The organism is Massilia scottii, assembly GCF_030846495.1.
GTDB lineage: Bacteria > Pseudomonadota > Gammaproteobacteria > Burkholderiales > Burkholderiaceae_D > Telluria_A > Telluria_A violaceinigra.
Window position 1 is genome coordinate 171,872 of record NZ_JAVCWM010000012.1, and the last position, 56,648, is coordinate 228,519.

At 65.4% G+C, this 56,648-nt stretch carries 52 protein-coding genes and 1 riboswitch (2 of these 53 running past the window's edge); of the genes, 19 read left to right on the forward strand and 33 right to left on the reverse strand.

Annotated elements, in window-relative coordinates:
* From RBA41_RS18370 to RBA41_RS18395, 6 genes are all read right to left on the reverse strand, one after another.
* Positions 1 to 165, reverse strand: the 5' portion of a protein-coding gene (locus tag RBA41_RS18370) for a two-component regulator propeller domain-containing protein (RefSeq protein ID WP_306625663.1). It extends 4,683 nt beyond the left edge of the window; the window shows 165 of its 4,848 coding nt (coding positions 1-165); its start codon is at positions 163 to 165; the stop codon falls past the left edge of the window.
* A gap of 80 nt (positions 166 to 245) precedes the next feature.
* Positions 246 to 971 carry a response regulator gene (locus tag RBA41_RS18375; RefSeq protein ID WP_306625664.1) on the reverse strand — a complete coding sequence of 242 codons (726 nt, stop codon included), beginning with the start codon at positions 969 to 971 and terminating at the stop codon, positions 246 to 248.
* 33 nt (positions 972 to 1,004) lie between these two features.
* Positions 1,005 to 2,174 carry a patatin-like phospholipase family protein gene (locus RBA41_RS18380; protein ID WP_306625665.1) on the reverse strand — a complete coding sequence of 390 codons (1,170 nt, stop codon included), beginning with the start codon at positions 2,172 to 2,174 and terminating at the stop codon, positions 1,005 to 1,007.
* A 71-nt stretch (positions 2,175 to 2,245) separates the two neighbouring features.
* Entirely contained in the window at positions 2,246 to 4,039 is a 1,794-nt protein-coding gene (gene ggt, locus RBA41_RS18385) for a gamma-glutamyltransferase (protein WP_306625666.1), read from the reverse strand.
* A 67-nt stretch (positions 4,040 to 4,106) separates the two neighbouring features.
* The gene (locus RBA41_RS18390) at positions 4,107 to 4,865 is read right to left on the reverse strand and encodes a 3-hydroxyacyl-CoA dehydrogenase (RefSeq protein ID WP_306625667.1); all 759 of its coding nucleotides are present in this window, start codon (positions 4,863 to 4,865) and stop codon (positions 4,107 to 4,109) included.
* A 98-nt stretch (positions 4,866 to 4,963) separates the two neighbouring features.
* A complete protein-coding gene (locus tag RBA41_RS18395; RefSeq protein ID WP_306625668.1) occupies positions 4,964 to 5,386 on the reverse strand; it encodes a hypothetical protein in 423 nt (140 codons plus the stop codon).
* 196 nt (positions 5,387 to 5,582) lie between these two features.
* On the opposite strand from RBA41_RS18395, the gene RBA41_RS18400 reads away from it, so the two are divergent.
* From RBA41_RS18400 to RBA41_RS18415, 4 genes are all read left to right on the forward strand, one after another.
* Positions 5,583 to 7,841 (forward strand): hypothetical protein, encoded by a 2,259-nt coding sequence (locus tag RBA41_RS18400; protein ID WP_306625669.1) that lies wholly within the window; start codon positions 5,583 to 5,585, stop codon positions 7,839 to 7,841.
* The gene (locus RBA41_RS18405; protein WP_306625670.1) at positions 7,793 to 8,935 is read left to right on the forward strand and encodes a hypothetical protein; all 1,143 of its coding nucleotides are present in this window, start codon (positions 7,793 to 7,795) and stop codon (positions 8,933 to 8,935) included. The genes RBA41_RS18400 and RBA41_RS18405 overlap by 49 nt, the downstream gene beginning before the upstream one ends.
* The gene (locus RBA41_RS18410; protein WP_306625671.1) at positions 8,932 to 9,624 is read left to right on the forward strand and encodes a DUF1266 domain-containing protein; all 693 of its coding nucleotides are present in this window, start codon (positions 8,932 to 8,934) and stop codon (positions 9,622 to 9,624) included. The genes RBA41_RS18405 and RBA41_RS18410 overlap by 4 nt, the downstream gene beginning before the upstream one ends.
* 75 nt (positions 9,625 to 9,699) lie before the next feature.
* Entirely contained in the window at positions 9,700 to 10,998 is a 1,299-nt protein-coding gene (locus RBA41_RS18415) for an acetyl-CoA hydrolase/transferase family protein (protein ID WP_306625672.1), read from the forward strand.
* Between the two features lie 7 nt (positions 10,999 to 11,005).
* Here the strand turns inward: RBA41_RS18415 and RBA41_RS18420 are convergent, their stop codons facing one another.
* The 10 genes from RBA41_RS18420 to RBA41_RS18465 all read right to left on the reverse strand — a co-directional run bounded on the left by RBA41_RS18420 (position 11,006) and on the right by RBA41_RS18465 (position 20,572).
* Positions 11,006 to 11,734 (reverse strand): PEP-CTERM sorting domain-containing protein, encoded by a 729-nt coding sequence (locus RBA41_RS18420; protein WP_306625673.1) that lies wholly within the window; start codon positions 11,732 to 11,734, stop codon positions 11,006 to 11,008.
* Positions 11,735 to 11,753: 19 nt separating this feature from the next.
* On the reverse strand, positions 11,754 to 12,518 hold the full coding sequence (locus RBA41_RS18425) for a PEP-CTERM sorting domain-containing protein (RefSeq protein WP_306625674.1): 765 nt from the start codon (positions 12,516 to 12,518) through the stop codon (positions 11,754 to 11,756).
* A gap of 246 nt (positions 12,519 to 12,764) precedes the next feature.
* Positions 12,765 to 14,147 carry a hypothetical protein gene (locus tag RBA41_RS18430; protein WP_306625675.1) on the reverse strand — a complete coding sequence of 461 codons (1,383 nt, stop codon included), beginning with the start codon at positions 14,145 to 14,147 and terminating at the stop codon, positions 12,765 to 12,767.
* Positions 14,148 to 14,266: 119 nt separating this feature from the next.
* Entirely contained in the window at positions 14,267 to 16,423 is a 2,157-nt protein-coding gene (locus RBA41_RS18435) for a sodium-translocating pyrophosphatase (protein ID WP_306625676.1), read from the reverse strand.
* Between the two features lie 237 nt (positions 16,424 to 16,660).
* Positions 16,661 to 17,317, reverse strand: a complete 657-nt coding sequence (gene adk, locus RBA41_RS18440) for an adenylate kinase (protein ID WP_306625677.1) — start codon at positions 17,315 to 17,317, stop codon at positions 16,661 to 16,663.
* Between the two features lie 186 nt (positions 17,318 to 17,503).
* Positions 17,504 to 18,256: a 3-deoxy-manno-octulosonate cytidylyltransferase gene (kdsB, locus tag RBA41_RS18445; RefSeq protein WP_306625678.1), complete on the reverse strand. Its 753-nt coding sequence runs from the start codon at positions 18,254 to 18,256 to the stop codon at positions 17,504 to 17,506.
* Positions 18,257 to 18,259: 3 nt separating this feature from the next.
* Positions 18,260 to 18,430, reverse strand: coding sequence for a Trm112 family protein (locus RBA41_RS18450; RefSeq protein WP_099881687.1), 171 nt, complete (start codon positions 18,428 to 18,430; stop codon positions 18,260 to 18,262).
* Entirely contained in the window at positions 18,411 to 19,481 is a 1,071-nt protein-coding gene (gene lpxK, locus RBA41_RS18455) for a tetraacyldisaccharide 4'-kinase (RefSeq protein ID WP_306625679.1), read from the reverse strand. The genes RBA41_RS18450 and lpxK overlap by 20 nt, the downstream gene beginning before the upstream one ends.
* A 33-nt stretch (positions 19,482 to 19,514) precedes the next feature.
* A complete protein-coding gene (locus RBA41_RS18460; RefSeq protein ID WP_099882979.1) occupies positions 19,515 to 19,967 on the reverse strand; it encodes an ExbD/TolR family protein in 453 nt (150 codons plus the stop codon).
* A complete protein-coding gene (locus tag RBA41_RS18465; RefSeq protein ID WP_306625680.1) occupies positions 19,967 to 20,572 on the reverse strand; it encodes a MotA/TolQ/ExbB proton channel family protein in 606 nt (201 codons plus the stop codon). The genes RBA41_RS18460 and RBA41_RS18465 overlap by 1 nt, the downstream gene beginning before the upstream one ends.
* Positions 20,573 to 21,579: 1,007 nt before the next feature.
* Between RBA41_RS18465 and xseA the strand changes: the two genes are divergently transcribed.
* The 6 genes from xseA (at position 21,580) to RBA41_RS18495 (ending at position 27,588) form a co-directional block, all read left to right on the forward strand.
* Complete coding sequence (xseA, locus tag RBA41_RS18470; protein ID WP_306625681.1) at positions 21,580 to 22,953, forward strand: exodeoxyribonuclease VII large subunit; 1,374 nt, start codon at positions 21,580 to 21,582, stop codon at positions 22,951 to 22,953.
* 125 nt (positions 22,954 to 23,078) lie between these two features.
* The gene (sodB, locus tag RBA41_RS18475; protein WP_306625682.1) at positions 23,079 to 23,657 is read left to right on the forward strand and encodes a superoxide dismutase [Fe]; all 579 of its coding nucleotides are present in this window, start codon (positions 23,079 to 23,081) and stop codon (positions 23,655 to 23,657) included.
* A gap of 199 nt (positions 23,658 to 23,856) precedes the next feature.
* Complete coding sequence (locus RBA41_RS18480) at positions 23,857 to 25,206, forward strand: erythromycin esterase family protein (protein WP_306625683.1); 1,350 nt, start codon at positions 23,857 to 23,859, stop codon at positions 25,204 to 25,206.
* A 208-nt stretch (positions 25,207 to 25,414) separates the two neighbouring features.
* Positions 25,415 to 25,957 carry a DUF4303 domain-containing protein gene (locus tag RBA41_RS18485; RefSeq protein ID WP_306625684.1) on the forward strand — a complete coding sequence of 181 codons (543 nt, stop codon included), beginning with the start codon at positions 25,415 to 25,417 and terminating at the stop codon, positions 25,955 to 25,957.
* Positions 25,958 to 26,283: 326 nt separating this feature from the next.
* Positions 26,284 to 26,799, forward strand: coding sequence for a hypothetical protein (locus RBA41_RS18490; protein WP_306625685.1), 516 nt, complete (start codon positions 26,284 to 26,286; stop codon positions 26,797 to 26,799).
* Between the two features lie 102 nt (positions 26,800 to 26,901).
* Complete coding sequence (locus tag RBA41_RS18495; protein ID WP_306625686.1) at positions 26,902 to 27,588, forward strand: response regulator; 687 nt, start codon at positions 26,902 to 26,904, stop codon at positions 27,586 to 27,588.
* Positions 27,589 to 27,628: 40 nt separating this feature from the next.
* Here the strand turns inward: RBA41_RS18495 and RBA41_RS18500 are convergent, their stop codons facing one another.
* On the reverse strand, positions 27,629 to 28,993 hold the full coding sequence (locus tag RBA41_RS18500) for a hypothetical protein (protein ID WP_306625687.1): 1,365 nt from the start codon (positions 28,991 to 28,993) through the stop codon (positions 27,629 to 27,631).
* Positions 28,994 to 29,256: 263 nt separating this feature from the next.
* Here RBA41_RS18500 and RBA41_RS18505 point away from each other — a divergent pair, with 263 nt between their 5' ends.
* On the forward strand, positions 29,257 to 29,988 hold the full coding sequence (locus tag RBA41_RS18505) for a substrate-binding periplasmic protein (protein ID WP_306625688.1): 732 nt from the start codon (positions 29,257 to 29,259) through the stop codon (positions 29,986 to 29,988).
* 79 nt (positions 29,989 to 30,067) lie between these two features.
* Here the strand turns inward: RBA41_RS18505 and RBA41_RS18510 are convergent, their stop codons facing one another.
* The 5 genes from RBA41_RS18510 to RBA41_RS18530 form a co-directional block, all read right to left on the reverse strand.
* Entirely contained in the window at positions 30,068 to 30,769 is a 702-nt protein-coding gene (locus tag RBA41_RS18510) for a hypothetical protein (RefSeq protein WP_306625689.1), read from the reverse strand.
* A 2-nt stretch (positions 30,770 to 30,771) separates the two neighbouring features.
* Complete coding sequence (locus tag RBA41_RS18515) at positions 30,772 to 31,686, reverse strand: MipA/OmpV family protein (RefSeq protein WP_306625690.1); 915 nt, start codon at positions 31,684 to 31,686, stop codon at positions 30,772 to 30,774.
* 327 nt (positions 31,687 to 32,013) lie between these two features.
* A complete protein-coding gene (locus RBA41_RS18520) occupies positions 32,014 to 32,715 on the reverse strand; it encodes a hypothetical protein (RefSeq protein WP_306625691.1) in 702 nt (233 codons plus the stop codon).
* A gap of 2 nt (positions 32,716 to 32,717) precedes the next feature.
* Complete coding sequence (locus RBA41_RS18525) at positions 32,718 to 33,641, reverse strand: MipA/OmpV family protein (protein WP_306625692.1); 924 nt, start codon at positions 33,639 to 33,641, stop codon at positions 32,718 to 32,720.
* A 57-nt stretch (positions 33,642 to 33,698) separates the two neighbouring features.
* Entirely contained in the window at positions 33,699 to 34,982 is a 1,284-nt protein-coding gene (locus RBA41_RS18530) for a hypothetical protein (RefSeq protein ID WP_306625693.1), read from the reverse strand.
* 235 nt (positions 34,983 to 35,217) lie between these two features.
* On the opposite strand from RBA41_RS18530, the gene RBA41_RS18535 reads away from it, so the two are divergent.
* A complete protein-coding gene (locus RBA41_RS18535; protein WP_306625694.1) occupies positions 35,218 to 36,516 on the forward strand; it encodes an ATP-binding protein in 1,299 nt (432 codons plus the stop codon).
* 51 nt (positions 36,517 to 36,567) lie between these two features.
* Here the strand turns inward: RBA41_RS18535 and RBA41_RS18540 are convergent, their stop codons facing one another.
* From RBA41_RS18540 to RBA41_RS18555, 4 genes are all read right to left on the reverse strand, one after another.
* Complete coding sequence (locus tag RBA41_RS18540) at positions 36,568 to 36,882, reverse strand: hypothetical protein (protein ID WP_306625695.1); 315 nt, start codon at positions 36,880 to 36,882, stop codon at positions 36,568 to 36,570.
* Entirely contained in the window at positions 36,879 to 37,589 is a 711-nt protein-coding gene (locus RBA41_RS18545; RefSeq protein WP_306625696.1) for a thiol:disulfide interchange protein DsbA/DsbL, read from the reverse strand. The genes RBA41_RS18540 and RBA41_RS18545 overlap by 4 nt, the downstream gene beginning before the upstream one ends.
* Positions 37,590 to 37,766: 177 nt before the next feature.
* A complete protein-coding gene (locus tag RBA41_RS18550) occupies positions 37,767 to 38,645 on the reverse strand; it encodes a cobalamin-binding protein (RefSeq protein WP_306625697.1) in 879 nt (292 codons plus the stop codon).
* Positions 38,645 to 40,654, reverse strand: coding sequence for a TonB-dependent receptor (locus RBA41_RS18555; protein ID WP_306625698.1), 2,010 nt, complete (start codon positions 40,652 to 40,654; stop codon positions 38,645 to 38,647). Before RBA41_RS18555 ends, RBA41_RS18550 begins: the two co-directional genes overlap by 1 nt.
* A 79-nt stretch (positions 40,655 to 40,733) precedes the next feature.
* Positions 40,734 to 40,882, reverse strand: a riboswitch (cobalamin riboswitch).
* A 113-nt stretch (positions 40,883 to 40,995) separates the two neighbouring features.
* Here RBA41_RS18555 and RBA41_RS18560 point away from each other — a divergent pair.
* From RBA41_RS18560 to RBA41_RS18570, 3 genes are read left to right on the forward strand one after another with little or no spacing between them, the layout of a single operon-like run.
* Positions 40,996 to 43,080, forward strand: a complete 2,085-nt coding sequence (locus RBA41_RS18560) for a M1 family metallopeptidase (RefSeq protein WP_306625699.1) — start codon at positions 40,996 to 40,998, stop codon at positions 43,078 to 43,080.
* Positions 43,080 to 43,958 carry a hypothetical protein gene (locus tag RBA41_RS18565; RefSeq protein ID WP_306625700.1) on the forward strand — a complete coding sequence of 293 codons (879 nt, stop codon included), beginning with the start codon at positions 43,080 to 43,082 and terminating at the stop codon, positions 43,956 to 43,958. The genes RBA41_RS18560 and RBA41_RS18565 overlap by 1 nt, the downstream gene beginning before the upstream one ends.
* A gap of 56 nt (positions 43,959 to 44,014) precedes the next feature.
* Positions 44,015 to 44,833: a DODA-type extradiol aromatic ring-opening family dioxygenase gene (locus tag RBA41_RS18570; RefSeq protein WP_306625701.1), complete on the forward strand. Its 819-nt coding sequence runs from the start codon at positions 44,015 to 44,017 to the stop codon at positions 44,831 to 44,833.
* A 27-nt stretch (positions 44,834 to 44,860) separates the two neighbouring features.
* Here RBA41_RS18570 and RBA41_RS18575 read toward each other — a convergent pair whose 3' ends face one another.
* The 7 genes from RBA41_RS18575 to RBA41_RS18605 form a co-directional block, all read right to left on the reverse strand.
* On the reverse strand, positions 44,861 to 45,898 hold the full coding sequence (locus RBA41_RS18575) for an expansin EXLX1 family cellulose-binding protein (RefSeq protein ID WP_306625702.1): 1,038 nt from the start codon (positions 45,896 to 45,898) through the stop codon (positions 44,861 to 44,863).
* A 188-nt stretch (positions 45,899 to 46,086) separates the two neighbouring features.
* Positions 46,087 to 46,689, reverse strand: a complete 603-nt coding sequence (locus tag RBA41_RS18580) for a hypothetical protein (RefSeq protein ID WP_306625703.1) — start codon at positions 46,687 to 46,689, stop codon at positions 46,087 to 46,089.
* A 148-nt stretch (positions 46,690 to 46,837) separates the two neighbouring features.
* On the reverse strand, positions 46,838 to 47,167 hold the full coding sequence (locus tag RBA41_RS18585; RefSeq protein WP_306625704.1) for a hypothetical protein: 330 nt from the start codon (positions 47,165 to 47,167) through the stop codon (positions 46,838 to 46,840).
* Positions 47,168 to 47,315: 148 nt separating this feature from the next.
* Positions 47,316 to 48,236, reverse strand: a complete 921-nt coding sequence (gene ylqF / locus RBA41_RS18590) for a ribosome biogenesis GTPase YlqF (RefSeq protein WP_374709569.1) — start codon at positions 48,234 to 48,236, stop codon at positions 47,316 to 47,318.
* A 92-nt stretch (positions 48,237 to 48,328) separates the two neighbouring features.
* The gene (locus tag RBA41_RS18595; protein ID WP_306625706.1) at positions 48,329 to 49,510 is read right to left on the reverse strand and encodes a choice-of-anchor X domain-containing protein; all 1,182 of its coding nucleotides are present in this window, start codon (positions 49,508 to 49,510) and stop codon (positions 48,329 to 48,331) included.
* A gap of 34 nt (positions 49,511 to 49,544) precedes the next feature.
* Positions 49,545 to 50,432, reverse strand: a complete 888-nt coding sequence (locus RBA41_RS18600) for a hypothetical protein (protein WP_306625707.1) — start codon at positions 50,430 to 50,432, stop codon at positions 49,545 to 49,547.
* 160 nt (positions 50,433 to 50,592) lie between these two features.
* On the reverse strand, positions 50,593 to 51,525 hold the full coding sequence (locus tag RBA41_RS18605) for a histone deacetylase family protein (protein ID WP_306625708.1): 933 nt from the start codon (positions 51,523 to 51,525) through the stop codon (positions 50,593 to 50,595).
* Between the two features lie 175 nt (positions 51,526 to 51,700).
* On the opposite strand from RBA41_RS18605, the gene RBA41_RS18610 reads away from it, so the two are divergent.
* The 4 genes in view from RBA41_RS18610 to mltB are tightly spaced (at most 6 nt apart) and all read left to right on the forward strand, a layout consistent with a single transcriptional unit that may run on beyond the window.
* On the forward strand, positions 51,701 to 52,621 hold the full coding sequence (locus tag RBA41_RS18610) for an AAA family ATPase (RefSeq protein WP_099881746.1): 921 nt from the start codon (positions 51,701 to 51,703) through the stop codon (positions 52,619 to 52,621).
* 6 nt (positions 52,622 to 52,627) lie between these two features.
* Positions 52,628 to 53,635, forward strand: coding sequence for a DUF58 domain-containing protein (locus RBA41_RS18615; RefSeq protein ID WP_306625709.1), 1,008 nt, complete (start codon positions 52,628 to 52,630; stop codon positions 53,633 to 53,635).
* Entirely contained in the window at positions 53,632 to 55,632 is a 2,001-nt protein-coding gene (locus RBA41_RS18620; protein ID WP_306625710.1) for a transglutaminase TgpA family protein, read from the forward strand. The genes RBA41_RS18615 and RBA41_RS18620 overlap by 4 nt, the downstream gene beginning before the upstream one ends.
* A protein-coding gene (gene mltB / locus RBA41_RS18625; protein WP_306625711.1) for a lytic murein transglycosylase B crosses the window boundary here: on the forward strand, positions 55,632 to 56,648 show its 5' portion. The gene runs 159 nt beyond the window's last position; only the first 1,017 of its 1,176 coding nucleotides appear in the window; its start codon is at positions 55,632 to 55,634; its stop codon lies beyond the right edge, outside the window. Before RBA41_RS18620 ends, mltB begins: the two co-directional genes overlap by 1 nt.

Consider the following 56,648-nt stretch of genomic DNA (forward strand, 5'->3'; position numbering starts at 1 on the left):
GCGCGGGTTGCTGACCACGTTGCGGTAAGTGGTGACGCGGTAGCCGTCGAAGCGCGACAGGCCGCCCTGGCTGCCGAACCACATGAAGCCCTCGGCATCCTGGGCCACCGCCAGCACCGATTCCTGGGCCAGGCCCTGTTCCACGCTCAGGTGCTCGAAGCGCAAGGTGCGCGCGGGCGCGGCCTGGCTGCCCGCATAAGGCAGGCAGCACAGCAGGAGGAACAGCGTAATGAGTCGGATCGGGTTCAGGCAAGCGCTCCTTCGCCATCGGCCACGCCGGCGCGCAGGCGGATCAGCTGGCGCCGCACCGATTCGCTCACCTCGGCCAGCACGATGCCCACATTGCGCGCGTCGGGCAGGCCGCGGCGCGCCGTATCGAGCTGGGACGCGACGTGCCACAGGCCGAGCGTCATGCAGCCGGTGTGCACCGAATCGATGCGCAGGCGCGCGTCGGCGCCCTCGCCGGCGTCGAGCAGTGCCACGATGTCGGCGCGTCCGGTCAGCAGCTGCTCGCCGAAAGCGGCCAGGTAAGCGCCCAGCCGGTCCGGCCCGATGTTCAGGCGCTTCATGGTGGTGGCCGGGTCTTCGGCCAGCTTGTCGAGCGTGATGCGGAAGATTTTCTCCAGATGCGCGCGCGCTTCGGCCGCGTGCAGCGGTTTCAGGATGTAGCCGACCGCGCCCAGCGTCACCGCCTGCAGCACCGTGTCGCGGTCGGACGCCGACGAGACCAGCACGAACGGCACGTCGGCCAGGTGCGGATCGCCCTTCATGCGCTCGAGCAGGGCGATGCCCGACATGCGCGGCATGCGCACGTCGCAAAAGCAGATCACCGGATGCAGGCCCTCTTGCATCAGGCTCCAGGCCGCGGCGCCGTCTTCCGCTTCGACCAGGTCGAAAATGCCGTACACGGACAGCAGATCCATCAGCGCGATGCGCGAGACCACGTCGTCGTCAACAATCAGTGCTTTCATGAAGTTCTCCATGGCGGTTACGGCACGCGCGGCTCAGGAGCCAAAAAAAGTCAGGACATCGGCGCGGCGCGCGTGCGTGTCGCGCTGGCCGAGCTGGATCAGTTCACAGGTGTAGCTCGACTCGAACAGCAGGTACGACGCCAGCGCCGATCCGCGCGCCTCGGTCGCGCCGATCCCCGAGAGCATGGTGCGGATCGGGGCCGGCAGGCTGGCCGTGTGGCGGCTGGCGATGACGTCGAGCCGTTCGGACGGCGCGATCACCAGCAGTTCCACCGGTTTCAGGGGCATCTTGCTGCGATACTCCTCCGGCAGCAGCGACAAGGTCAGGTTGATGCGGTTCAGGCGCTCGATGTCGACCGCCAGGCTGTCGAGGAAAATCGAGGACATGGCGTGGCCGGCGATCTGCGCCAGGCTCGGATAGCGCGCCTGGCCGGGCGTGTCGCGCGCCGGTTCGGACAGGCGCCCGGCGCCCACCACCAGCACCTTGGAAGCGCCCAGGTGGATTGCCGGCGAGATGGGCGCCAGCTGGCGCATCGAGCCGTCGCCGCAAAATTCACGGTGGCTGCCCAGGTACAGCGGCACGGCCGGGAAGATGAACGGAATCGCCGACGACGCCAGCAGGTGCTCGACCCCGATCTGGTCCTGCAGCGCGATGCGCTGCATGCGCACCCACGGCGCGATATCGGCGGCGGTCTGGTAAAAGGTGATGTGGTTGCCGGCCGTGTAGGACGAGGCGGTGACCGCCAGCGCATGCAGCAGGCCGTCCGACATGGCCGCGTCCAGGCGCGGCAAATCGAGCATGCGGTGCAACAGGCCCACCAGCGGGGTGTTATCCAGCAGCGACGCCGGCGGCGCGGCGCGCCATTTACGCAGCAGCCAGCCGAACGAGAGCAGCGAGAGCCAGCGCGCGCCCGAGCGCAGCACCCCCAGCGAATCGGCGCGGTAGACCTGTTCGACGGTGAAGTTTTCCCACACGTCGAGCAGCTTTTGCACGCCCTCGCCGAAGTTATCGGCGCGGCAGGCCAGGGCCACGGCGTTGATCGCCCCGGCCGAGGTGCCGCAGATGATGTCGAAGGGGTTGCGCGCGGGGCGCCAGCCGGCCTCCCACAAGATTTGCGAGATCGCCTGCAGTACCCCCACCTGGTAGGCGGCGCGCGCGCCACCGCCGGTGAGGATCAAGCCCGTTTTCTGTTCCGTTTCCATTCGCCAAGCGTATCAGGGTCTGCCCGCCTTGCGGGAGAAAACTGATGGCTTGTCCACTTTTTACAATAGGCTCAATCGCCCCTGGCCACGCCTTCGCGGCGCGGATCGGCCCCGCCGAACCACCACGGCTCGCCGTGGATCAGGATGCGCTGCACGCCATGCAGGCCGGATGTCATCTCGTAGCTGCGCAAGGCGTGGCCGCGCGCCTTGAGTGCATCCTGCACGGCCGGACTGAAACGCCCCTGTTCCAGTTCGGTCGGCCCGTTGCGGCTGCCGAAGTTGGGCAGGCTGATGGCCTGCTGCACATTCAGGCCCCAGTCGAGCGTGCCGACCAGGGTCTTGGCCACGTAGTTGATGATGGCCGGGCCGCCGGGCGAACCGACCGCCAGCACCAGTTTGCCGCTCTGGCGGTCGAACACCACCGTCGGCGACATGGCGCTGCGCGGGCGCTTGCCGGGCTGGACCCGGTTGGCCACGGGGCCATTCGCGTCGGCCGAATCGAAGGAGAAATCGGTCAGCTGGTTGTTCAGGATGAAGCCGCCCACCATCTGGCGCGACCCGAAGGCGTCTTCCACCGTGGTCGTCATCGACAGGCCGGCGCCCTTGCCGTCGACCACCACGAAGTGCGAGGTGGACGCCGTTTCGATGGCGTTGTCGAGGCCCCACGCCACTTCCATGCCGGGCGGCGTGCCGGCTGCGGCGGTGCCCATCGACTTCTCGCCGATCAGGGCCGCGCGCTGGCGCAGGTAGGTTTTATCGATCAGGCTCGGAATGCCGCGTCCCGGCAGCGGCACGAAGTCGGTGTCGGCCGCATAGCGGTTGCGGTCGGCGTAGGCCAGGCGCCCCGCTTCCGTGAACAGGTGCACCGCCTCAAGCCCGATCACGCCATTGACGGGCGCGTAGGCGCGCATGTCCTTCGTTTCCAGCATGCCCAGCATCTGCGCCACGGCGATGCCGCCCGAGGACGGCGGCGGCATGCCGCACACGGTGTACGCGCGGTAGTCGCTGCATACCGGCACGCGCTCCTTGGGCTGGTAGCCGGCGATGTCGGCCGCCGTCAACAGGCCGGGGTTGCCCGGGTGAGCCGCCACCTTGGCCGCGATGTCCCTGGCGATGCGGCCCTTGTAGAAGGCGTCGGCGCCGCCGGCGGCGATCTCGCGCAGGGTCGCGGCCAGCGCGGGATTGCGCAACAGATGGCCGATCGGCCACGGCTTGCCATCCTTGTCGTAGAAATAGGCGGCGGCGACCGGATCCTTGCGCAGGTGCTGGTCGAACATCAGCATGCCGTTGAGGCGCTGGCTGACCGGGAAACCCTTGTCGGCCATGGCGATCGCCGGCGCGAACAGCGCCTTCCACGGCAGCTTGCCGTGCTGGCGGTGCGCCATTTCGAGCATGCGCAGCACGCCCGGCGCGCCCACCGAACGCCCGCCCACCACGCCGGCGCTGCGCGAGAGCGGCGTGCCATCCTTGTTCTGGAACAGGCGCTCGTCGGCCGCCGCGGGTGCGGTTTCGCGGCCATCGAAGGCTTGCACGTTCTTGCCGTCGTAGTGCATCAGGAAAGCGCCGCCGCCGATGCCGGACGATTGCGGTTCCACCAGCGTGAGCATCAACTGGGTGGCAACGGCGGCATCGATCGCGCTGCCGCCGCGGCGCAGGATCTGGTAGCCGGCATCGACCGCCAGCGGGTTGGCGGCGGCGACCATGAATTTCCTGGCGGCCCAGCCGGCCTTGTCGGCATAGCCGGTATGGATTTCGGGCGCGTCGGCCGGGCGCACGGCGGCGTCCTGGGCGAACGCGGGGGCGCTGACGATGGCAGCGGCGGTCGCGATGTAAAGCGCGAACGGAAGGTACTTCAACCTGAGCATGGATTCTCCAATAAGAAACGCGCGACCACAGCCGCGCGTCCGATCCCGCTATCGTACAGGAATTGAATTACTTCGGCTGCATGCGGATCGCGCCGTCGAGGCGGATGGTTTCGCCGTTGAGCATGGTGTTTTCGATGATGGCGCGGGCCAGGTGGGCGTATTCGGCGGGACGGCCGAGGCGCTGCGGGAACGGTACCATGTTGCCCAGCGCGCCGCGCACTTCTTCCGGCATGCCCATCAGCATGGGCGTCTCGAAGATGCCGGGAGCGATGGTCATCACGCGCACGCCGCTGCGGGCCAGGTCGCGCGCCATCGGCAGGGTCATTCCGGCCACCGCCGCCTTGGACGAGGCATAGGCCGCCTGGCCGATCTGGCCGTCGAAGGCCGCCACCGACGCGGTATTGATGATGATGCCGCGCTCGCCGGAATCGACCGCCTCGGTCTTGCCCATGGCGTCAGCCGCCAGGCGCGCCATGTTGAAGGTGCCGACCAGGTTGATGTTGACGGTGCGCTGGAATACTTCCAGCGGATGCGGGCCGTCCTTGCCCACGGTCTTGACCGCCGGCGCCACGCCGGCGCAGTTGACCAGGCCGCGCAGGGTGCCCAGCGCCAGCGCCGCGGCGACCACGGCCTGGCCATCGGCCTCGGAGGTCACGTCGCACTTCACGAACGTGCCCTTGAGTTCGGCAGCCAGCGCTTCGCCCGCCTCGACCTGCACGTCGGCCAGCACAACCTTGCCGCCCGCTTCGGTGATCATGCGCGCCGTCGCCGCGCCCAGGCCCGATGCGCCGCCCGTGATGATGAATACATTGTCCTGAATTTGCATGGTGTCCTCTTCTCTTATCAGTTCTTTTTGACGTTTACGTAAACGTCAACTAACCGGATTGTAGCGAACTTTTCGCGGAAAACACCAATCGTGGTGCATTAAAAACACTGGATCGTGACGCCGTTGCTGGTGCAGGGGCGGCCCTGGGGGCCGATCACGGTGTTGCCGGCCGCGCCGTTGTAGCGCGTGCCGTTGACGTCGGTGCAGCCGCCGGCGTCGCAGCGGCTGATCACGGCGGGCGGCGGCGCCACCACCGATGGCGACGCCGGCGCCGGCAGCGCGCCGACCGGCACCGCCGGCGGCGGCGGCGTGCTCAGGCGCGGTCCGTACGCCGGCATGCCGTCGACGATCTGCTGCACGGCGCGGCGCCTGGGCGGCGGCTTCTTGGGCGGCGCCGGCTTGGCCTGCGGGTCGGGCGGCGCGGGTTTGGCCTGGGCGGCGGGCGGGCTCTCCTTCTGTGCCAGGGCAGTGCCGCCAGCCAGGCAAGCCATCAGGATCAGGGCGATTTTCGGGGCAAGCATGATTCACCGCGCGGGAGGATGAATGAAGCGGCCAGCCTACCATTTTTGCCGGGATCGTGACGGACCGGGCGCGTTCGGATGCTGGACAAACTGGAATCGATCATGTACATCGAGACAACGTTTATTGTTGACCAAAAGTGCAGGAAAGACGATACTTCCGGCACCCTGAAACAGCATGCCACCACCCATACCGCCCATGAATGCCATCCTTGACCCCATCAGCGCCAGCCGTCTCGACGCCTATCTCGACCAGACCGAAGCCGCCCTCGAACAGCAGGACGACGCCGAACTCGACCCCGAACTGATCCAGGCGGGCCTGAAGGCATCGATGGACAGCCAGCGCTTCCGCGCCGACACCCTGGGCAGCGTGCGCCGCCTGTTCCGGCTGTGGCTGCGCGCCGGCGACCCGGCCGCGGCATCGCGCGTGATCGAGATCGACGGCCATGAGGCGCTCGCCGCCCTGCCCGCGGCCGAACGTCCCGACTGGGAGCTGTCCCTGGCGTTCTGGCGCCTCGAACCGCTGGTCGCGCAGCGCGACGACGCCGCCCTGCACGCCGCGCAGGGCGCCGCGTTCACGGTACTGGCATCGCTGCCGGGCGCCCTGCAGTACGACAAGGCCTGGGAGTATCTGGAGGAGCAGGCCACGCAGGCCGGCGCGCATGCCCTGTCGCGCCGCTGCCTGGCCGCGCGCAACGCACTGCAGCAAGCAAGCCCGGAGCGCACCGCCTATCGCGCCTGGGACAATGCGCTGATGGCCGCGCGCGAGGCCCAGAGCTTCGCGCTGGAGGGGCAGGATCAAGAGGCCGCGGACGCCGCCGCGCGCGCCATCGACTGCATGGCCAAGGCGGGCGCGGACCAGGATATCGACCATAACGACTGGCTGCGCATCGGCCATGCCCTCTACACGATCGTCCCCGGGTCGATTGCCGGCATCGTGGGCCAGGTGCGCGCGCTCATTCCGGCCAGCACCGTGTTCTTTGCGCGGCGCGACATCGACGTGCGCATCGCGCGGCTCGAAGCGGTGGCGCTGCACCATCAGGGCGCGCTCGACCAGGCACTGGCGCGGCTCGCCCTGGGGCGCACCCTCATCACCGGCGACGCCGACGACCGCTATGGCGCCATCATGCTCGACTGGCTGCTGGAGGCGGGAAAACACGAAGACGCGGCCCGGCTGGCTTTCGAGTCGGTCTTCCACGAACGCCAGGTCTCGGCCGAACATGGGACAAGCAGCGCCACGCGCGCCGTGAGCGAGGGCCTGGCCGGCCAGCCTTACTGGCAACTGGCACTGGCGTATGCCGGCATGGCCGACGACACCGTGGCGGTGCGCGGGGACGAGAGCGAAGCGGCCCATGTGCGGCGCCATCTGGCGCTGGCGCGCGCCGGGGGGCAAGCGCATCCGGCCATCGATGCGGTCGAAGCCCTGTTCCTGATCAAATCGGCGGACGACTACCATCAGGCGCTGCCGCTGCTCGAAACGGCGGCGCGCGACCTGTCGCTGGCCAATTCGGACGTCCTCGTCAAGCTGTGGGTGGCGCGCATCCGCGTGCACGGCGCGCAGGCCGCGCTGGAGATGCCGTTCGTGCCGGCGTCGAGCGCCGGTTCCTGCTACAACATCGGCGTCACGCTCGGCTACCAGCTCGACGAGCACCTGCCCGACGGCGTGACGGTGCCGAAGGAGCCGCTCAAGGCGCTCGCCGCGCGCTACTACGAAACAGGCCTGGCGCGCTTTGAAGCGTTCGTCATGAGCGGCGAAGGCAGTGCGCGCGACGGCGATGCGCACACCTACTCGATGCTGTGCAATAACCTGGCCATTTACTACCGCCGCAACAAGTCCGATCCGGCCGCCGCCCTGCCCCTGCATCACAAGGGCATCGCCGCCAGTGCGTTCTCGGAGCACTACCAGGGCGTGATGAGCTGCCACCGCGCCAGCGGCAGCGACGCGGCCATGATCGACAGCGCCGACCAGCTGTGGCACTACTCGGCCGACCATGGCTACAGCCGGCACGATGCGACCGATTACATCGACGATGTCGCCGCCGCCCTGAACCGCCTGGGGCGCGACACCGACATCGCCATCTGGCTGCAGCGGCTCGACGAATGGTGGGCCTGCGTGGAGCAGGACGAGCGTGCCGGGTACGAGAAGACGTATGTGCGGGCGCTGGCGTCGGTGCTGTACTACCTGGCGCATACCCAGCCCGACGACGCCATGCTGCGCCTGGACGCGGTGCTGTCCCGGGTACGCGCGGCCGCCAGTCCCTACACCACCCGCATGGCGGCGCACGCGCTGCGCACGGCCGGCCAGTTCGAGCGCGCGCAGGCGATGTACGCGGAAGCGCTGGGCCATGTCAAGCCGGGCGAGTCGTGGCACGAAACCCAGCGCAAGGCGATCGTCGAAGGCGTGGCCGAATGCAAGCGCCTGCAGCGCGCGGCCAAGCCCTGGTGGAAGGTCTGGTAATGGCGGCTGCAACGGGCCGCGCCAGCGCCTACGGCGCGCGCGACGTGGTCAACGCGCCTGCGCTGAAACAGGCCATCGCCAGGCGCAGCGCGCAGCGCGGCGACGCGCCCGACGTGGCCGCGTGGCTGGCCAATCACTTCTTCCGCTACGCGGTCGGCAATCTGGACGCGCCCGAACCGGCGCTGGCGCGCATCGCCTCAAACGCGCAGGCGCGCTCCCTGTTCGCGCCCGGCCCCGTGCCCGACTGGGTGGCGGGCCGCCTGCGCCAGCCCGAGGGCGACGCCATGTGGTGGGTGGCGCCCGATGGCGCCGAGCTGCTCGCGATGGAAGCGAAACTGGTCGAATTCCTGGGTGCGCGCCAGGGCACCGCGCTCGAAGGCAAGCTACAGCGCATCAACTGCCGCCAGGCGCTGGCGCTGTGGAACGCGGAACACGCCGCCTTCGAGGCCAGGAGCGCGGCCGGCTGGCGCGAGCATCAGCCCGGGGCGGTGGCGACGCGCTGGGAGGGCGAGGCCGGCAGCGTGCTCGAATTGCTCGGCTCAAGCCCGCTGCTGCGCGCCGAGATGGCGTTCGAAAGCCAGGTGATGCGGCATTGCCTGGGCCAGTTCAGCGACCGGCGCCAGCTGCGCGGCGGCTACGGCGAACACTATGCGGCGGCCTGCGAAGCGGGCAAGATGCGCCTGTTCAGCTACCGCGGGCGCAACGGCCATGCGCACATCACCATCAGCGCCAACATCGTGGCCGACGGCCGCCTGCAGCTCGACCAGATCAAGGGCAAGCACAATCGCCCGCCGGTGGAGCGCTACCACGGCGAGCTGCTGGCGTTTTTGCGCAGCGTGGACAGCGACCTGCACACGCCGCCCGACGCCCTGAGCATGGGCATGGTGCGCCTGCCCTCGGGCTGGGCGATGGTGGAGGATGCGCGCGGCGAGGCCGACCAGCTGTTCATCGCGCACCACTTCCCCGCCCTGTTCCGGCGCTTGCCCGCGCCCTCGGTGCTGGCCCAGTGGATCGCCGCCGCGCGCGCGCCCGAGCAGCTGCAAGGCATGGCGCTGCATCCGGTGGTGGCGCACGCGGTCGGGAGCGCGGCATGAACTGGATCATCCTGCTGCTGTTCCTGTGGGCGATGCGGCGCGTGTATGTGCTGATCCGCGACAGCATCCGGTCCAGGAAGGGCCGCACCGTGAAGGTGCGCTACAAGTTCGACGCCCGCCAGAACCGGGCGCTGGCCCTGGCGCACCCGATCGCCGGCGCGCGCGCGCTCGGCGCCTACGCCAATCCGAAAGCGCCGGTGCCGACGGCGGAGCAGGCGCAGGCACTGCGCGCCAGCCTGCTGCATATCGTCGGCCTGCGCGCCAGCATGCAGGACGACGCCATCAAGGCCGCGCTGCCGGAGCTGCTGCGGCGCCACTGGTTCCGCATCGACCTGGACCGCCTGCGGGCGGACGACGACCCGCGCGCGGCGATGGCGTTCGCCTCGGCGCGGGTGGCCTTCGCGGTGCGCACGGCGACCTTGCTCGGCTGGCTCGATCCGGCCCTGCAATGGGAGGTGCTGTACCAGAACGCCCAGCGCGCCAACGACTGTTTCGGCAGCTGGGAGGAGTTCGGCGCGGCGCTGGCGCGCGGGCGCCAGCAATGGATCGCCGGATCGCGCGCCGACAGCCTCGGCGTGGCCTTCGACGAGACGAAACTGGCGCAATGGCTCGCCAGCGGCGACCATCCGTGGCGCAGCCTGCCCTGGCGCGGCGAAGTCCTGTTCGCGCCACAGGAGAAGCGCGCCTGACGCCTGGTGCGCGCTTGCAGTAAGCGCTTGGTCAGTTTCCTGCTGTACTATTTAAGCATAAAAAAGGAGACAGCCATGCAAACCCCGCACCAGCTTTATCAGCAAAAACTGACCACGCCCGAGGAAGCCCTGCGCCTCGTGCGCGACGGCGACATGATCGTGGTGCCGACCGGCGTGGGCGAGCCGCCCGCCCTGCTGACCGCCCTGTCAAGCCAGCGCCAGCAGTTCCACGACGTGAAGGTGGCGCAGATCCTGGCCATGCGCAAGTTCGGCTACTTCGACCAGGATAGCGCGCACCACGTGCGCCACGCCTCGCTGTTTTTCGGCGGCGCCTCGCGCGCCTCCGGCCAGGGCGGCTGGTGCGACTTCATCCCGAATTATTTTTCCGAGCTGCCCGCCCTGATCGAGCAGGGCCTGATGCCGGCCGACGTGGTCTTCGCCATGGCCTCGCCCATGAACGAGCAGGGTTTCTTCTCACTGAGCCTGGCGGTCGACTACACCATGGCCGCCATCGCCAAGGCGCGCGCGGTGGTCCTCGAAGTCAATCCGCACGTGCCGTTCGCGCACGGCCAATGCCATGTGCATGTGTCGCAGGTGACGGCGCTGGTCGAAAGCGGCGAAGCGATCCTGGAAGTGGGCCTGCCGAAGATCGGCGCGGTGCAGGAAGCCATCGGCAAATACGTGGCCGACATGATCGACGACGGCTCGACCCTGCAGATCGGCTACGGCGGCATTCCGGACGCGGTGGTGATGCAGCTGACCTCCAAGCACGACCTGGGGATCCACACCGAAATGATCGGCGACGGCATCCTGACCCTGATCGAAGCGGGCGCGGTCACCAACCGCAGGAAGACTTTCATGCCGGGCAAGATGGTGGCGACCTTCGCGCTCGGTTCGCAAAAGCTGTACAAATTCTTGCACCACAATCCGATGATCGAGATGCATCCGTCGAACTTTACCAACGACCCCTACCTGGCCGCGCAAAACGACAAGCTGATGACGATCAATGCGACCCTGCAGATCGACCTGCTGGGCCAGTGCGGCTCGGAGAGCATCGCGCACCTGCCCTATTCCGGCACCGGCGGCCAGGTCGATTTCGTCAGGGCGGGCAACCGTTCGCGCGGCGGCAAGTCGTTCATCGTGCTGCCGTCGACGGCCAAGGACAACACCATTTCGCGCATCGTGCCCACGCTCACGCCGGGCACGCACGCAACGACCAGCAAGAACGACATCAATTATGTGGTGACCGAATATGGCGTGGCACAGTTGCGCGGCAAGTCGGCCAAGCAGCGCGCGCAGGCGCTGATCGCGATCGCCCATCCGGACTTCCGCGCGTCGCTGCGCGCGGAAGCGAACCGGATGTGCGTGCTGTAATCCCGGTTCAGGCAAGCCGGCGGCGACGGCGCACCAGGCCGATGACCGCCACGCCGGCCAGCAGCATGCCGTAGGTTTCCGGCTCCGGCACGGCCGAGGTGTAGATGGTCAGGGTCGGGTTCAGGATTTGCATCGAGGACAGGGTGAGCACTTGCGGGCCCGAGCTGCCGTCAGGAGGTCCGGGCGGGTAGTAAGGCGTCGACGTCACGTTCACCGGGCTCCACATCGACAAACCGACCCTGCCCGTCAGCGACAGGGGGCCGCTGGCCAGCACGAAGGGAATCGAACCGTCGACCATGCTGTGCTGCATGGTCTGCTTGCTGGACCAGCCGGTGGCGGACGATGAGGCGTACAGATCGATTTTCGCGGAGTTGGTCGTGAAGCCGTCGCCCGGTTTGCCGCCCGGCGTCCTGATCGGTCCCAATTCGCCCAGCACGGTACCCGATAGCGAGAAGCCCGTCATCCGATAGCCGGGGCGCAGCGTGATGCCGAACCAGCCATTGTAACCGTCGCCATTCTCATAATGCGTGGTGGCGGTCTTCAGGGTCATTGCGGCATCGGTCAGGGCGATGGTGGTGACGCCGTTGGCGTCCGAGGTGATCACGTCGGCCTTGTAGGCCCATTCATTCTCCATCGAGAAGGTGGCGGCGTCGATGGTGATCGGGCCGTTGGCAAACGCGGGGGCGGCGGCGAGCGCGAATGCGAACAGCGCGGCGCGCGGTAGTAATGAAGTCATCAGATTCTTTCTTTTGGCGCTACATTGGAGGGGTGATAGATGGAATCATACTGGCAATCTTGCAAAATTGCTCATGTTTATTTTCACGACGCCGCAGCAACACCACCATGCCCAGCCCGGCCAACAGCATGGCGTAGTGGCCGGGCTCGGGCACGGCCATGGTATAGATCGTCAACTCAGGGTTGACGACCCGCAGGCTGGCAAAGGAATCGATGCCGGACGGATTCTCCAGCGTGACGCTCGGGTAGGCCGAGACCAGAACCATGCCTTGCAGCGACAGATTGAAATCGGTGGTCAGGGATAACTGTCCGCTGAACATCGTGATCGGAACTGCACCGTCGAGCATGTCGACGCGCAGGGTATGCTCGCCATACGACACGTCGTACGGGCGCGAGCCGGCGGTGAACTCGATATTGCCGGAGTTAAAAGCGAATCCGTCGCCGGGCGTACCGTCGGGATTGGACGCCACATTGAGTACGCCCATGAAAGTGCCGGAAAACGAAAATCCGGTCACCCGGTAGCCGGGATGGACGGTCACCTCGAACAGGTCGCCGTAGAAGTTGCCATCCTGGTAGCGCGAGGTGTTGGCGTCCAGGCTGGCGGCGGCGGAAGTGAGGCCGATCCGGGTCACGCCATCGACGTTCGAGAGCAGCATGTCGGGAGAATCGCCCCACTGGTTGACTATCGAAAAGGCGGCGGTATCAATACGCGTGGTGGCGTGGGCGGTGCCGACAGAGGCAAAAGCAAGCGCTGCCATAACAAGCAGCCGTGTCGTCATGTTCATCATCATCCTTCTGGGCACGGTGGGAAGCGGCCGGGTTGCGGCCGGGACGCGTCGTCTTGCCGAAAAATGAAGTGAATGAGCGTCAAGAACGACGAAGAAATACTACGTTGCTATTGCAAAAAATATATCACCCAAACAATGATTTTTTGCAAGCGTGGCGGCAAAACGTCAGCTTCGCGTCGTAACAATAAAATGGCCGTCCAGTCGGGCGAGCGGACGGCCTGCGGCAGCGCAGCGCGCCGTCGTTTACGGCAGGACCAGCTTAAGCACGCGGCCGTTGGCGCTGACGTACAGCGCGCCGGCGGCGTCGGTCGCGAGGCCGACCGGCTTGCCGGTCGCCAGGCCGGCTGGCTTTTCGAGCCCGGCGGCGCCAGTGAAGCGATCATCGCTGCCGTTCGGATCGGCGGCCACCGACAGCTTGCCGTCCGCCGCAATCTTGCCGATGGCGCCGGCGGGCCAGTTGCTCTGGCGGCCACTGAACGGTTCGGTCGAGAAGAACAGGTTGCCGCTGGTATCGACCGCGATGGCGGTGATGAACGCCTGGGTGTTGTCCATCAGCGTCACAGCGACACCGGCGGCATCGAGCGTGCGGATACCCCTGTCGTCGAGGACGTACAGCTTGCCATTCTTGCCGACCGCCAGGTCGGTGATGGTTGCGCTGGCGGAGTGCGGGCCCAGGTTTTCGAACACGGTCGTCACCGTGCCATCCGCAGCCACTTTACGCACGATGGCGCGCTTGAAGCAGGAACTGCACTCCGGCTCGCCGGGACGCGTGACTTCGCTCGCGACGTACAGATTGCCGGCAACGTCGCTGGCAATCGCGGTAAACACCGGCGGCGCGATGTTGGTCCCGGTCGGGTCGCCCGACGTGGGGCCCAGCTCGATGGTGCTGACCGCGCCGTCGGCGCCGATCTTGCGCACGAACGTCGACGGCGAACCGTCGGCGCCGTCAATGACATACCTGACACCGTTCGCGCCGGCGGCGACATCGCGCAGGGTACGCAATGCCGGTGCGGGGGTGCCGCCAACGATGGCGGTGCTTACCACGCCGGCCGGCGTGATCTTGCGCACCGAGTTGACGCCGGTATCGACCAGCAGCAGGTTGCCGGCGCCATCGTTCGCAAGCGCTCCGGCGTTCAGAAAACGCGCCAGCTTGCCGACGCCGTCGACCTGGGCGCGGGTCGGTTCGACCGCGCCGCCGGCCAGCACGCGCGCGCCGATGCCTTCCACCTGCAGGGCCACAGCATCGCTGGTGCTGGTGCCGCCATCGTTACGCACGACAACGCTGAGCACGTCGCCGCTGTCGGCCAGGGTGGTCGCCTGGGTGGTATGGATGGCGCTGGTGGCGCCCGGGATCGCCACGCCGTTGCGCCACCATTGGTAAGCCAGCGTGCCGGTGCCGGCGGCCACTACCGAAAACGTGGCTGGCTGGCCGGCCTGCACTGCCTGCGTCCTGGGCTGGGTGGTAATACTTGCCGCCGCGATCGGCTGCGGCGCGATCACCGGATCGGGCTGCTTGACGGGCGTCGTGTTGTCGTTATCGCTGCCGCAGGCGGTAATTCCAGCGAGACAAATCAGGCCGCTGGCCAGGGCGCCGCCGCGGGTAAACCGGGATCGCAAGCTACTCATACTGGCATTCCTTCATTAAAGAAACATTGATAAAGAAGGAACATTACTCCAATTATAAGTTATGTGCTAGAAATATCCGACCCGGACGGGATACCGGGTCAGGGCGACCAGAACGGCGCTCAGGGAGGAGGCGCAGCCTCCAGGGTAGCTGGTCCCGGCGCTGTCGCGGTGTGCGCGACCGGGCCCGGCACCACCGTGTTCACCGGCGGATGCGCCGCCGGCACCGTCACCGCGATCCAGCCGGTCACCGGCAGCAGCGGCACCAGCAGCAAGGCCACGATGTTGATGATCTTGATGAGCGGATTGACGGCCGGGCCGGCGGTGTCCTTGTACGGGTCGCCCACGGTGTCGCCGGTGACGGCGGCCTTGTGCGCTTCCGAGCCCTTGCCGCCGAAATGGCCATCCTCGATGTATTTCTTGGCGTTGTCCCAGGCGCCGCCGCCGGTGGTCATGGAAATGGCCACGAACAGGCCGGTGACGATGGTCCCCATCAGCAGCCCGCCCAGCGCGGCCGGCCCGAGCAGCATGCCGACCACCACCGGCACCACCACCGGCAGCAAGGATGGCAGGATCATTTCGCGGATGGCCGAGGCGGTCAGCATGTCGACCGCCTTGTCGTACTCGGGCTTGCCGGTGCCGTCCATGATGCCCTTGATGTCGCGGAACTGGCGCCGCACCTCGACCACCACGGCGCCGGCGGCGCGCCCCACCGCTTCCATCGCCATGGCGCCGAACAGGTAGGGAATCAGGCCGCCGATGAACAGGCCCACGATCACCATCGGATTCGACAGGTCGAACGAGACATGCTTGCCGACCGATTCCAGGGCGTGGGTATAGTCGGCGAACAGCACCAGCGCGGCCAGCCCGGCCGAACCGATGGCGTAACCCTTGGTGACGGCCTTGGTGGTGTTGCCCACGGCATCCAACGGGTCGGTAATGGCGCGCACCGATTCGGGCATGCCCGACATTTCGGCGATGCCGCCGGCGTTATCGGTGATCGGCCCGTAGGCGTCGAGCGCGACGATGATGCCGGCCATCGACAGCATGGAGGTGGCGGCAATGGCGATGCCGTACAGCTGCGCCATCTGGTAGGACGCCAGAATGGCCGCGCACACGGCCAGCACCGGATACGCGGTCGACTTCATCGACACGCCCAGGCCGGCGATGATATTGGTGCCGTGGCCGGTGGTGGACGCTTCGGCGATATGCTTGACCGGCTTGAAGTCGGTGCCGGTGTAGTACTCGGTGATGTAGACCATCAGCCCGGTGAGGACGATGCCGACCAGCGCGCAGCCCATCATCTTCATGCGCATGGCGTCGTCGCCCCAGACCATCCAGGTGACGCCGGCAAAGCCGATCAGCGACAGGCCGGCGGCCCACCACAGGCCCGTGTACAGGGCCGACATGATCTTCTTGCCCGGCTTGGCCTTGACCAGCGAGCAGCCGACAATCGATCCGATGATCGACACCGCCCCCAGCAGCAGCGGATAGATCACCGCTTCGCCGCCCGGCGTGGCCATCATCAGCGCGCCCAGCAGCATGGTGGCGATCAGGGTGACGACATAGGTTTCGAACAGGTCGGCGGCCATGCCGGCGCAGTCGCCCACGTTGTCGCCCACGTTATCGGCGATCACGGCCGGGTTGCGCGGATCGTCCTCGGGAATGCCGGCTTCGACCTTGCCGACCAGATCGGCGCCGACGTCGGCGCCCTTGGTGAAGATGCCGCCGCCGAGACGGGCGAAAATGGAAATGAGCGAGGCGCCGAAGGCCAGGCCGATGAGCGGCTTGATGACGTCATGCTGGGTGGCGCTGCTGCCGGCGGCCTGGGCGGTGAGCATCCAGTAGAACAGGGTCACGCCGAGCAGGCCCAGGCCGACCACCAGCATGCCGGTGATGGCCCCGCCCTTGAAGGCGACGTCGAGCGCTTCATTCATGCCGCGCGTGGCGGCCTGGGCGGTGCGCACATTGGCGCGCACCGACACGTTCATGCCGATGAAGCCGCAGGCGCCCGAGAGCACCGCGCCGATCAGGAAACCGATCGCGGTATTCATGTCGAGCAGCACGCCGATGGCGATGAGCAGCACCAGGCCGACCATGCCGATGGTGCGGTACTGGCGCCCGAGGTAGGCGGCGGCGCCTTCCTGGATGGCCTGGGCGATGGCCTGCATGCGGGCGTTGCCCGGGTCCTGGCGCAGAATCCAGCTGCGCGTGACCAATCCATAAATCACGGCAATGACGCCGCACACAACTGCAAAGACAAGAAATTTTGCTGCCATATCGTCCCCTCGCTTTTTTATCAAGTAACACAACAACACATTTGAAAGACCGCTCCAACCACATGTGAAAGAGATGGGCCAACCTCACTGCGTACTGCAAAACTTTGAATCCAAAAAACCGGGAACGCCGGCCGCGCAGCGGCGGCCAGGGCAAGACTATCCATTCGTGCTGCGACTGCCGCAGGGCGCGGCCATCAAAAAAGCGGACCGAAGTCCGCTCTTGTGTTTTTCTTAGCTTTATTCCGACAGCGCCGCGAATGCCGCCTCGCGGATTTGATCCACAGGGCCGATGCCGGAGATGCGGCGGTATTTCGGTGCGCCGGGCAGGCCCGATTGCGCCCACTGGTTGTAGTAGCCCAGAAGCACTTCGGTCTGGTTGTGGTAGACCGACAGGCGCTGCTTGACGATGTCTTCCTTGTCGTCGTCGCGCTGGATCAGCGCTTCGCCGGTGATATCGTCCACGTTATCCACTTTTGGCGGATTGTTCGTGATGTGGTACACGCGGCCCGAACCCGGATGGGAACGGCGCCCGCTCATGCGCTCGACGATGAATTCGTCGGGCACGTTAATTTCGAGTACATAATCGACGTCGATGCCCGCTTCTTTCATGGCGTCGGCCTGCGCGATGGTGCGCGGGAAGCCGTCGAACAGATAACCGTTCTGGCAGTCCGATTCCTTGAGGCGATTCTTGACCAGGCCGATCATGATGTCATCGGACACCAAACCGCCTGCATCCATCACTTTTTTAGCCGCCAGGCCCAGCTCGGTGCCGGCCTTGATCGCCGCACGCAGCATGTCGCCGGTGGAAATTTGCGGAATATTATATTTTTCCTTGATGAAGTTAGCTTGGGTGCCTTTGCCGGCTCCAGGAGCTCCTAACAGAATCAGACGCATGAAAATTCCTAAAACAGATTTTAAAATTGGAGGCGATGCATACTTGACTACCTTGGTACGAAACTTACCACAAAAGTCACGGAGAACGCCAATCCGAGGGCGTATTCGCCATTTTTTTGCTTGATCTGGCGCAAGCTATGCGTCGGTTACTGATGAGAACCGCACACGTGCTGCGCTGGAGCAAAGCTAATTCGGGTAATGCAGGCGCACCCGTTCAAGATCATCGGGGGTATCGACGCCGGCCGCCGGCGCGCTGCCGGTCACGTGCACGGCGATCGGATAGCCATGCCACAGCACGCGCAACTGCTCCAGCGCTTCGACCGCTTCGAGCGGCGCCGGCTCCAGCGTGGGATAGGTTTGCAGGAAGGCGTTGGTGTACGCGTACAGGCCGATATGGCGCAGCGCGGCATACGCCGCCGGCAGCTGCCCGCGCGATTGCGCGAAGCCGTCGCGGTGCCAGGGAATGGTGGCGCGCGAAAAATACAGGGCGCGCCCGGCCTTGTCGAGCACCACCTTGACCACGTTCGGATTGAAGGCGTCGGCGGCGTCGTGCAGCGGATGGGCGCAGGTGGCCATCGGCACGTCCACGCCAACGCGGGCCGCGGTGGCGGCCAGCAGCGCCGGGTCGATCAGCGGCTCGTCGCCCTGCAGGTTGACCACCACGGCGTCGGGCGCCAGGTTCAGCGCGCGCGCCACTTCGGCGATGCGGTCGGTGCCGGACGGATGGTCGGCGCGCGTCATGCACACTTGCACCCCGTGTTCGCGGCAGGCGGCGGCGATGGTTTCATGGTCGGTGGCGACGATGATGCGCGCGGCGCCCGAGGCCCCCGCGCGTTCGGCCACGCGCACCACCATCGGTTTGCCGCCCAGGTCGGCCAGCGGCTTGTTCGGCAGCCGGGTCGAGGCCAGGCGGGCCGGAATGATGACGATGAAACCCATCGCCTACAGCGCTTCGATCTTGCGCGCCTGGTCGGCCCACATGATGGGAATGCCGTCGCGGATCGGAAACGCCAGGCGGTCGCCGCGGCAGATCAGTTCCTGGGCCTTTTTGTCCAGTTCGAGCGGACCCTTGCATACAGGGCAGACCAGGATATCAAGCAGTCGAGCATCCACGACATTTCTCCACAATTTGTTCGGCCAGCGCGGCATCAAGCTGCGCCGTCACCGGTACGACCCACAGTCTCGGGTCGTTTTTGAGATTTTCAATTTGCGCACATTTTACTGCATCCTTCTCGGTGATCAGGATGCAGTCCGCTTCGATGGCGGCAAATGGCTGGTCGAGGAAATCGTGATGGTCCGGCAGCGCCAGTTCCGCGAACGCCAGGCCGGCGCCGCGCAGCAGGGTAAAGAAGCGCTGCGGATTGCCGATGCCGCAGGCGGCAACGATGCGCTGGCCGCGCAGGCTGGCCAGCGCCACACGCTCGCCAGGGCGCGCCAAGGGCTCGGCGAACTCGCCGGCCAGCTGCATGCGGAACGGAATGCCGCCGACCGCCTGGCGCAAGGCCGGCGTCAATTCGGGCGCATTGACGATGGTGAAGTCGCGCCGGCGCGATGGCGCCTCGCGCAAGGGTCCGGCCGGCAGCAGCCAGCCATTGCCGGTGCCGCGTCCGTCGAACAGCATGATTTCGATATCGCGCCGCAGGGCGTAGTGCTGCAGGCCGTCGTCGGTAAGGATCACATCGACGCCGGGATGGGCGGCCAGCAAGGCGCGTCCGGCGGCGCCCCGGTCGCGCCCCACCACCACCGGGCAGCCGGTGCGGCGCGCGATCAGGAGCGGCTCGTCGCCGACATCGCGCGCGCGCGATTCAAGCGTGACCGCGCGCGGCGCGCCATGCGACGCGCTAGGCGACGCGCTATCACCACCGCCATGGCCGCGCGAGATGATGCCGGGCGTGAAGCCGGCGGCGCGCAAGGCGTCGGCCAGCCAGATCGTCAGCGGGGTCTTGCCGGTGCCGCCGATAAAAATATTACCGACCACGATGACCGGCACCGGCAGCCGGGTCGAGCCCAGCAAGCCAAAACGAAACAGCAGCGCGCGCACGCCGGCAACCAGGCGAAACAGCAGGGAGAGCGGCCACAGCGCGCAAGCGAGCGCGCCGCGCCGCTGCCAGGCACGCTGAAGCGTCGTTTCGAGGGAAGATGAGGATGAGGAAGTGGAAGACATGAGGCGGCAGGCGAATCGCTTCGCCTGCGCTTGTTACTTCTTCTCGCCGGTCTGGGCGGCGAAGGTCAGCTTGTCGTAGCCTGCCATGCGCGCCGCTTCCAGCACGTTGATGACCATCTGGTGCATCGCGAACTGGTCGGCGTTGACGACCACGACCGGGCCCTTTTCGCCGGTTGGCGCCGGCTGGCCGTTATTGCCGGTACGGGCTGCGGTTTTCAGATCTTCCGCCAGGCCAGCCACGTTGCTGAACGAGACCGGCTCGTTGTTGATCGTGTAGTTACCCTTGGCGTCGACCGTGACGTTCAGTTCGAACGGCTTTTCGAGCGCCTTTTCGGCGTCGGCCGTCGGCAGGGTAATTTTCAACTCGGTAAACTTGCTGTAGGTGGTCGTGACCATCAGGAAAATCAGCACCACCAGCAGCACGTCGATGAAGGGGATCAGATTGATCTCCGGATCTTCACGTTTCTGGCCGCGGCGAAAGTTCATCATTTGCGGGCACCGTGCACGACGTCGACGAACTTAACTGCCTGCAATTCCATGTCGATGATGAAGCTGTCGACCAAGGCGCGGAAGTGGCGGTAGGCAATCATGGCCGGCATGGCGATGGCGATACCGAAGGCGGTGTTGTAGAGCGCTACCGAAATACCGTGGGCCAGCTGGGCCGGATTGACCCCGGTCGCGTTGCTGGAGCCAAAAATCTCGATCATGCCGATCACCGTGCCGAACAGGCCCATCAGCGGGGCGAGCGAGGCGATGGTGCCGATCGTGGTCAGGAAGCGTTCGAGCACATGGGCCACGCCGCGCCCCGCTTCTTCGATCGATTCCTTCATCACGTCGCGCGGGGCGTCGACGTTGCGCAGGGCAGCGGCGAGCACGGCGCCGAGCGGCGAATTCTTTTCCAGCGACTCGACCACATCCTTGGTGATCTTACCGTTGTGATACACGCGCACCACTTCATCGAGCAACTGCGGTGGCAGGATCTTGGCGCGGCGCAGATAAATGATGCGCTCGACGATCAAGGCTAATGCGACGAGAGAGGAGATCAGCAACGGCCAGACTGGCCAACCTGCAGCTTGAAGAATAGGCAGCAAAACAAACTCCTGAGTGAATGGTAATTCTTGATAAGAACGAACCCCGGCAATGTAACGTGTTGCCCGTCACTCGGCAAGTCCACTTCTGCACACCTTCTGTGGATAAGATTGTGCGCAAGCGGCCCCAGGCGTCTCGATGTGCTTGATTTTAAAGGAAAAGTTTGCCATGCGTAAAAACAAGGCATGTCAAAAATTAAAAATTCCGTCGATGTTCTGAACAAAAACTGTGGATAAGATTGTTAGCAATACCGGGGGTGGGCAGTCAAGTCCCTGATTAAAAAGGGAAAATGATTTAAGCGCAAAAATAAGGCAGGCCGGGGGCGCCAATCTTCTGCACATCTTTTGTGGATAAGATTGTGCGCAATGACGCGGAAGTCCTTCCAAGTCATTGATTACATTAATTAATACGGTCGTGCACAAATATGCGGCAAACAGGGATAACTTGCTGTCCGGGCGCCCAAAATGCCGTCATGGGCGCCCATTTCTGGCGTTTTACCCGGCAGTGGACAAGTACGCGCGTTCTGCACACCTTTTGTGGACAAGATTGTGCGCAAGCCAGTCAACACTGTCTCAAGCCATTGATTTTGAAGGAATAATTACCAGTGCTCAAATGAATGGCAGAGGTGGCGCGGCGGCCGGGCGGTGGATAAGGCCTGCACTTCTGCACAGCTTCTGTGGACAAGATTGTGTGCAAGGCGCTCCGAAATGACGTAAGCGCTTGATTACAAAGAGATAGCACCCCGGTGCGCAAGCGGCAGGCAGTTCATTGTGTGTACGTACAGAAAAACTTCTACACAATTTCTGTGGATAACTTTGTGAGCAACTCCCGCCCGGACCGCCAAAGTGCTTGATTTAGAAGGGATTTCAGTCATTGCGAGGTAAAGCAGCACCTCAGCTTTTTCGTTTAAAATCATCGACTTAGAAAAAAGTCTTGTTGTTTTACGCGATATGTGACATAAGCATGACCGCTTCAACATTTTGTGGACAGTTATTCCGGAACTCATCCCATGCAAACCGATTTCGACCAAGATCCCCTGCCCGCCGCGTCGCCAGGCGGGCCGCCGGTACTGACCGTCACCGCGCTCAATGCCCAGGTGGCGCGCCTGCTGGAGCGCTCCTTTCCGCTGACCTGGATCAGCGGTGAAATATCGAACTTCACGCGCGCCAGTTCGGGCCACTGGTATTTCACGCTCAAGGACGACGCGGCCCAGGTGCGCGCCGTGATGTTCCGCGGCCGCGCCCAGTACGCCGGCTTCATTCCGCGCGAGGGCGACAAGGTCGAGGTACGCGCCCTGGTGACCCTGTACGGCGCGCGCGGCGATTACCAGATCAACGTCGAGGCGATCCGCCGCGCCGGCGTGGGGGCGCTGTACGAAGCCTTCCTGCGCCTGAAGGACAAGCTGGGCGCGCAGGGCCTGTTCGACCAGGAGCGCAAGCGTCCCCTGCCCCTGTTTACGCGCAGCATCGGCATCGTCACCAGCCCGCAGGCGGCGGCGCTGCGCGACATCCTCAGCGCGCTCAAGCGGCGCGCGCCGCACGTGCGCATCGTGCTCTACCCTGCCCCGGTGCAGGGCCAGGGCGCGGCCGAACGGATTGCCGGCGCCATTCAAACGGCCTCGCGCCGGGCGGAAGTGGACGTGCTGCTGGTGTGCCGCGGCGGCGGCTCGATCGAAGACTTGTGGAGCTTTAACGAAGAAGTGCTTGCCCATGCGATCGCCAACTGCGCCATGCCGGTCATTTCCGGGGTCGGCCACGAGACCGATTTCACCATCGCCGATTTTGCCGCCGACCTGCGCGCGGCCACCCCCACCGCCGCCGCCGAACTGGCCGCCACCCCGCATGCGGACTGGATCGCCTCGCTGTCGGCCGATTGCGGCGACCTGCGGCGCGCGATGCGCCACACCCTCAACGATGCGCACCAGAGCCTGGACAACTGGCAGCGCCGGCTGCTCAGTCCATCGGCGCGCATCGGCCACCAGCGCCTGGAACTGGTGGCGCTGTCGACCGCGATGACGCACGCCATGCGCGCGCCGCTGCAGCGCCAGGGCTATTCTCTGGCGCAATTGCGCGCGCGCTGGGCCAGCCACCGGCCGGACGTGCGCGCCCTGCGCAGCGAGCTCGCCTCGCAGCAGCGCCGCTGCACCGGCAGCCTGGCCAGCCAGCTGGCACAGAAGCGCGATGCGCTCGGCGCGCTGGCGGCTCAGCTCGAACTGCTCAATCCCCAGCGCACCCTCGAACGCGGCTACGCCATCGTGCGCGACGCCAAGGGGACGGTGTTACGCTCGCCCTTGCAGATCAAGCCGAACGAGGTGCTCACGGTGCGCCTGGCCGAGGGCAGCGCCGAGGTGGGCGTAGCGAGCGTCCAGGCCCGGCTCGAGTAGCGCCGGCTGGTCCGCAGGCAAGCGTGCTTTCCGGCGCGAAGCAAATAAGCAACGAACGGCCATCCGAATTACAATAAGCACCGGTTCAGAATCATTGACGCTTTTCCAAACAAAAAGGACACAACATGGAACACACACTGCCGCCTCTGCCGTATGAAATGGACGCCCTGGCTCCCCACATTTCGAAAGAAACGCTGGAATACCACTACGGCAAGCATCACCAGACCTATGTGACCAACCTGAACAACCTGATCAAGGGCACCGAGTTCGAGAACCTGTCGCTCGAAGAGATCATCAAGAAATCCTCCGGCGGCGTGTTCAACAACGCAGCCCAGGTGTGGAACCACACCTTCTACTGGAACGGCATGAAGCCGAACGGCGGCGGCGCGCCAAGCGGCAAGGTCGCCGACGCGATCAACGCCAAGTGGGGCTCGTTCGACAAATTCAAGGAAGAATTCACCAAGTCGTGCCTCGGCAACTTCGGTTCCGGCTGGACCTGGCTGGTGCAAAAAGCCGACGGCGGCGTTGACATCGTCAACACCTCGAACGCCGGCTGCCCGCTGACCACCGGCGACCAGCCACTGCTGACCTGCGACGTCTGGGAGCACGCTTACTACATCGACTACCGCAACGCACGCGCCAAGTATGTCGAAACCTTCTGGGGCCTCGTCAACTGGGACTTCGTCGCGCAAAACGCGGCCTGATCGACCGGTTCATGTTCCGCTCCGCGCGGAACGGAATCGATCCGGATACAGCCCGCCTCAGCGCGGGCTGTTCTTTTTTGTGGCCGTTCCTCCATCAACTGCCCCCAGCTTTGATCTGCCTCAATCGCAGCCTCACCTTCACCAAACCCGCCGCCTCATTCGCAATCAAACAGACACGTTCGCTCTTCGCTGCAAGACGATGTCCACCGATTCCGATTCCGCTTTGATCACGGCCATTGCGTCGGCCGCCGAACCACTGAACGGCGCCTCAGGCGACTACGATTCCCTGTTGACCCTGATCGGCGACGCACGCTTCGTCCTGCTTGGCGAAGCGAGCCATGGCACGCACGAGTTTTATCACGAGCGCACGCGCATCACACAGCGCCTGATTGCCGAAAAGGGCTTCAACGCCGTCGCTGTCGAGGCCGACTGGCCCGATGCCTACCGGGTCAACCGCCATGTGCGCGGGCTGGACGACGACGCCGATAGCGAGCAGGCGCTGGCCGGGTTCAAGCGTTTCCCGAGCTGGATGTGGCGCAATACCGACGTTGTCGCTTTCGTCGACTGGCTGCGCGCCTTCAACCGGGCCTTGCCATCGCCTGCGGACGCGGCCGGTTTCTATGGCCTCGATCTCTACAGCCTGTTCACGTCCATCGGTGAAATCCTGCAGTACCTCGACAAGGTCGATCCCGCTGCGGCGCAGCGCGCGCGGCGCCGCTATGCGTGCTTCGACCACTTCGAGGCCAACAGCCAGCGCTACGGCTATGCGGCCGGTTTCGGCCTGTCGCCCTCCTGCGAAGACGCGGTCGTCGCCCAGTTGCAAGAACTGCAAAAGCACGCCGCCGATGACGTGCGCCACGATGGCGTCGAAGCGAGCGACGCACTGTTCCATGCGCGCCAAAACGCCCGCCTGGTGATGAACGCCGAAGAGTATTACCGCAGCATGTTTCACGGCCGGGTGTCGTCCTGGAACCTGCGCGACCGGCATATGATGGAAACGCTCGATGCGCTGGCGCAGCATCTTGCCGACACCCGGGGCAAGCCGGCCAAGATCGTCGTGTGGGAGCACAATTCGCATATCGGCGACGCGCGCGCCACCGAGGTGGGCAGGCAGGGAGAATGGACGGTCGGCCAGCTGGCGCGCCAACGCTATGGAGATGAAACCAGGCTGATCGGCTTTACCACCTGCCACGGAACGGTCACCGCCGCGTCCGACTGGGATGGCCGGGCCGAACGCAAGCGCGTACGCCCCGCGCTGGCCGGCAGCTATGAAGATGCGTTTCACCGGAGCGGCATCGGGCGCTTCATGCTGCCTTTCAAGGTACACAATGCGGCCACCAGGGCGCTGGGCAAGCCCCGGCTCGAACGCGCCATCGGCGTGATCTACCTGCCTCACGCCGAGCGCCAGAGCCACTATTTTTACGCCAGCCTGCCGCGCCAATTCGATGCGGTGCTGCATATCGATGAAACGCGGGCGGTCCAGCCGCTCGAATGGACCAGCCACTGGGAAACGGGGGAAGCACCCGGGACGTTCCCGGTCGGCGTCTAGCCGGCCAGCCAGCCGCCATTGAGGCGCGCGGCCGTCCCCGCGCAATGGCGGCGGCGGCCGCGTTGGCCACGCCCGGATTTTGATGAAGTTGCTCATCGCCAGCACCGAGAGGCCATTCCATCTTTTGCCGCCCCCGCGGTGCTGGCGGTAAAATTTGTCCAGCCTGCCTCCAGCCAGGCCGCCCGCCGACCATCATAAGGATACTCCCATGCAGGCTCCCGACTTGCGCCTCATCGAAGAACAGTTGTTCGCTCTGTCGATGGAATCGATCCGGCTGTTCGCCGAGGCCCACCAGGACGAGAGCTTCTATGGCTTCGGCATCGACTGCGACGCCGAAATGGGCATGTTCCTGCTGTGCTTTAACAGCGAAGCCGCGTTTGCCGCCACCGCCAGGGAATATGTCGATCGGTTCAATGACGACGCCGCCCGCCTGGCGCAACTGAGAACCAATTTCGGCGACTGGAAATACCAGGGTTTCAACCAGGACCAGCCGCACTGGGACCCCGGCTGGGGCGCGTTCCAGGAAGCGATCGAAGCTTATCTGACCGATGACGCAATAGACGCGGAACCGGCCAATCTGTATATCGAGCAATTGATGCGCTGCGCGTGCCGCGTCTTGGTGCGTATCGAGCGCTCGGGCATCCTGGCACGCACCAACATGGACCCCGGATTCACCACCTCGGTGATGGATCACGATCAAGATCACCAAGAAGCAACAGTTCGATTAAATACCATACGCGCGGAACCTTAACAGCTGATTGCAGTTGGGATACAAATCGATGATTTCGTTCGTCGATATCCGATTTTATCCACCTTATATGCGCTATTTTCCTGCAAAATGCCTAATTTAAGCCATGTTTATCAGTGTTGCTTTTCATGCACACAAATATCCACAGATCAGTCATAATGTTCGGCAATACGGCGGATTTAACCCTTCCGGATGACCTGGCGTACCCACGCTGTTGATAGGAAAGTGACTTGAGAAGAATGGACGGTGACATGAATTCCCCACACAAAGCCTGCTTGTTGCGGACGCGTCGTTTAACCCCGGGTATTTCCGCACTGTCTGGACGTCACATGGCCACACTGTTCTTTCCGGCGGCATTGCTGCTGGGCGGCGCGGCGCAGGCGCAAACCGTCAATGCGGCCACCGCCGCCGTCTTCTCCAAACCTGCCCTGCTCGGCGTGCAGCTGTCGATGAAGGCCGGCGCCAAACAGGGCAAGGTCACGGCCGAGCAGTTGGCATGCGTGCAAGCGCTCGACCCCGCCAGTTTCGACGAGGTCTACAAGCAATTGCTGCTCGCGAATCTCGACAGCAAGGAATTGGCGCGCACCCAATCCTTCCTGGCCAAATCGGTCGGCAGGAAATTCGCCAAGCACGGTTACCTGGGCGTGTTCGCGGCGGCCGGCGAGCCGCTGCCGGAAGCGCTGCCGCGCTTTACCGAGGACGAGATGGTCGATTTCGAGCAGTTCCGCACCAGCACGGCGGGCGAAAAACTGGTGACCAACCGCATCCTCGAAGCACCCGCCGCCCGCACCATCCTCAACGAGCGCATCGAAAAAGTGCTGGAAGTCTGTATTCCCCAGCAGTAAGGTAGCCAGAATGTCATGAAAGTGTAGCAAATTGTCCGCGCTGGTCTGCAACTGGCTTTTTTCGTAGTAGCTCTTATACAATGGGCGGCTAGGAGAAAACTCATGTTTCGTGTAATGCTGGTGGAGGACGATGCGCGCCTGGCGCAACTGGTCACGGAGTACCTGAGCGGATACGAGTTCACGGTCGACCTGGTCACGCGCGGCGACGCCGCGCTCGACCGCTTCAAGGCGCTCACCCCGGATGTGGTCATTCTCGACCTGATGCTGCCCGGCCTGGACGGCATGGTGGTGTGCCGCCAGATCCGCGAGCTGAGCGAAACCCCCATCCTGATCCTGACCGCGCGCGAAGATTCCTACGACGAAGTGTCGGTCCTGGAACAGGGTGCGGACGATTTCGTCAACAAGCCGGTGCAGCCGCGCGTGCTGCTGGCGCGCCTGCGCGCCCTGCTGCGGCGCGCCCAGGGCAAACCGGGCAGCGACCCGGCGGCGCTCGAATTCGGCGCCCTGTCGATCATCGCCAGCGACCGCATCGTCACTTGGCGCGGCGAGCAGTGCCTGCTCAGCAATACCGAATACAAGCTGCTGCTGGTGCTGGCCGAATCGGCCGGACGGGTGCTCTCGCGCGATGCATTACTGAAAAAAATGCGCGGCATCGAGTTCGACGGGCTGGACCGCAGCATCGACAACTGCATCTCCAAGCTGCGGCGCAAGTTCGACGACGTCGATTCCGAAAAGATCAAGACCGTGTGGGGCGAAGGCTATCTGTTTTCGCCCTCGGCCTGGGCTTGATGGGCAAGGGGATGCCGCCAGCGCGTCCCGCCTTTTCCGGCTAGCGGTAGTACGATAGCTGTTCCACGAACTCGACCGGCTCATCCGAGCGCTCCAGCGCCACCGCCGCCCAGGCATTGGTGATCGCCGCCGGTGCCGGGCCCATGCTGTAACGTCCCATCGTTTTTTCGACCGTGCTCACGCGCAGCTTGCCGCCGATGCGCTCGACATCGCTGACCGCCAGCTTGTACGCTTCCACCGGCCGGTCGCCGGTCGTGGCGAACAACACCATGTGCTTGCCGAAGTCCACGTCCGGTGGCGGCGTTACGCCATCATGCCGTTTCCACAAGGCGGCCCAGCCCTGCGCATCCTTGATCACCAGCTGCGTGCGCTCGTGCATCTGCGATTTGCGGTAGCCATCGATCGGCTTGAACGCCACCCGGAGCGGCGCGACTTTTTCAAACGTCACGCTGGCGTAGCTGCGGTCGACCATTACCATCTGCATCGGCGTGCTGACGGTCAGCACGCAGGCGGAACCGGGCGGGGCGCTGCGCTGTTCGTACTCGGCGACCAGCTTGCCGGCGCTGACCCGCACCGCGCGGATGCCGAATTCGCCGCAGGCGCTGCTGCTGCCGCCGAACACGGCGATGGCCATCTCGTTTTCGAAGTGCACCACCGGCCGCGCGGCCGGGCTGGCGCTGCCGCCGGTGTGCTCGGCCCACACGGCGGCCAGGGTGGCCGCGTCGCGGATGACAAGGTGACGCGGCGTCTTGATGGCCGAGGCGTTGTCCTGCGCCAGCGGGGTCAATGCCAGCCGGCTGCCCTCCTTGGGCAAGAAAAAGATCTCTTCTGTTTTGATCCCCGCAGGAAGTAACTCCGGACTCGTCTGCATCCCCGACAGTGTATTGAACAGGCCGGAATGCTTGGGATCGGCACAACTTTCCTTGCCGCCAAGCCGTCCATAATAGCTGGTGCACAGCATGATGTCGGGCGTCGCGCCGAACAGCACCTCGTGCTCGGGATTGGCATCACAACTGCCGTTCTGGCCCGCAAAAACGTATTTTTGGCCGACCACGAACAGGCGATTGTAGTACTGGCCGCAGGTACTTTCACGGGCACGCTGCACGAATGGCGTGATGAAGACGCCCGAGGCACTGGGGTCCGGCTCGGCGACGCCAGGGACCGTGACGGACGCCGGCTCGGGCGTCGGGTCCGGGGTAGGATCAGGCGTTGGCGTTGGCGTTGGCGTTGGCGTCGGCGTCGGCGTCGGCGTCGGCGTTGGCGTTGGGGTTGGGGTCGGGGTTGGCGTTGGGGCCACCGGGTCGGCCGCGTTGACCGGGACCGGATCGCTGCCGCCCCCGCAAGCCGTCAGCAGCAGCGCGCCGGCCAGAGGAATGGCGAGGTACAGGCTAGTTCTTTGGGTCATCGGAATCTTTCGGCAATGCCGGGCGCGCTGACAAACTGCACCGGCGAAATATTGTTTGGATTTAAATATTGTCTAAATTTATATTAACCGTTCCGCCGCCTGGCGTCCATGCCATGCGGCTGCGACGGCAGCACCGGAGGCGGCAGCGCCAACGCGGCGCTTGACTTTGAACGGCAACGGCACAATAGTTGATGCGCAATGCCGGCGCGCCCACGATACCGTCGTGCGGCGTTCGCCCCCACTCCGGATGACTTAGGGCAGCCATGAAAATCCTTGTTTACGCGATAAGCCTGATGTGCGCCGTCTGGTTGACGGACGCGCGCTCCGAAACGTTCAAGGTCGGCTTCTACAATTATCCCCCCATGATGATCGAGAGCGGGCAAACGGGCATTTACCAGGAACTCCTGGACGAACTGGGGCAGATTACCGGCCATCGCTTTCAGGTGGAGTACTTTCCCTACGCACGGCTCGCCAAACGGTTCGACCTGGGGCAGGTCGACCTCGAACCCGGCGTGTTCCCCGGCTGGGTAAAGCAGCAAAAAGTCCCCGGCGTCTTTTCAGTGCCGTTTGGCAAGGTGATCGACATACTCGTGTTTGCCCCGGGCAAACATTTCAAAGTGAATACGCCGCACGATTTGACTGGCAGAACCCTGGGATTTGTACGGGGTTACAGCTATCCGGAGTTGCGCGAACTGTTTGACAGCGGTGCCGTGCATCGGTCCGACGCCGTGAATGAGAAGCAGCTCATGGCCATGCTCGCCGCCGGGCGGATGGACCAGATCCTGATCAACAAGGCGGTCGCGCAATACAGCATGCTCCAGGCGCCCAAGTACAGCGAGTTCGTCCTCGGCGACATCCTGGGTTCGTATGATGTCTCGATACGCGTCCATCCCAGCAAGAAAGCCTTGCTGCCGAAACTGGACGAAGCCATCCTCATCATGAAACGCTCGGGGGCCATCGCCAGAATCTACGGCAAATACGGCGTGAGTCTCTGAATCGCGCCGCCGTGGCGGTTGCCGCCGCCCGCATATCGACCGACCTGCCAGGGGGACCGAACACCGGCCCGCGCCTTGCCTATTCCAGCAGCGGCGCGATCGCCAGCGGCGCGCTCTGCGTCACCAGCTGGCCCTTGTCGGCATGCTCGCCGAAGCGGTAATTGACGACCCGGAAGCCATCGTTGTTATCCTCGCCGAAGCTGGCCCCGTCGGCCACCGACAGCAGGGCCACGTCGCCGCTGCCGTTACGCAGCCTGACCACCGGGTCCGCCCCCTTGCGCAGGTAGCTCAGGCGCACGCCGCTGCAGCGGCGCGTGCGCGCCGAGGAATCCACATGGCGCAGGTAGGTGAGCGCTTGCTCGCAGGCGGCACGCAGGTCGCTCGTTTCGTACACGCCGTCGGAACGCACCACGATCGATACGCGCGGGCGGAACACGTACTGGGCGGCGTTGCGAGTGAGCATCAGCGTGGCGTTGTCGTCATACGCCGCCTTGAGCAGCGGAAAGACGGTACGGCCGGTCGGATCGAGCGGCAGGTTCAGGCTGCTGGCCTTGCTAAGCAAGCTCAACTGCAAGCCATCGGTCAGCACGCCCTTCTCTTTCAACATGACCTGGAAATGATTCTGCAAGAAATTCTTGGGCCTGCCGTATTTTTCAAACACCACCATCGCGCGGTAGGCATCGCGATAACTGAGCCATTCGCCGCCGGCTTCATTGGCCGTCGTGCCGCCTGCCGTAAACAGCAAGGCAAGCATGGCGGAAACGTGGCGGACAAATGACATGATCAGAATCGGTAAGCGAGTCCGGTGGACACGGTGAAATTAGTGGGGCGCTCGACCAGCGGGCTGCGCCGCGCATCGCCCTGCAGGCGCGCGGCGCGCACCGCGCTGCCGAGCATCCAGGATGGCGACAGCGCCCAGTTCCAGCGCGCGGCCACGGTCACATCCTTGAGGCCGCCTCCGGGCGCATATGCGTCATTGCCGCTGCGCAGGCTTTCAGCCTCGGTCACGCCGAAATAGCTGCGGTTGTAGCTGCCGTTGACCAGCGTCAGGTCGGCCGACAGCGACACGCTGTGGTGGGGCGAGATGGCCCGCGCCACGTGCTGCATGCCCACGGTCCAGGTGGCGCCATGGCGGTCGCGTCCCGATCCTGCCAGCAAGTTATTGGTAATGCGCAAGGATGGCGTCAGATAATAATGGAAAAACGCCCCGCCCTGCAGGCGCGCACCAATCGCGTCGGTGCCGCTGAGACGATTGGCGCCACGCTTGTGCGCGGACGGCTCTGCGGGCGGCACCGCGGATGGCCGTATCGGCCCGGTCTTCGGATCGGTCGTGCTCAGCGGCGGCACCGACTCGCCCACGAAGCCGGCCATGGGCGCTCCGACCCACTCGCTGTCGCTGCCGGATTGGCTGCGGCGCGGCTGCAGCGCGATCAGGGGGCCATATTCGAGCACCGGATTGGCCGACAGGTGCATCCCTGCGCTCATGCCCGAGATAAACACGCCATTGCTCCATTCGACCTGCAGGAGCGGCAAGGCTGTCACGCGCCGCTCCGCCGCGCCCTGGTAGCGCGGGGCCGAGACGGCGCCCAGCCCGACATACATGTCGCGGCTGCCGTCCGGCATCGGATTGGTGGCAGGGGTCTGGGCCCAGGCGGCAGGCCAAACGCCGGCCAGGACAAGGGCAAAAAGGGTTCTCATGAATATCGCCGAAAAGATGATCAGCCGCCATTTTACGGCCTGCCGCCAACATCGCCGAAATCGCTGAGTTTTCGTCAAGACCGCACGCGCCTCGACTGCACGCTGCGGCGTCCCACGATACGCGGATGGCGGGCGCCTTCATGCGGCCGACTGCATCGCCATCATGCTGTTGCTACGAATAAAAAAAGCCCGCGACACCGGAGAGCATCGAGGGCGAACGGAAAACCCGATGCGCATAGCTTAGGCGCTTCACGCGTTCCTTTCCGCCTCGAAATGTCTGGCAATTGTCGTAAATGTGTATTCGACATCACCGAACTGTTGAGCACGCTATTCGATCAGCGGCGCGATGGCCAGCGGCGCACTGCTGGTGATGAGCTGGCGCGGCTCGCCGCCATGACTGAAGCGATAATTGACGATGCGAAATCCAGCCGGGCCATCGTCGGGAAACGCGCGGCCCTCGGTCAGCGGCAGCGTCACCGCGTCGGCCGCGCCGCTGCGCACCCGCACCGGGGGCGTGGTGAGCGCGTTCGGGTAGACGAAGCGCACGCCCACGCAGGCGCGCGTCTGCGCACTGGCATCGGTGTAGCGCAGGTAGTCCAGCGCCTGGGCGCAGGCGGCGCGCAGCTCGGCGCTGTCGTACAGGCCGTTGGCGCGCGGCACGATCGACACGCGCGCGCGAAAACCGACCGGCCCGCTACTGCCGCTCACCAGCAAGGGCGCATTCTCGTTGTAGGCCGCCGTGCTGAGCGGAAATACCGTGCGCCCGGTGGGATCGAGCGCGAGGTACTGGTCGCCGTCGCGGGTGTGCAAGATCAGCCGCAGGTCCGGCGCCACGGCGCCCTGCTGCGCCGTTATCAGCTGCAACTGGTTTTGCAGATAGCTCTTGGGTCCGCCATATTTCTGGAACGCCACCATGGCGCGGTAAGCATCGCGATAGCTGAGCCATTCCGACGCGGGCGCGTGCGCCGTGCTGGCGCCTGCCGAAAACAGCAGCGCGAGCAAGAGAGCGAGACGGCGTGGGGCGTTCATCATCAGAACCGGTAAGCGAGCGCGGTGGATACGACAAAGCCGTTGGGACGCTCCACCAACGGACTCTTTTGCGCAGCGCCCAGCACGCGGGTCGCTTGCACGTTATTAATCAATAGCCACGAGGGCGACAGGGCCCAGTGCCAGCGCAGGCCCGCGCTCGCGCCGTTCAGGCCGCCGCCGGGCGCATACGCCGGGTTGCCGCTGCGCAGGGATTCAGCCGGGCTGACGCCGAAAAAGCTCGTGTTGTGGTGGCGGTTGACCACGCTCACGCCCGCCGACAGCGAGACGCTGTGATGCGGCGAAAACTGCTGCGCCACATGCTGGATGCCGAGGTTCCACAGCACGCCGTTGGCGTCCCGGCCTCCACCGTACAGCACGCTGTTGGTCAGGCGCAGGCTGGGGCTGAGGTAGACGTTGACGAAGCCGCCCGCCTGCAGGCGCGCACCAACCACATCCATGCCGGACAGGCGATTCGGGCCGACGCTGCGCGCGACCTTGTCGGGCTGGCCCGGGGTGATTGGCTGGGTCGGGATGGTGGGCTCGGGCGGGGTGTCGCCGATGGGCGCCAGCGGCGAACCGCCGTTGGTCATGGAGTTCAGCGAGGCGCCGCCGAGCGCGACCCCATTGCCCGATTCGCTGCGCCGTGCCTGGACCGACAACAGCGGCCCGAATTCGAGCGATGGCTGGTCCGACAGGTGCACGCCGGCATTCATCCCGGAAATGAACACGCCATTGCTCCACTCGCCCTGCAGCACCGGCACCGCCATGCGGCGCGGGCGGCGCGCGCCTTCGTACGCGGGCGACGACACGAAGCCGAGCCCGACATACATGTCGCGGCTGCCGTCCGGCATCGGATTGACGGACGGAGTGCGGGCGGTGGCACTGGCGCACGCCGCGCCCAGCACAAAGGTCAACAGTATTTTCATACATCAGGGTCCGGGCCCGGCGGCGCATGCGCGCCACCAGGGAAGCGGAAAACTGCCTTATCGTTGCCGCGATTGGGTCGAAAACTCGACCGTGTCATCCGAGCGCGGCAGCTTGACCAGATGCCCGGGGTTCGAAATCGCCGCCGGACATGCAAGGCCGCTGTCGGGCTTGAGCGACCAGTTCACGCTGGACACGTGTATCTTGCCGCTCTCGCGGTAGATGCTCTGGATTTCCGTGGTGTCGCACCCGGTCGGGCCACCCCGGCCGAATACCGCGACCACCATTTCCTTGCTGAAATCGACAACCGGCAAGGCGCCGCCGCTGTGCGACTGGTTCCATACGGTGGCGAAGGTGGTGGCATCCTTGATCACGATATTGCGCGGTGTCGGCATGTGCGAGTAGGGACCGCGCCACAGGTCGGTGAAATCGATGTTCTGCGTCTTCACCTGGACGAAGTCGACCACGGCGTCAACGCGCGGGACCGTGATCATCTGCATCGGATTGGCGACCACGGCGATGCACATGACGCCGGGATCGGGCGCCCTGTGCTCGGTGCGGATCACCAGGTGGCCATCGCTGGCATTGGCGCGCACCACGCCGAAGCTGCCGCAGGCCGAGCCGTTGCCGCCGAACACGGCGATCACCATCTCGGCCTTGAAGTCGACCTTCGGCGCCGGCGGCGGCGGGATGCGGATGCGGCTGTGCTCGGCCCACAGGGCATCGAGCGCCGCCTGGTCGCGCACCACCACATTGCGCGCTTCGGACACGCCCGAGAAGGTATCGCTGGCGATGGTCTTGAAATCCACACTGAGCCCGTCTGCAGGCAGGAACTTGATCTCTTCGACAACGTGGCCGGCGCCCAGGCCGAAACCTTCTTCGTTGGTCTTGTCGACGATCGTGTTAAACAGGGGCAGCATTTTTTCGTCGCTGCATTCTTTTTTCGGGCCGGCGATGGAGTCACTCAGGCTGCATACTTTCGCGTCCGGCGTCGTGCCGAACAGTTCGAGGCTGTAGCGGTTGTCGGCGCAGTCGCCCGACTTGTTCCACAGCACGTATTTTTTGTCGATGAGGTACAGGCGGTTGGTCACGCTGGCGCACGAGGCTTGCTGGGCGCGTGCGACGAACGGGGTCATCACGGTAACCGGCTCGGGCGTCGGCGTCGGCGTCGGGGTCGGGGTCGGGGTCGGGGTCGGGGTCGGGGTCGGGGTTGGCACGACGATGTCCGGCTGCGTCTTCGGAGGTACGGGCGTGCTGCCGCCGCTGTCGCCGCCGCCGCAACCGGCGAGCGCGACAGCGCCAGCCAGCGGGAGGCAGGAAAGTGCGCGAATCAAAACAGACATGGCAAATCCTTTCATAAGGGAAGCGAAACCTGCCGTCGCGCAAACGCGGCGGGCAGACCTGGAATGCGAGTAAAGCCATGATATAGACAATCGCGCGGCACTTCCGCCATGAACTGTCCCCTATTTGTCACTTATTTGTAATACCCCGATGCGCGCCACTCTTATACAATGCTGCGCAAGGAGAAGCGATGTCTATGGCAACAGTTATTGAACACCGTTGTGGCGGGATACACGCGTGAACCGGATCTTCTTCCGCTTCTTCGTGCTGGTCATGCTGTCGATCACGATCGCGACCTTTGCCATCTACTTCGCCACCAGCCGCCTGTTCGGCGATCCGCTGGACGATATCGCGCGGCGCCAGGCGGCCGCCCAGATTTTCCTGCTTGAACAATACATCGACAAAGCCCCGGCCGACGATTGGCTGGTGCGGCTCAACAAGGTGCGCGAAGTGACTGACGTCAAGCTCGACCTGGTGCTGCTGAGCAGCGTGCGCGCCTCGCTGCCGGTCCAGCAGCACGCCGCGCTCAACCGCGGCGAACTGGTGCTCGACACCGCCAACAAAGCCTTTTACCGCCGCGTCGACCTGCATGGCGAAAGCTATGTCGGCAGCGCCGAGGAAGTCATCCACGCCCATCAGCTGCCCATCGACATCGGGCTGGCGCTGGAGATGGAAGCGGTGCGCTACGTGATCGTGGCGCTGTTCCTGCTGGTGCCGATCGCCCTGTGGTCGCGCTCGCACTGGCTGGGGCTGCAGGAACTCTCGCGCGTGGCCGACGAGGTCGGCGCCGGCCGGCTGTCGGCGCGCGCCAGCTTCAAGCCGGGCGCCATCATCTATCCGCTGGCCGAGAGGCTCAACCACATGGCCGGGCGCATCGACGGCTTGCTCGATGCGCAGAAAAACCTGCTCCATTCCGTCTCGCACGAACTGCGCACCCCGATCGCGCGCCTGGAATTCGCGCTGGAACTGCTCAGGTCGGCAGCGGACGATCCGGCGCTGGAACAGCGCATCGTGGCGATGGAAGGCGATGTCGCCGAGCTGAACGGGCTGGTGAATGAATTGCTGGGCATGATCCGGCTCGACAGCCGCCAGGCGCTGCAGCAAGCCAGCTTCGAGCTGGCGCCGGCGCTGCTGGGCTGCGTAGGCGGGCTCGACCCGCTGGCGGCCCAGCCCCAGGTCCGGCTCGACAGTGCGCTGGGCAGCATGACCGGCGACCGGCGCCTGCTGCTGCGCGCGGTGGGCAACCTGCTCAGGAATGCGCAGAAATACGGCAACGGCCAGATTGCGCTCTCGGCGCGGCGCGCGGACGGGGTGGAAATCGTGGTGGAAGATGACGGCCCCGGCATTCCGGAGGCGGAACGGGGCAAGGTGTTCGAACCGTTTTACCGGCTCGACCGCAGCCGCGACCGCAGTACCGGCGGCTTCGGGCTGGGATTATCGATTGCGCAAAAGGCCGTGGCGCTGCATGGCGGCACGATTGCGGTGGAACAGTCGGCGATGGGCGGCGCGCGCTTCGTGATTGCGTTGCCGGCCTGAGGTGCGTCGCTCCCGCGCCATGGCGCGGAAGCGATGCAGAACGGCTGGTGCTTACTTCTGCGCCGGCCTCAGATGCGTAATCCCGTACCAGAGGTGTTCCCACCAGTGCGGACGCGAGCTGACCACCTGCAGGCAGCGCATGTCGACCTCGCCCTTGAACACGGGATCGGCGCACTGCTTGGTGATCAGCGCATGACGCTGGTTCTCGGCATTGACGATCGCAATCGCAAACCACACCACGATACTGCACAGCACCACCACCAGGCTCCATGCCAACTGGTTAATCCAGTTGCGCTCGAATAAATCTTCCTCTACGGGGCGCGAGCCGTCGTAGATCTTGATGATTTTTTCTTCAGGATCGCTCATTTTCCGGCAGGTTTAGCAGGTGCTTTGGCTGGCGCGGCGGCAGGGCCCGCCTTTTCCTTCTGGGCCTTGGCCACCAGCGCATCGAGGGTTTGCCCGATCGCCGGGTATTGCGTGGCGTTGGTCAGACCCGGATTGGCGTCGCCGATGAGCGATGGCGAGGTCATGAGACGGCCATCGATCACGATGCTGGGCGCACTGTCGACCTTGTAGTTCTGGATCAGTTGCGGTGCGCTTTTCAGCTTGGTCAGCACGCCGAACGAATTCCAGTACTCCATGAACTTGGCCTGGTCGATGCCCTGCTTGGGAATCCACTCGAGAATGTTGGCGTCCTTGTTCAGGCGAATGCGCTCGACGTGGAAGGCACGCAGCACTTTCGGATGCATTTCTTCGCCCTTGCCCATCGCTTCGAGCGTCAGGTGCAAATGCGCCTCCGGATCGTTGTTGCTGGAAGCGAAGTGCACGCGCCGGAACAGGATATTGTCACCCTGTTTTTTGACCCAGTCGGCCAGGTGCGGTTCGAACGCATTGCAAGCCGGGCAGTGGTACATGAAAAACTCGATGACTTCGATTTTCTTACCGACCGACTTGGTCGGCTGCGGACTTGCCAGCGTGACATACTCGGCGCCCTCTTTCGGGTCAAGGGGCGACGCGAACGCCGTGCTGACGGCCAGACTGGCCACGGCCAGAGCAATACGCAGGAAACGCATAAATATCCTTCATGTTAAGTTGAGACGACGATCGCGAGATTACCACTTTTTGCGGCAGGTCTCAGTCCAGGAACCCGCATTTTACATTGCGTTGCATATGCGTTCCCGCTACAGGCACCGTCACGCTGCGCAACCCCGTGCGCAGTCACCGTGCGCAGTCACCGTGTTAACGCAGCCCTACCTGCGCCGTTGACGCGCCAGTTCAAGTTTTTCGCACAGGATGGCGGCGCCGTCGGGCAGGCGCGGTCCGGCCCGGGTCAGCAATTCGCCGTCCAGGGTGAACAGATTGCCCTTTTGCACCGCCAGCAGGGTTGTATACGGCGCCCAGATCGCCAAACCCTGTTCGGAGGCGTCGTACGGCGCGCTGCCGACGATCGCTTCCGGATTGGCCTGCAACACCGCCTCGACGCCGACCGAAGGCGCCTTGACCGCCAGCGCGGCGAAAATATTCTCGCCGCCGCACAGGCGGATGGCATCGCTGGCGACATGCTGGCCATTGAGGGTGTACAGCGGCTTTTCCCACACCTGGTAAAACACCTTGACCGGCGGCCGCTTGCCGTAGCGCGCCTCGAGCGCCGCGATGCGGGCGCGGAACGCGGCGGCTGCCGCCTGCGCCACCGTCCCGGTGCCGAGCAGTTGGCCGAAACGCAGCATGCTGCCGGCCACCTGGTCCATCCGCGCCGGCTCGCTGTAAAACATCGGAATGCCGAGCTGGCGCAGCTGCTCCAGCTGGCGCGCCGTGTTCCCGCTCTGCCAGACCACCAGCAGGTCGGGTTTCAGCGCCAGCACCCGTTCCATGTCGATCTGGCTGTTGTCGCCGACGAGGGGGATGGTTCGGGCGGCCGGCGGATAGTCGCTGTAGCTCATCGCCCCGACGATGCGCGCCCCGCCGCCGGCCGCGAACAGCAGCTCGGTGACGTGCGGCGCCATCGACACGATGCGCTGCGCCGGCGCGGCCAGCACCACGCGCCGGCCGGCGTCGTCCACCACCGTGATGGCGGCGCCGGCCAGGCCGGCCCACAGGGCCAGCGCGGCGAAGACGAGGCGCTTGCGCATCAGAAGTCGTAGCGCGCCGAGACCTTCACCTGGCGAGCGTCGCTCGGATAAATGCCGCTGTTGCAGCCGTACGCATTGCTGGTGTAGCGCTTGTCGGCCAGGTTCAGGCCCGCCACCGCGAATTCCCAGGCGCCGACTTGGAGCGCGTAACGCGCGTCGAAGGTGGTGCTTGATGCCATGCGCACGCCGCAGGTGTTGGCGAAGTCGGCGCCGAAGCGCTGGCTGCCGGCCCACTGGGCGCCGATGTCGGCGCTGTGGCCATTGCCCGGCACCCAGGCCAGGCGCGCCGAGACCACGTTCTTCGGTACCAGCACCATCTCGCGCCCGGCGTTCGGGCCGCCGGTGAAGCGCGCCAGCACGTGCTGCCAGTTGCCGCTCACGCGCCAGTCGCGCGCGATGCTGGCGTGGACATCGAGCTCCACGCCCTTGCGCCCGGTCGGATCGAGGTTGGTGTTGGCGCCGTAGCCGCCGTTCACGGTCGGGTCGTAGAAAATCTCGTTGCGCAACTGATGGCGGAACACGCGCGCGTTTGCGCCCATGGCCGCATCGCCGTATGCGACGCCCAGTTCCAGGTCGCGCGAGGTTTGCGGCGCCAGCACGGCGGACGAGGAACGGTAGCCGTTCTCGTCGACGTTGGCCACGCGGTAGCTGCGCCCGGCCTTGGCGTACAGTTCTACCATCGGCATGACGTTGGCGCTGCCCTGCACTTCCCAGGCGTTGAGGGTGGTCTTGCTGGCATACGGTGCGGCGAAGGCGCGCGCGTCGGTGGCATCCTTCTCGAACCGTTCGCGGCGCGCGCCAACGGCCACGCGGGCTTTGTGCGCGCCGCCGAACTTGAGTTCATCGCGCACGTACAGCGCCCGCGATTTTTGCGTGGCGTCGGCGTTCGAGTAGTCCGAATCGGTCACGCGCGACCACTTCACAAGGTCCACGCCGGCCACCAGCTCATTGAGCATGCCGCCCATGTGCGCAAGGTGGCGCAGGCGCGGCGAGAACTGGGTCTGGGCGCTGTCGTAGGTCGACTTCGAGGCTGCGCGCACGCCCTCGAAGGTGTAGAAATAGGTGGAACGGACCGTGCGCTCGCGGCGCGACAGTTCGGCGGCCAGGTCGACGCTGCCGACGCGCTGCTCCACGAACGCGGTCAGGCGGTCCGAATCGAGCGAGCCCACATCGTCTGGCGTGCTGGCCTGGCGCGGGTTGTCGCGGAACTGTTGCATGCTCAGGGCGCCCGGCAATTCCGATTCCTGGCGCGCACGGTCGTAGCGCAGGCCGGTGCGGCCACCCTGGTATGCCCACTGGGCGCCGCCGCTGAAGGTATCGAGCTCGAAGCTGTTATGGTCGCGGTAATTGTCGGTGCGCTGGCTGCCGACCGAGGCGTCGAGCGCGAACCCGTTCCATGACCGGGCCACGGCGGCGCGCAGGTCGCGCAGGTTGAACTGACCGGTTTCGGCGCGCAGCATGCCGCGCCCGCCATTGGCCTCGGGACGGCGCGTGACGATGTGGATCACGCCGCCGGTGGCGCCTTCGCCATACAGCACGCTGGCGCCGCCGCGGATGATTTCGATGCGCTCGACGGTCTCGATCGGGATCGACGACAGGGTCGCATTGCTCAATTCACTTTCGGACATGCGCACGCCGTCCAGGGTGACCACCATGTTCTGGCTGCTGTTGGTGCCGAAGCCGCGCAGGTCGAGGCTGAAATCGGGCGAGCCGTCCAGGCTCTGGCGGCCGTACACGCCGCCGATCTGGCGGATGGCCTGGTTGACGTCGGCCGCGCCGGCGCGGCGGATGTCGTCGGCGCTGATGACGGTCGCGCCGATCGGGGCCAGCGCCGGGTCGCTGGCAAAGCGGGCGCCGGTCACGGTCACGGCGGGCAGGGTCTGGGCCTGGGCCTGGGCCTGGCCATCGGCGGCCAGCGCGGCGCTGGACATGAAACACAGGGACAGGGCGGAAACCAGCGCGAGCGGCCTGGCGGAGAGCGCACGGCGCGGCGATACTGCAGAAATCATGATGTCGTCTTCAGAAAATAGAGTCCGGGCCTGCGTCCCCGCAAGCCGGATTGCACGGACAGAGGCGCGCTGCGCGGCATCATGTCCACCTGTTTTGGCCGGTATCCGGGCTCGCACGACGTCAGTAACGACGGCTTGCAGTACCGTTGCGGGGGCAGCACACTGCGTGTTTCCCGTTTAACTGCCGGCGTGAAGACGCGGGCGGGCACCAAAACTGCGCCATTATAATCGGAGTCGCCATCCGGACCGCGGCCCGGCGGGCGTTGTGGCATGCTGTGCGGCCGGCTGCCCACCAGCCAGACCTGTTACCAATCGAAGCGCCCGGCGGCGCAGGAGAATGCATGCAAGCGCGTACCCGAACCATGGCCCAGAGGGCGCTCCTGCTGGCGGCAGCCGCCGTCGCGGGGGCCGAGCTGATGGCGCAGGCCGACATCACCATCACGCCGATTCCGGAACCGGTGACCGACGTCGGCATCGGCTTCGCCATGCCCTCGGCCAGCGCGGTGAGCGTGCCGAGCTCCCCGGACGCGTGGGGCGGGCCGCGCAGCGGCAGCGAAGCGACCCTGTCGGACCGCGTGGTCGACTACCGGATCGAAGCGACGCTCGACCCGGTAGCGCACACGGTCGACGGCAAGCAGAAACTCACCTGGCGCAACCGCAGCAAGGAGACCGTGCGCAGCGTCTACCTGCACCTGTACATGAACGCCTTCAAAAGCGCCGGCAGCACCTTCTTCACCGAGCAGCGCGAATCCGGCTACAACGCCACCATCGCCCCCGGCGAATGGGGCCATATCACCCTGCGCAGCGTGACCCAGGGCGGTGCCAGGGTCGACTGGTCGTTCGTCCACCCCGACAACGGCCCCGCCACCGACGAGACGGTGGTGCGCTTCGACCTGCCGGCGCCGGTGGCGCCAGGCGCTTCCACCAGCTTCGATATCACCTTCCTGACCCAATTGCCGCGCGTGGTGGCCAGTACCGGCCATGTCGGCAGCTTTCACCTGGTGGGCCAGTGGTTCCCCAAGATCGGGGTGCTGGAACTGCCTGGCGAACGCGGCGCCGCCAGGGCGCGCTGGAACGTGCACGAATATCACCACGAGACCGAGTTCTACGCCGACTTCGGCCGCTTCGATGTCAAGCTCACCGCGCCCAAGGGCTACACCGTGGGCGCCACCGGCGAACTGCAGGGGCCACCGGTGGAACAGGGCGGCATGCTGACGCACCACTACGTGCAGGGCGACGTCCACGATTTCGCCTGGACCGCCGACAATCGCACGGCGCCGCCCCTGCGCGGTACCTGGAGCGCGCCGGGCAGCCCGCAGGTTGCGCTGTCGGTACTGTTCCCGCCCGACCGCGCGGCCAGCGCCGCGCCGGCGCTGAAAGCGGCCACCGAGGCGCTGACCTATTTTTCGACGACGCTCGGACCGTATCCGTACAAGACGCTGACCATTGTGATCCCGCCGCTGAACGCCGACAACGCCGGCGCCATGGAGTACCCGACCTTCATCACCGTCAACGGTTACGACAAGGTGGTGCCGCGCACGGCCGCCGCCTTCGACCTCGATCTCGTCACGATCCACGAAGTCGGCCACAGTTACTTCCACGGCATCCTGGCGTCGAACGAGACTGAAGAACCGATGCTCGACGAAGGCCTGAACGAATTCTGGAACCATCGCATGCTGCGCGACACCGGCAAGGACGCCTATCTCGGGCCGCCGCTGCTCGCGGCGCTGGGCATCGCGCCGGGGTTCAAGGGCTTCGACGTCGAGCGTTATGACACCGCGCCCGCCGAAGCGGCGGAACCGCTCGGACAGAACGCCCACATGCGCAAGCAGGGCATTGGCCCGGTGTACGTACGCAGCGCCACCGTGCTGCGCGACCTGGAGGCACGCATCGGCAAGGAGGCGACCGGGCGCGCCTTCAAGGAATACTACCGGCGCTGGAAGTTCCGCCATCCGAGCATCGCCGATCTGCGCGAGACGCTGGCCGAGGTGAGCGGGCAGCGCGCCGCCGTCCACGCCGCGTTCGCGCAGCAGGTGTACGGCACGGCCAGCGTGGACGACCGCATTGCGCGCTTCGCGAGCGAGGCAGAGGCGTCGGCCAAGGCCGGCGGCGCGGGCGCGTGGCGCACCAGCGTCACCCTGGAGCGGCGCGGCGCCCCGGTCGCGCAAACCGTGGTGGTCAAATTCGCCGACGGCAGCAGTGAAACCGTGGCGTGGGACGACCAGCAGCGCGCGCGCACCTTCAGCTGGGTCAAGCCGGTCAAGGCGGTATCGGCCGAACTCGACCCGAGCCGCCTGCACTACCTCGACGCCAGCAAACTCGATGACAGCCGCACGCTGGAGGCGGACGGCAGCGCCGCGCGCCGCTGGGCCGGCGACCTGGCGGCGATGTTCAGCATCCTCTTTTCCCTGATTGCGACCGTGTAATGAGCGCCTCCCCTGCCTTTTCGATTGCAGCAGTGCCGCGAGCGGCGCGCGCGGCGCTGCAATGGCGCCTGCTGCTGCTGTGGGCCCTGTGGATGCTGGTGCCGACGCTGATCATGGCGCTGCCGGCGTGGCATCTGCTGTCGTCGAACCTCGATTATTCGGTACACGCGGCGGCGCTGGCACGCGCGCTCGACATGACCGCCGTCAGCGATCTGCTGGACGTGTACGGGCGCCATCAGGCGGTATTCACCCAGGCCGGCAGCATCGCGCTGGGCGTCACGCTGCTCATTTCGCCGCTGCTGTCCGGCATGGTGGCGACGGCGGCGCGCGCGCCGCAGCCACCCGGCTTTGCGGCCCTCACGCGCGGCGGCCTGGCGTACTATGCGCCCATGCTGCGCATGCTGGCGTGGGGCGCGGTGCCGCTCGGCGCGGCCTTCATGGCCGGCATAAGCGCGGTCGACGCCGCATCCACGTACGCCGGCAAGGTCGTCACGACCGGCGAGACGGCGCTGCCGATGATGCTGGCGCAGGCGCTCATGGTGCTGCTCATCGGCCTTGTCACCGCCTCGCTCGACGCCGGCCGCGCCATCCTGGCGAACGATGTGCGCCAACGCTCCGCTCTTGCAGCGTGGTGGTCGGGCTGCATGCTGCTGGCGCGCCACCCGGTGGCTGCGCTTGGCACGTACATCGTCATCAGCCTCGTTGGCCTCGGCCTGGCCGGCCTGCTGTCGCTGCTGCGCGTGAACACGGCGGGCGTCGGTGTCCTGGGTTTTACGGGTGCCCTGCTGCTGACGCAGGCGGCCGTCGTCACCATCGGCTGGATGCGCAGCGCGCGCCTGTTCGCGCTGATCGACCTGGTGCGTGCCCGCGCATCTTGATAAAGCCCGTGCGCGCCCCTATATTGAATAGCTAATTCACCGTTTGGAGCGCCGCCATGAACCATCGCCTGCCGACCTATTTCGTCTCCCACGGGGGCGGGCCGTGGCCCTTCATGAAGGAGCAGTACGGCGAGACCTACGACGTGCTGGAAGCGTCGCTGGTCGACATCCGGCGCCAGATCGGCGACGTCAAGCCGGCCGCGGTGCTGGTCGTTTCCGGTCACTGGGAAGAAAAGGAGCTGATGCTGTCGTCCAGCGCGCAGCCGCCGATGATTTACGATTACGGCGGCTTTCCGGCCCATACCTACCAGATCAAATACCCTGCGCCAGGCTCGCCGCAACTGGCGCAACGCGCCGCCGCCCTGCTGGCCGCGGACGGCCACGCGGTGTCGCTCGATCCGCAGCGCGGCTTCGATCACGGGACGTTTTCGATGCTGTATCCGATCTACCCGCAGGCCGATGTGCCGGTAGTGCAGCTGTCGCTCCTGCACGGCTTCGATCCGCTCACGCACGTGAAGATCGGGCGCGCGCTGGCGCCGCTGCGCGATGAAGGGGTGCTCATTATCGGCAGTGGCCTGAGCTACCATAACCTGCACCAGTTCGGGCCGGAAGGCCGGCTCGCCTCGCACCAGTTCGACGACTGGCTGCAGATGGTGCTCAAGCTGCCGCCGTCGGAGCGCACCACCGCCCTGCTGCACTGGGGCCAGGCGCCGTATGCGCGCAACGCGCACCCGCGCGAAGAGCATCTGCTGCCGCTGATGGTGGCGCTGGGCGCGGCCGAATCGGAGGATGCGGCCTGCGTGTATCACGAAGATGAATTTTTCGGCCATCTGGCCGTGTCGAGTTTTCGCTTCGGGGAACCGGTGGCGCCGTAACAGCGCCACCGATTCGCCCAAGCCTCGTCAGAACTGGTTGCTGCCCTTGACCACCAGGCCGCCCTGGGGTTCAGGCAGCGTTTGCAGCAGGGTGGCGCCACCCAGACCGGTGATGCGAACCTGCATCGGGCCTGCGGCAATCGGGGTCGGATAAACGAAGTAGTTGTACTCTTCGCGCTTGACGGCGATCCAGTTGGCGCTGCCGTTCGGCCGGATCTCGAGTTTCGTGACCGGCAGGCGGTGATTGAGCACCTGGATGCCCTGCCAGTAGATGGTGCTGCCTTCCTTGAAGCGGTAGCTGACCGTACCCGTCGTGTCGCCGGCCACCACATACCAGCTGATCGGCACCCTGCCCGCCGACTTCTCGGCCACCTGGACGAAAGCCTGCTCGCTCAGGTCGACGTCACCCGGTTTGCACTCCGGGCAGCGGTCGGTGATCCGCACCGTGGCCTTGCCTTTGGGACCGGTGACGACGATGTACTCGCCGCACGCACCGCTGTTGGCGTAATCCGTCTGGTTCATCGCGGCGACCATCAGGTTGCCGGGACTGGCGTCGTAGCTGCAATTGCCCTCGCCTGTTGCGCCGTAAAAGGTGCCTTCGCCTTTGTAGACTGGCGAGAGCGCGCCTGTCGGCGTCGGCGTCGGCGTCGGTGTCGGTGTCGGCGTTGGTGTCGGCGTCGGCGTCGGTGTCGGCGTTGGCGTCGGTGTCGGCGTCGGCGTCGGCGTGACGGCATCCGTCGCACAAAAGCCGATCGACTCCATCGACGACTTGCCCTGGATGATCTTGTTCCAATCGAGCCCGCCGCTGAACACGAGGGCCCCGCCGGACTGCTTGCCGACCGCGTTCCACAGCGACGTCACGGTGCCCCGTACCGGAAGCGAACCGCTCCACTGGACCGGCTCCGCATTCGGATTGGACACCTTGACGATGGCGCAGTAACCGCCCGCCCACGGATTGTTGATGACGTACGTCAGCGACACCGGCAATGCCGCCTGTGCGGAGGTGGCAAACAGGCCGGCGACGATGGCTTGACAGATGACGGTGGAACGCAGCGTGAATCGCATTCGGACTCCATTTCGGTTGAAGTAATCGGTTCGCGCCAGAGCTGGCGCAGGCAAGCGACGAATTCATCAACCGGGAGTCCGGGGGTTCGGATATCCGTTCAGTCAACCATCGGCCGCCGCTGAAATCGTTTGCACGACCCAGCCATTAGGCGCCATAGTTGAACAAAAGTCAATGCAATGCTGCCGCCTCAGCGATTCTGGAAGTCGTCGAAGCGCTCATACAGGTCTTCCAGGATATCGTCCTGGTCCATGTCGGCGCCGCTGACGGGGCGGATTCCCGGCGTCATATAGCTGATCGTTTTCTTCTTCCCGATCATGCTGATATTGCCGCCGACGTAAGTCAGGAAGAACACGGCTTTCCATCCGCGCCCGGACTGTTTTACCGGCGCAGCGGGCTTGAGATGGAGCGCGATACTGAGGATATTGCCCGGCATGGTCGGGAACGGATTGCCTGCCCAGATCTTGTCGACATCGCTGAACGGCACGAACAAGCCGCCGTCAAAACCAACGCCGTCATCGCTGACGGTCATCGTGGTGCGTTTGCCGTTCATTGTGAAGTGAAAATACGCCGCGGCGAACATGTATATCGCGCAGAAAAGCATCACGGCGCCCAGGCCCATGCTCATCTGCTTTACAAACGAGTAAATGCCGATCACGGCCACGGCGGCACCCAGGCCAATGGCCCAGTAACCAAAAGATTTTGTATCGGTATAGGCGATCGGGGGACGCGACTGGTTCATAATAACTCCATTAAGATCTGGCGCGCAGTATAACAGTTTACTGAACGGCAAGTTTCCGCCAGTGGGGCGCCTTTAAATGGAAAATCAAGGAATATCAACAGGCATGAAATTACATAATGCCGGCCACGCGACATAACCGAAACGCTCGCCATATGGCTGCTATTAATCGGATGTCAATACATGGAACACGATTCGGGCGTCAAGCGTGTCCGGACGCTTCGAAGCGCTCGTGGAGATCCTCGAGAATCGCGTCCTGATCCAGCTTGGGGCCGGACATCGGCCGGATGCCCGGCGTCATGAAGCTGAACATTTTATGTTTCCCAACCATGCTGATATTACCGCCCACCGTGGTGAGGCAAAACGCGCGCCGGAAACTCCGCCCGGCCTGTTTCACCGCCACCTCCGGCTTGACGTAAAAGACGATATTCAGGAAGCTGCCGAACATGATCGGGAGTGGATTAATGAAGCTGATTTTTTCCATGTCCCAGAACGCCACGAACAAACCGTCGGCAAAGGGGACGCGGTGCATTCATGGAGGACTCCGGACAGATGAACAGGAAGCATACCATGTTGACGAATATACAATACCCGCCAGACATAACAACTTCCGTTCACCCGGAGATGGCGCCGGTCAGCGCAACAGTGGCGCGACCGGGCCGGATACAGCTGTACGAGGATCAGGTACCGCGCTTGCCGCGCGCCGAATTAGCCGCTTTTTCGGCGGCAAGCGCTGCCGCCCTGGCGGCCTTGGCGGCCATCTCGGCCTCGTGCTGGGCCAGGCGCACGGCGCGCGTTTCCGGCGTTTCGAGGCTGATGCGGCCGAGCGCGCCGGTGCGGTAATCCTGCAGGAAGATGTGCGAGGCCTTCTCGAAATCGAGGTCGCCGCCCTTCTGGCGGTAGCCGCGCCGCGCCGCCACGCCTTCGACCACGGCGATGCCGTCCATGCCCTCGGTCTTGAAGCCGTAGCGCGCCGTCAGCAGCGCCGGATAGCGCGCCAGCAGTTCGTCGGCCAGGAACACGGCTACTTCATCTTCGATCAGCGCATTCGAGCCGATGGCGTGGCTGGCGGCCAGCATCAGGCCATCGCTGGCCAGCGCGATTTTCGGCCACAGCATGCCGGGGGTATCGACCAGGATGATGTTCTTGCCGAGGTAAAGCTTCTGCTGCATCTTGGTGACGGCCGGCTCGTCGCCCACCTTCGCCACTTTTTTCTTGAGCAGCGCGTTCATCAGGGTCGATTTGCCGACGTTGGGAATGCCCATGATCATGATGCGCAGCGGCTTGGTCGGCACGCCGCGGTGCGGCGCCAGCGACTGGCACAGGTCCGGAATCCTGGCGACGTCGCCCGGCTTCTTGGTCGTCATCGCGTAGGCGGTCACGCCTTCCTGCGCGTTGTAGTAGGCGCTCCAGGCGGCCGTGGCGGCCGGATCGGCCAGGTCGACCTTGTTGAGGATCTTGAGGCAGGGGCGCTGGCGGAACAGGCGCAGTTCCTCGACCATCGGGTTGCAGCTCGCCTCGGGCAGGCGCGCGTCGAGCACCTCGATCACCAGATCGGTGTTCTCCATCTGTTCGGCCGCCTTCTTGCGGGCGGCGTTCATGTGGCCCGGGTACCATTGTATCGACATGCTGTGCTTTCGGAATTCTCGTTTAAGGCGCTATTTTACCGGGGCGCGCCCCGCGCGCCGCAAAATCAGCGAATGCAGGCGCTGGCCGGCGCCGGGGCGCCCGGGTCGGCCTGGGCCAGCGCGCCGCGCGCCAGGGCCACATCCTTGCCGAATTCCTCCAGGTGGCGCGTACGCGTGTCGCTTTGCCATTCGGCGTCCGAGAAGTCCTTGAGCGCATGCGGCTTGCCGGTAAAGGCGCGCCCTTCCATGCGCGGCATCATGAGCCGGTCCGGGTCGATATTTTCGCGCAGCAGATAGCCGTCCACGTCGCGCAAGGTCAATGGCAGCGCCGGCGCCTGGTCGCGCAGCAGCTTGCCGAACACGGTGAGCTTCACTTCGGTCTGGCCCGCGCCCAGCATGTCGTTGAAGGTGGCCAGTGCGAACGGCTTGCCGGCGGCGTCGTCGACCCGCCCGCTGACCACATAGCGCCCGGGCTGGCGCACGTCGGCCTTGAGGTAGTACGCCAGCGAGCCGTCTTCGACCGCTTCGCGGATCTGGCCGGTCCAGGTGGCCGGCACCTCGGGACTGTAGATGACATCGAACAGCGCCAGGCCGGCGCGCCCGTTCACGCTGAAGCGCACTTCGGCGCGGATGGTGCCGTGGAAGGCGGCCAGCCCGGTCTGGGCCGGCGCCAGGATGCCGCCAAAGGCGCCGTCGCCGGCCACCGCGTCGCCCATCTGGCCGTCGTCGGCAAACGCCAGCGGCAGCTGGGTGGTCGGGCGCGCTCCCTTGAAGGTGATGCCCTGCGCGAGCGCGCGCGTGATCACCAGCGGCTGCACCGCGCCACGGCTATCGAGCGCGCGCAGCGACAAGGCCACCGTTTCGCCGGCCACCATGAACACGCGCGATTGCGAAGTCTGGATCTGCACCGACGGGTCGGCCCGTCCGCCCTCGCTGCGCATGGCGTGCGTTTCGGTGACCGGCTGGTTCGGATAAACCTGGTCGGGCTGCTCCGACATGGGGCGCGAGGCATCGGGATAGCGGGTCGCCGCGCGGTAGTCGCACAAGGTCTTGTCGGCCAGCGCCAGTTGCTCGCGCAGCTGCTGCAGCTGCGCGCCGCGCCCGGACACGGGCGGCAGGAGCGCGCCTTGCGGCTCCGGAGCGAAAAAGGTGGCGGCGGTGCGGTCCGGGGCAGGCGCCGCGGCGCTGGCGGCGGCGCCCGCGGGTGCGCCGGAGCGCCACGCCAGGAGGGCGAGCGTGGCAGCCACTGCAACAGCGGCAGCGGCAGCCACCCACCCGGGTTTAAAACGCACTGCCGGCGACGGCGGCGCGCATCACGCCAACCACGCCCTGCCAGTTGTTGGAGTTGTAGTGGTTGTGGGCCTCATTATCGTCCCTGAACACCACCGAGTGCTTGTTCCACTTGGCGCTGCCGCCTTCGTTGGGGCCGCTGCCGAGGGTCAGGTCGTTGCAGAACCAGTTGCCGGGATTGCACAGATTGCTGCCGCCGCTGCCGGCCGCGGCGCCGCTGCTGTGATACGCCACCACTTCGTCGTCCTGGCCGGGCAGGATGAAGGAATAGGCCGTGCCCTTGGCCCCGGCATACATGTAGAACCAGACGTTGTAGGTCGTATTGTGGTTGTACATGGCGCGCGCGGTGGTGGTCTTGAGGTCCTTGACCAGCGGTTCGGAAGTGGTCCAGGAGCCGGCGTCGGACAGTTCCGAGCCGCCGGCGGCACCCGCCGCGGAGCGTACCCACTTGATGTTCCAGCCGGTCTGGCTGCTGCCGTCGGCATTGCCGCACTGGCCGCCGCTATTGGGCACGGCGTTCTTTTTGAGGCGGCTCGATCCGCCGTAATTGGCCAGCGCGTAGCCCATCATCAGGTCGCCGGCGCTGTGGGTGGCGACGTAGCACCAGTTGGTGCCGGTGCAGTAGCAGTCGAGCGCGTCGCGCACGTTGCCGTTCTGGGCGGCGATGCTGTTGTAGCCGTCCCAGTTGGCCGATTTTTTGTTGACCCCGGCGTCGGCCGTGGCCGGTCCCCAGTAGGTGAAGCTGTTGTGGTTGCCGATCACGCCGCCGCCTCCGCGCCCATTGACCCACAGGGTGTAATTGGCCGCGCTGGCGATGCCGGTGACGGCGGTGAGGGAAACCAGGCAAACCGAAATGAAGACACGCATGACATGATTCATTGACTGCTCCTTGTGGGTACGTCGGCGGCGGAAACAGAGAACGACCGGACTCGGCCACCGACGAATCTACAGAGGGCTTATATGCATGTCAACATGGCGTGGTCAAAAAATAAAGTTTGTCGGTGAATGGAGACAAGGCGGGTGACGCGGACCGGAAACCCTACTCCAGATCAGCCAACACCTTGACGTGCGCCACCACGCTGCGGCCCAGGGCCGACAGGTTGTAGCCGCCTTCGAGGCAGCTGACGATGCGTCCGCGCGCGTACAGGCGCGCCACCGTCATGATCTGGCGCGTGATCCAGGCGTAATCGGCTTCCACCAGGCCCATGCCGCCCACATCGTCTTCGCGGTGGGCGTCGAAGCCGGCCGAAATGAAGATCATGTCGGGCTTGAAGTCGTGCAGCGCCGGCAGCCAGTGTTCGGTAATGAGCTGGCGCACCACGTCGCCGCCGCTGCGCGCCGGTACCGGAATATTCACGCTGGTGGCGCTGCGCGGTTCCGGTTCGGTGTACGGATAAAACGGATGCTGGTAAAAACTGGCCATCAGCACGCGCGGATCGTCGCGGAACGACGCGGCGGTGCCATTGCCATGGTGGACGTCGAAGTCGATGATCGCCACCCGTTCGAGGCCATGCGAATCGAGCGCGTGGCGCGCCGCGATGGCCACATTGTTAAACAGGCAGAAGCCCATCGGCTCGGTCGGCAGCGCGTGGTGGCCGGGCGGGCGGACCGCGCAGAAGGCGTTGTCGATGCTGCCGGCAATGACGGCATCGGTGGCGGCCAGCGCGGCGCCGGCGGCGCGCAGCGCGGCCTGGTAGCTGAAGGCGCACAGGGAGGTGTCGCCGTCGAGCGGGTAAATATCGCCTTCGACCGTGGGCGTATTGTCGCGCACCAGGGCGATGGCTTCCGGCGTGTGATTGCGGCCGATGGCCGGAATTTCGGCCAGCGGCGCGTCGCGCCGTTCGAGCAGGCCGTCGATACGGGCCAGGATCAACTGGTCGTCGATCGCCTGCAGGCGCGCCGGGGACTCCGGGTGCCATTCGCCCATGTCGTGGCGGCGGCAGTCGGGGTGGCTGTAGATTGCTGTGCTCATGTGCGTCATTTCAAAAACGGTGTCATCAATGTTGCACCGGAAATGCCGTTCTCGCATAGAATCCTGAGAACGGGTCGTGATGACGGAATAGTCGGTGCCGATGGCGCTAATCTACCATGCCGTGCCCCACGCGGGTGCGCGCGACCACCCACAGCACACTGTAAAGATAACCACCATGTTCAAAAAGATGCACGCCGTCGCCCGCCAGGTCAGCCAGATTGTGGTCGGCAAGGACCTGCAAGTGCGCCAGGCGCTCACCTGCCTGCTGGCCAACGGCCACCTGCTGATCGAAGACGTGCCCGGCGTCGGCAAGACCACCCTGGCCCACGCGCTGGCCATTTCGCTGGGGCTGAAATTCAACCGCGTGCAGTTCACCAGCGACCTGCTGCCGGCCGACGTGGCCGGCATCTCGGTGTACGAACGCGAAAAGAATGGCTTCGTGTTCCACCCGGGCCCGATCTTCACGCAAGTGCTGCTGGCCGATGAAATCAACCGCGCCACGCCGAAAACCCAATCGGGCCTGCTGGAGGCGATGGAAGAGCGCCAGGTGACCGCCGACGGCGTCACGCGCGCCCTGCCCTCGCCCTTCTTCGTGATCGCCACGCAAAATCCGCTGCACCAGGTGGGCACCTTCGCCCTGCCCGAGTCGCAGCTGGACCGCTTCTTGATGTGCCTCTCGCTGGGCTACCCGGACGCCGCCGCCGAACGCGCGCTGCTGATGGGCGACGACCGCCGCAGCATGCTCAAGACGCTGCCGGCGGCCATGCAGCCGGCCGAACTGACGGTGGCGCAGAAGGCGCTGCGCGAGATCCACGCCTCGGCCTCGCTGATCGACTACGTGCAGGCGCTGGCGCAAGCGTCGCGCCAGAACGGCATGTTCGCCGAGGGCCTGTCGCCGCGCGCCTCGATCGCGCTGCTGCAGGCCGCGCGCGCCTGGGCCGCCATGGAAGGGCGCGACCACGTGGTGCCGGAAGATATCCAGGCGGTGCTGGTGCCGGTCTGCGCGCACCGCCTGCGTCCTTTGAAGTCGGCGCACGGAGTGGCGCTGGCCAGCCGCGACCTGGTCCTGCAGCTGCAGAAATCCGTGCCGGTGTAAGGCAGCATGGCTGCCTCCCCGAACCGCTTCATTCCCGCCGCGGTGCGCGCCAAGGCGGACACCTGGCTATTCCAGAAGCGCGGCGTCGATCCCGGCGAAACCCTGCTGACCCAGCGCCGCGTGTTCATCCTGCCTTCCGGCGCCGGCATGGGATTTGCCGCGCTGATCCTGATCCTGCTGATCGGCTCGATCAACTATTCGCTCGGCCTCGGTTTCGCGCTGACCTTCACCATGGGCACCTGCGCCATGGTCGACATCTACATGACCTATAAAAACATGGCGCACCTGCACCTGCGCCCGGGCCGCGCGCAGCCGGTGTTCGCCGGCGAAGTGGCGCAGTTCGAACTGCACCTGGTCAACCGCACCAAACTGGACCGCTACGCGCTGTGGGTCGACTTCATGCAGGCCGGCGAAGCGCGCCACGTGGTCGATGTGGCGGCCGGCGCGACCAGCGCCGTGGTGCTGTCGGCGCCGAGCACGCAACGCGGCTGGCTGGCGGCGCCGCGCATCCGCCTGTCCACGCGTTTTCCGCTGGGCCTGTTGCGGGCGTGGAGCTACTGGCAGCCGGACCTGAACGCGCTGGTCTATCCCTTCCCCGAAGAAAACGGGCCGCCGCTGCCGATATCGGGCGTCGAGAGCGCCGACGGCCACGGCCACGCCGGCCACGACGACTTTGCCGGCATCCGCAGCTACCAGCCGGGCGACCCGATGCGCCACATGGCCTGGCGCCAGATCGCGCGGCTCGACCCGGCCGACGGCGGCCAGCTGGTGACCAAGCATTTCGAGGGCGGTGCGGTCGACGAACTGGTGCTCGACTTTAACGCCATGCCGTCCATCATGAACCTGGAACTGCGCCTGTCGCGCATGACGCGCTGGGTGCTCGACGCCGAACAGCGCGCCCTGCCCTACGCCTTTCGCATCGGCGCCACCGACTTCGAGGCGTCCATCGGCGAAGCGCACCAGGCGGCCTGCCTGCGCGCGCTGGCGCTGCACGGCCTGAAGGAGGCGCCATGAGCGGCGCCAGCCTGGCGCGCCTGGCCGCCCAACTGCCGCGCGACAAGGCCGACACCCTGCTGCTGCTGGGCGCGGCCCTGATGGTGCTCGCGCCCCACGCCGGCCACCTGCCGCTGTGGGTATCGAGCCTGTGCGCCCTGACCCTGCTGTGGCGTACCGTGGCCACCGTGCGCGGCACGCGCATGCCATCCGCCTTCCTGCTGCTGCCGCTGTCGATGGCGGCCATGGCGGGCGTGTTCATGAGCTACCGCACCCTGTTCGGACGCGATGCCGGGGTGGCCATGCTGGTACTGCTGGTCGCTTTCAAGATGCTCGAAATGCACGCCAGGCGCGACCTGTTCGTGGTGATCTTCCTGTCGTTCTTCCTGGTGCTGACCAATTTCTTTTACTCGCAGAGCATCCTGACGGCGCTGATGATGGTCGCCTCGATCATCGCGCTGCTGACCGCGCAGCTCTCGTTCCAGTTCACCGGCAGCGTGCCGCCGCTGGGCCGGCGCCTGTGGATGGGCGCGCGCGTATTCCTGCTGGCCGCGCCGCTGGCGCTGGTGCTGTTCTTCCTGTTCCCGCGCATCCAGGGGCCGCTGTGGGGCATGCCGAGCGACGCCCAGGGCGGGCGCACCGGCCTGTCGAACAGCATGGCGCCTGGGAATATGTCGAACCTGGCGCAGTCGGACGAGCCGGTGTTCCAGGTACGCTTTCTCGACCAGGTGCCGCCCAAGCCGCAACTGTACTGGCGCGGCCTGGTGATGGGCGACTTCGACGGGCGCACCTGGACCCAGCTGCGCCGGCGCCGCCTGCCCGATAGCATTTCCATGACGGCGCGCGGAGAGCCCATCCGCTACGAACTGACCCTGGAGCCGTCGTCGAATAACTGGCTGTTCGCGCTCGACATGCCGGACCGTTTGCCTGAATTGAGCGGCAATTCGGCCGGCGTGTCGAGAGAGCTGGAAATGACCGCCACTCTGCCGCTGAGCAAGCGCGTACGCTACGAACTATCCTCGCACGTCGATTACAGCCTTGACCACGGCGACCAGCTGAACGAGCGCGACCGCTGGCTGGCCCTGCCGCAAGGCTTCAATCCGAGGACGCTCGAAACCGGCGCGCAGATCGCGCGGATGAGCGCCGACCCGGCCGCGCGCGCCAATGCGGTGCTGGGCATGTTCACCAGGATGCCGTTCTCGTACACGCTGCAGCCGCCGCTGCTGGGACGCGACTCGGTCGACGAATTCCTGTTCAAGACGCGCGCCGGCTTTTGCGAGCACTTCGCCAGCGCCTTCGTGGTGCTGATGCGCGCGGCCGACGTGCCGGCGCGCGTGGTGATCGGCTACCAGGGCGGCGAACTCAATCCCATCGACGGCTTCCTGATGGTGCGCCAGACGGAAGCGCACGCCTGGGCGGAAATCTGGATCGCCGGGCGCGGCTGGCTGCGGGTCGACCCGACCGCCGCGGTGGCGCCGGAGCGGGTGCAGCGCGGCCTGTCGAGCGCGCTGGCGCAGAATACCCCGGCATTCGCCGGCCTGGGCGGCCTGCTCGATTTCGGCGGCGAGCGCAATGCGCTGCTCGAACAGTTGCGCTTTCGCATAGGCGCGATCAACAATGGCTGGAACCAGTGGGTACTGAACTACACGCCGGACCGCCAGAGCGGCTTCCTGGACAGCCTCAAGCTGAGCCTGATGCACTGGCGCAACCTGGCCATCCTGGCCGCGATCGGCGCCGTGCTGCTGCTGTGGCGCGCGATACGCCAGCGGCGCGAGACAGACCCGGTCGATGCGCTATACTCGGCCCTGTGTCGACGGATGAGCCAGCTTGGAATGGCGCGCGCCGCCGACGAGGGCCCCAACGCGTACGCCGCCCGGCTCGCGCAAGGCACGCTGGCGCCGGACAAACTGGCGGCCATCGAGCGCTTCCTGGCGCTCTACAGCGCCCACAAATACAGTGCCCGGCCACCCGCTTCCGGGCTGGCCTCCACCCTGAAAAGTTTGCTGAACAACATTTAATGAAACTGATATCTCTCTTGCTGGCGCTGGCTGTGTCGGCAAGTCCCCTGAGCCAGGCTGCGCCTGCCAAGAAACCCGGCAAGAAAAGCGCGCACAGCCGCGCCAAGGCGGGAGCCAAGGCGGCAGCCAGGGCGCCGCTGGCGGCCCTGCCGGTGGCGGCTGGCGCGGCTGCGGCGGCCCAGTCCGGCGACGCCATCGTGTTCAGCGAATCGGACGCGGTCAATGCCTTCGCCGACGAGCTGGCCCTGCGCCACGGCTTTCCGCGCGCCGAGCTGGGCGCGCTGATCGGCCAGATCCGCTATATCGATGCGGCGGTGCAACTGGTCAAGCCGGCGCCCAAGGGCAAGCCCAAGAACTGGCAGAACTACAAGCGGGTGACGATCGAACCGATCCGCATCAGGGCGGGCGTGACGTTCTGGAACCAGCACGCCGCCGTACTGGCGCGCGCGCAGGCCGAGTATGGCGTGCCGGCCGAGATTATCGTCGGTATCATTGGCGTGGAAACGATTTATGGCAGGAATACCGGGCGCTTCCGCGTGCTGGACGTGCTCACCACGCTTGCCTTTGCCTATCCCGAGGCGCCCAACCGGGCGGCGCGCATGGCGTTTTTCCGGGGCGAGCTGGAAAACGCGCTGCTGCTGGCGCGCAAGTCGAACATCGAACCGCTGTCCATGCTCGGCTCCTTCGCCGGGGCCATCGGCATGCCGCAGTTCATGCCGGGCAGCGTGCTGGCGTACGGGGTCGACTACGACAACGATGGCAACATCGACCTGCGCAACTCGGCGGTGGACACGATCGGCAGCGTGGCCAGTTTCCTTGTCCAGCACGGCTGGCAGGCAAAGCAGAGCGGCCCGATCGTGTATCCGGCGCGCGTCTCCGACGAGCGCGTGTGGGAAAGCTTCCTCAACCAGGGCCTGGCGGCCAAATTCCGCGGCGACGAGTTGCGCGCAGGCGGCGTGACCAGCAGCGCCATCCTGCCCCCGAGCCAGCGCTATGGCTTGATCGACTTGCCCAAC

Coding starts and splice junctions, on each gene's coding strand:
- RBA41_RS18605 (WP_306625708.1), bottom strand. CDS start 51,525: ATGAGCACAGCAATCTACAGCCACCCCGACTGCCGCCGCCACGACATG.
- adk (WP_306625677.1), bottom strand. CDS start 17,317: ATGCGTCTGATTCTGTTAGGAGCTCCTGGAGCCGGCAAAGGCACCCAA.
- RBA41_RS18505 (WP_306625688.1), top strand. CDS start 29,257: ATGAAAATCCTTGTTTACGCGATAAGCCTGATGTGCGCCGTCTGGTTG.
- RBA41_RS18555 (WP_306625698.1), bottom strand. CDS start 40,654: ATGATTTCTGCAGTATCGCCGCGCCGTGCGCTCTCCGCCAGGCCGCTC.
- RBA41_RS18530 (WP_306625693.1), bottom strand. CDS start 34,982: ATGTCTGTTTTGATTCGCGCACTTTCCTGCCTCCCGCTGGCTGGCGCT.
- RBA41_RS18560 (WP_306625699.1), top strand. CDS start 40,996: ATGCAAGCGCGTACCCGAACCATGGCCCAGAGGGCGCTCCTGCTGGCG.
- RBA41_RS18380 (WP_306625665.1), bottom strand. CDS start 2,174: ATGGAAACGGAACAGAAAACGGGCTTGATCCTCACCGGCGGTGGCGCG.
- RBA41_RS18550 (WP_306625697.1), bottom strand. CDS start 38,645: ATGCGCAAGCGCCTCGTCTTCGCCGCGCTGGCCCTGTGGGCCGGCCTG.
- lpxK (WP_306625679.1), bottom strand. CDS start 19,481: ATGTCTTCCACTTCCTCATCCTCATCTTCCCTCGAAACGACGCTTCAG.
- RBA41_RS18570 (WP_306625701.1), top strand. CDS start 44,015: ATGAACCATCGCCTGCCGACCTATTTCGTCTCCCACGGGGGCGGGCCG.
- RBA41_RS18460 (WP_099882979.1), bottom strand. CDS start 19,967: ATGAACTTTCGCCGCGGCCAGAAACGTGAAGATCCGGAGATCAATCTG.
- RBA41_RS18500 (WP_306625687.1), bottom strand. CDS start 28,993: ATGACCCAAAGAACTAGCCTGTACCTCGCCATTCCTCTGGCCGGCGCG.
- RBA41_RS18420 (WP_306625673.1), bottom strand. CDS start 11,734: ATGACTTCATTACTACCGCGCGCCGCGCTGTTCGCATTCGCGCTCGCC.
- RBA41_RS18425 (WP_306625674.1), bottom strand. CDS start 12,518: ATGAACATGACGACACGGCTGCTTGTTATGGCAGCGCTTGCTTTTGCC.
- RBA41_RS18405 (WP_306625670.1), top strand. CDS start 7,793: ATGCAAGCGCCTGCAGCGCGCGGCCAAGCCCTGGTGGAAGGTCTGGTA.
- RBA41_RS18585 (WP_306625704.1), bottom strand. CDS start 47,167: ATGCACCGCGTCCCCTTTGCCGACGGTTTGTTCGTGGCGTTCTGGGAC.
- RBA41_RS18525 (WP_306625692.1), bottom strand. CDS start 33,641: ATGAAAATACTGTTGACCTTTGTGCTGGGCGCGGCGTGCGCCAGTGCC.
- RBA41_RS18600 (WP_306625707.1), bottom strand. CDS start 50,432: ATGAATCATGTCATGCGTGTCTTCATTTCGGTTTGCCTGGTTTCCCTC.
- xseA (WP_306625681.1), top strand. CDS start 21,580: ATGCAAACCGATTTCGACCAAGATCCCCTGCCCGCCGCGTCGCCAGGC.
- ylqF (WP_374709569.1), bottom strand. CDS start 48,236: ATGAACGCCGCCCGCAAGAAGGCGGCCGAACAGATGGAGAACACCGAT.
- RBA41_RS18390 (WP_306625667.1), bottom strand. CDS start 4,865: ATGCAAATTCAGGACAATGTATTCATCATCACGGGCGGCGCATCGGGC.
- RBA41_RS18545 (WP_306625696.1), bottom strand. CDS start 37,589: ATGCGTTTCCTGCGTATTGCTCTGGCCGTGGCCAGTCTGGCCGTCAGC.
- ggt (WP_306625666.1), bottom strand. CDS start 4,039: ATGCTCAGGTTGAAGTACCTTCCGTTCGCGCTTTACATCGCGACCGCC.
- RBA41_RS18520 (WP_306625691.1), bottom strand. CDS start 32,715: ATGAACGCCCCACGCCGTCTCGCTCTCTTGCTCGCGCTGCTGTTTTCG.
- RBA41_RS18575 (WP_306625702.1), bottom strand. CDS start 45,898: ATGCGATTCACGCTGCGTTCCACCGTCATCTGTCAAGCCATCGTCGCC.
- RBA41_RS18490 (WP_306625685.1), top strand. CDS start 26,284: ATGGCCACACTGTTCTTTCCGGCGGCATTGCTGCTGGGCGGCGCGGCG.
- kdsB (WP_306625678.1), bottom strand. CDS start 18,256: ATGGGTTTCATCGTCATCATTCCGGCCCGCCTGGCCTCGACCCGGCTG.
- RBA41_RS18510 (WP_306625689.1), bottom strand. CDS start 30,769: ATGTCATTTGTCCGCCACGTTTCCGCCATGCTTGCCTTGCTGTTTACG.
- RBA41_RS18395 (WP_306625668.1), bottom strand. CDS start 5,386: ATGCTTGCCCCGAAAATCGCCCTGATCCTGATGGCTTGCCTGGCTGGC.
- RBA41_RS18610 (WP_099881746.1), top strand. CDS start 51,701: ATGTTCAAAAAGATGCACGCCGTCGCCCGCCAGGTCAGCCAGATTGTG.
- RBA41_RS18400 (WP_306625669.1), top strand. CDS start 5,583: ATGAATGCCATCCTTGACCCCATCAGCGCCAGCCGTCTCGACGCCTAT.
- sodB (WP_306625682.1), top strand. CDS start 23,079: ATGGAACACACACTGCCGCCTCTGCCGTATGAAATGGACGCCCTGGCT.
- RBA41_RS18485 (WP_306625684.1), top strand. CDS start 25,415: ATGCAGGCTCCCGACTTGCGCCTCATCGAAGAACAGTTGTTCGCTCTG.
- RBA41_RS18565 (WP_306625700.1), top strand. CDS start 43,080: ATGAGCGCCTCCCCTGCCTTTTCGATTGCAGCAGTGCCGCGAGCGGCG.
- RBA41_RS18615 (WP_306625709.1), top strand. CDS start 52,628: ATGGCTGCCTCCCCGAACCGCTTCATTCCCGCCGCGGTGCGCGCCAAG.
- RBA41_RS18435 (WP_306625676.1), bottom strand. CDS start 16,423: ATGGCAGCAAAATTTCTTGTCTTTGCAGTTGTGTGCGGCGTCATTGCC.
- RBA41_RS18620 (WP_306625710.1), top strand. CDS start 53,632: ATGAGCGGCGCCAGCCTGGCGCGCCTGGCCGCCCAACTGCCGCGCGAC.
- RBA41_RS18515 (WP_306625690.1), bottom strand. CDS start 31,686: ATGAGAACCCTTTTTGCCCTTGTCCTGGCCGGCGTTTGGCCTGCCGCC.
- RBA41_RS18375 (WP_306625664.1), bottom strand. CDS start 971: ATGAAAGCACTGATTGTTGACGACGACGTGGTCTCGCGCATCGCGCTG.
- RBA41_RS18495 (WP_306625686.1), top strand. CDS start 26,902: ATGTTTCGTGTAATGCTGGTGGAGGACGATGCGCGCCTGGCGCAACTG.
- RBA41_RS18430 (WP_306625675.1), bottom strand. CDS start 14,147: ATGAGTAGCTTGCGATCCCGGTTTACCCGCGGCGGCGCCCTGGCCAGC.
- RBA41_RS18540 (WP_306625695.1), bottom strand. CDS start 36,882: ATGAGCGATCCTGAAGAAAAAATCATCAAGATCTACGACGGCTCGCGC.
- RBA41_RS18410 (WP_306625671.1), top strand. CDS start 8,932: ATGAACTGGATCATCCTGCTGCTGTTCCTGTGGGCGATGCGGCGCGTG.
- RBA41_RS18415 (WP_306625672.1), top strand. CDS start 9,700: ATGCAAACCCCGCACCAGCTTTATCAGCAAAAACTGACCACGCCCGAG.
- RBA41_RS18480 (WP_306625683.1), top strand. CDS start 23,857: ATGTCCACCGATTCCGATTCCGCTTTGATCACGGCCATTGCGTCGGCC.